Annotated in this window: 67 protein-coding genes, 2 tRNA genes and 4 pseudogenes (2 of these 73 only partly in view); 46 read left to right on the forward strand and 27 right to left on the reverse strand. The window is 35.8% G+C overall.

What is annotated here, in order from left to right:
• Window positions 1-352 carry the 3' end of a prephenate dehydrogenase gene (locus tag CVFO_RS03005; RefSeq protein ID WP_201340125.1) on the forward strand. It extends 503 nt beyond the left edge of the window, so 352 of the gene's 855 nt are visible here — the last part of the coding sequence; the start codon falls outside the window, past its left edge; the stop codon is at window positions 350-352.
• Window positions 353-358: 6 nt separating this feature from the next.
• The gene (gene aroA / locus CVFO_RS03010; protein WP_201340126.1) at window positions 359-1,660 is read left to right on the forward strand and encodes a 3-phosphoshikimate 1-carboxyvinyltransferase; all 1,302 of its coding nucleotides are present in this window, start codon (window positions 359-361) and stop codon (window positions 1,658-1,660) included.
• 52 nt (window positions 1,661-1,712) lie between these two features.
• On the opposite strand, the gene CVFO_RS03015 is transcribed toward aroA, so the two are convergent.
• Window positions 1,713-2,039, reverse strand: coding sequence for a TusE/DsrC/DsvC family sulfur relay protein (locus CVFO_RS03015; RefSeq protein WP_201340127.1), 327 nt, complete (start codon window positions 2,037-2,039; stop codon window positions 1,713-1,715).
• A gap of 68 nt (window positions 2,040-2,107) precedes the next feature.
• Between CVFO_RS03015 and lepB the strand changes: the two genes are divergently transcribed.
• Window positions 2,108-2,992: a signal peptidase I gene (gene lepB, locus CVFO_RS03020; protein WP_201340128.1), complete on the forward strand. Its 885-nt coding sequence runs from the start codon at window positions 2,108-2,110 to the stop codon at window positions 2,990-2,992.
• Here the strand turns inward: lepB and CVFO_RS03025 are convergent.
• From CVFO_RS03025 to CVFO_RS03035, 3 genes are read right to left on the reverse strand one after another with little or no spacing between them, the layout of a single operon-like run.
• A complete protein-coding gene (locus CVFO_RS03025; protein WP_201340129.1) occupies window positions 2,989-3,837 on the reverse strand; it encodes a ParB/RepB/Spo0J family partition protein in 849 nt (282 codons plus the stop codon). The two genes, lepB and CVFO_RS03025, sit on opposite strands and share 4 nt — an antisense overlap.
• A gap of 1 nt (window position 3,838) precedes the next feature.
• Window positions 3,839-4,609, reverse strand: a complete 771-nt coding sequence (locus tag CVFO_RS03030; RefSeq protein ID WP_201340130.1) for a ParA family protein — start codon at window positions 4,607-4,609, stop codon at window positions 3,839-3,841.
• Window positions 4,609-5,928, reverse strand: a complete 1,320-nt coding sequence (locus CVFO_RS03035; RefSeq protein WP_201340131.1) for a S41 family peptidase — start codon at window positions 5,926-5,928, stop codon at window positions 4,609-4,611. The genes CVFO_RS03030 and CVFO_RS03035 overlap by 1 nt, the downstream gene beginning before the upstream one ends.
• A 102-nt stretch (window positions 5,929-6,030) precedes the next feature.
• Between CVFO_RS03035 and CVFO_RS03040 the strand changes: the two genes are divergently transcribed.
• The 5 genes from CVFO_RS03040 (at window position 6,031) to CVFO_RS03060 (ending at window position 8,635) form a co-directional block, all read left to right on the forward strand.
• Window positions 6,031-6,612 (forward strand): ABC transporter substrate-binding protein, encoded by a 582-nt coding sequence (locus CVFO_RS03040; RefSeq protein WP_201340132.1) that lies wholly within the window; start codon window positions 6,031-6,033, stop codon window positions 6,610-6,612.
• A gap of 28 nt (window positions 6,613-6,640) precedes the next feature.
• A complete protein-coding gene (locus CVFO_RS03045; RefSeq protein WP_201340133.1) occupies window positions 6,641-6,946 on the forward strand; it encodes an ArsR/SmtB family transcription factor in 306 nt (101 codons plus the stop codon).
• Window positions 6,947-6,972: 26 nt separating this feature from the next.
• A tRNA-Arg gene (locus CVFO_RS03050) sits at window positions 6,973-7,049 on the forward strand.
• Window positions 7,050-7,064: 15 nt separating this feature from the next.
• Window positions 7,065-7,844, forward strand: coding sequence for a prolipoprotein diacylglyceryl transferase (gene lgt, locus CVFO_RS03055; RefSeq protein WP_201340389.1), 780 nt, complete (start codon window positions 7,065-7,067; stop codon window positions 7,842-7,844).
• On the forward strand, window positions 7,841-8,635 hold the full coding sequence (locus tag CVFO_RS03060) for a thymidylate synthase (RefSeq protein WP_201340134.1): 795 nt from the start codon (window positions 7,841-7,843) through the stop codon (window positions 8,633-8,635). The genes lgt and CVFO_RS03060 overlap by 4 nt, the downstream gene beginning before the upstream one ends.
• 1 nt (window position 8,636) lies before the next feature.
• Here the strand turns inward: CVFO_RS03060 and CVFO_RS03065 are convergent, their stop codons facing one another.
• Both CVFO_RS03065 and cas6 read right to left on the reverse strand, forming a co-directional pair.
• Window positions 8,637-9,674, reverse strand: coding sequence for a thioredoxin fold domain-containing protein (locus CVFO_RS03065; RefSeq protein ID WP_201340135.1), 1,038 nt, complete (start codon window positions 9,672-9,674; stop codon window positions 8,637-8,639).
• 61 nt (window positions 9,675-9,735) lie between these two features.
• A complete protein-coding gene (gene cas6 / locus CVFO_RS03070) occupies window positions 9,736-10,398 on the reverse strand; it encodes a type I-MYXAN CRISPR-associated protein Cas6/Cmx6 (protein ID WP_201340136.1) in 663 nt (220 codons plus the stop codon).
• A 70-nt stretch (window positions 10,399-10,468) separates the two neighbouring features.
• Here cas6 and rnc point away from each other — a divergent pair, with 70 nt between their 5' ends.
• Genes rnc through acpS form a run of 5 tightly spaced genes read left to right on the forward strand, consistent with a single transcriptional unit; the run spans window position 10,469 to window position 13,857 of the window.
• Window positions 10,469-11,131 carry a ribonuclease III gene (gene rnc, locus CVFO_RS03075; protein WP_201340137.1) on the forward strand — a complete coding sequence of 221 codons (663 nt, stop codon included), beginning with the start codon at window positions 10,469-10,471 and terminating at the stop codon, window positions 11,129-11,131.
• Between the two features lie 2 nt (window positions 11,132-11,133).
• Window positions 11,134-12,060 (forward strand): GTPase Era, encoded by a 927-nt coding sequence (gene era / locus CVFO_RS03080; protein WP_201340138.1) that lies wholly within the window; start codon window positions 11,134-11,136, stop codon window positions 12,058-12,060.
• Window positions 12,053-12,745, forward strand: coding sequence for a DNA repair protein RecO (gene recO, locus CVFO_RS03085; protein ID WP_201340139.1), 693 nt, complete (start codon window positions 12,053-12,055; stop codon window positions 12,743-12,745). The genes era and recO overlap by 8 nt, the downstream gene beginning before the upstream one ends.
• 6 nt (window positions 12,746-12,751) lie before the next feature.
• Window positions 12,752-13,477, forward strand: a complete 726-nt coding sequence (gene pdxJ, locus CVFO_RS03090) for a pyridoxine 5'-phosphate synthase (protein ID WP_201340140.1) — start codon at window positions 12,752-12,754, stop codon at window positions 13,475-13,477.
• Entirely contained in the window at window positions 13,474-13,857 is a 384-nt protein-coding gene (gene acpS / locus CVFO_RS03095; protein WP_201340141.1) for a holo-ACP synthase, read from the forward strand. The genes pdxJ and acpS overlap by 4 nt, the downstream gene beginning before the upstream one ends.
• Here acpS and CVFO_RS03100 read toward each other — a convergent pair.
• The 5 genes from CVFO_RS03100 to CVFO_RS03120 form a co-directional block, all read right to left on the reverse strand.
• Complete coding sequence (locus tag CVFO_RS03100) at window positions 13,854-14,159, reverse strand: hypothetical protein (RefSeq protein ID WP_201340142.1); 306 nt, start codon at window positions 14,157-14,159, stop codon at window positions 13,854-13,856. The genes acpS and CVFO_RS03100 overlap by 4 nt on opposite strands.
• 28 nt (window positions 14,160-14,187) lie before the next feature.
• Window positions 14,188-14,358 carry a type II toxin-antitoxin system RelB family anti-toxin gene (gene relB, locus CVFO_RS03105; RefSeq protein ID WP_201340143.1) on the reverse strand — a complete coding sequence of 57 codons (171 nt, stop codon included), beginning with the start codon at window positions 14,356-14,358 and terminating at the stop codon, window positions 14,188-14,190.
• Window positions 14,359-14,481: 123 nt separating this feature from the next.
• On the reverse strand, window positions 14,482-14,691 hold the full coding sequence (locus CVFO_RS03110) for an SEL1-like repeat protein (protein ID WP_201340144.1): 210 nt from the start codon (window positions 14,689-14,691) through the stop codon (window positions 14,482-14,484).
• Between the two features lie 96 nt (window positions 14,692-14,787).
• Complete coding sequence (gene ubiG / locus CVFO_RS03115) at window positions 14,788-15,486, reverse strand: bifunctional 2-polyprenyl-6-hydroxyphenol methylase/3-demethylubiquinol 3-O-methyltransferase UbiG (RefSeq protein WP_201340145.1); 699 nt, start codon at window positions 15,484-15,486, stop codon at window positions 14,788-14,790.
• Window positions 15,483-15,932, reverse strand: a complete 450-nt coding sequence (locus tag CVFO_RS03120; RefSeq protein WP_201340146.1) for a peroxiredoxin — start codon at window positions 15,930-15,932, stop codon at window positions 15,483-15,485. The genes ubiG and CVFO_RS03120 overlap by 4 nt, the downstream gene beginning before the upstream one ends.
• Window positions 15,933-16,138: 206 nt before the next feature.
• Between CVFO_RS03120 and lepA the strand changes: the two genes are divergently transcribed.
• From lepA to CVFO_RS09115, 4 genes and pseudogenes are all read left to right on the forward strand, one after another.
• Complete coding sequence (lepA, locus tag CVFO_RS03125) at window positions 16,139-17,926, forward strand: translation elongation factor 4 (protein WP_201340390.1); 1,788 nt, start codon at window positions 16,139-16,141, stop codon at window positions 17,924-17,926.
• 91 nt (window positions 17,927-18,017) lie between these two features.
• Window positions 18,018-18,239 (forward strand): annotated as a pseudogene (locus CVFO_RS03130) (type II toxin-antitoxin system RelB/DinJ family antitoxin).
• Window positions 18,240-18,259: 20 nt separating this feature from the next.
• The gene (locus tag CVFO_RS09110) at window positions 18,260-18,421 is read left to right on the forward strand and encodes a type II toxin-antitoxin system mRNA interferase toxin, RelE/StbE family (protein ID WP_281064412.1); all 162 of its coding nucleotides are present in this window, start codon (window positions 18,260-18,262) and stop codon (window positions 18,419-18,421) included.
• Window positions 18,411-18,512: a type II toxin-antitoxin system YafQ family toxin gene (locus CVFO_RS09115; protein WP_281064413.1), complete on the forward strand. Its 102-nt coding sequence runs from the start codon at window positions 18,411-18,413 to the stop codon at window positions 18,510-18,512. Before CVFO_RS09110 ends, CVFO_RS09115 begins: the two co-directional genes overlap by 11 nt.
• An 18-nt stretch (window positions 18,513-18,530) precedes the next feature.
• Here the strand turns inward: CVFO_RS09115 and CVFO_RS03140 are convergent, their stop codons facing one another.
• Window positions 18,531-19,250, reverse strand: a complete 720-nt coding sequence (locus CVFO_RS03140) for a cytochrome C assembly family protein (RefSeq protein ID WP_342591028.1) — start codon at window positions 19,248-19,250, stop codon at window positions 18,531-18,533.
• A gap of 128 nt (window positions 19,251-19,378) precedes the next feature.
• On the opposite strand from CVFO_RS03140, the gene ffh reads away from it, so the two are divergent.
• On the forward strand, window positions 19,379-20,782 hold the full coding sequence (gene ffh, locus CVFO_RS03145; RefSeq protein ID WP_201340148.1) for a signal recognition particle protein: 1,404 nt from the start codon (window positions 19,379-19,381) through the stop codon (window positions 20,780-20,782).
• Between the two features lie 6 nt (window positions 20,783-20,788).
• On the opposite strand, the pseudogene CVFO_RS03150 reads toward ffh, so the two are convergent.
• The 5 genes and pseudogenes from CVFO_RS03150 to CVFO_RS03170 all read right to left on the reverse strand — a co-directional run bounded on the left by CVFO_RS03150 (window position 20,789) and on the right by CVFO_RS03170 (window position 25,339).
• Window positions 20,789-21,563: pseudogene (locus CVFO_RS03150) on the reverse strand (PhzF family protein).
• Between the two features lie 16 nt (window positions 21,564-21,579).
• A complete protein-coding gene (gene hisD / locus CVFO_RS03155) occupies window positions 21,580-22,875 on the reverse strand; it encodes a histidinol dehydrogenase (RefSeq protein ID WP_201340149.1) in 1,296 nt (431 codons plus the stop codon).
• On the reverse strand, window positions 22,872-23,489 hold the full coding sequence (hisG, locus tag CVFO_RS03160) for an ATP phosphoribosyltransferase (protein WP_201340150.1): 618 nt from the start codon (window positions 23,487-23,489) through the stop codon (window positions 22,872-22,874). The genes hisD and hisG overlap by 4 nt, the downstream gene beginning before the upstream one ends.
• A 6-nt stretch (window positions 23,490-23,495) precedes the next feature.
• Complete coding sequence (murA, locus tag CVFO_RS03165; RefSeq protein ID WP_201340151.1) at window positions 23,496-24,755, reverse strand: UDP-N-acetylglucosamine 1-carboxyvinyltransferase; 1,260 nt, start codon at window positions 24,753-24,755, stop codon at window positions 23,496-23,498.
• Window positions 24,755-25,339: an MlaC/ttg2D family ABC transporter substrate-binding protein gene (locus tag CVFO_RS03170; RefSeq protein ID WP_225879308.1), complete on the reverse strand. Its 585-nt coding sequence runs from the start codon at window positions 25,337-25,339 to the stop codon at window positions 24,755-24,757. Before CVFO_RS03170 ends, murA begins: the two co-directional genes overlap by 1 nt.
• Window positions 25,340-25,467: 128 nt before the next feature.
• Here CVFO_RS03170 and uvrC point away from each other — a divergent pair, with 128 nt between their 5' ends.
• The gene (gene uvrC / locus CVFO_RS03175) at window positions 25,468-27,252 is read left to right on the forward strand and encodes an excinuclease ABC subunit UvrC (RefSeq protein ID WP_201340153.1); all 1,785 of its coding nucleotides are present in this window, start codon (window positions 25,468-25,470) and stop codon (window positions 27,250-27,252) included.
• A 1-nt stretch (window position 27,253) separates the two neighbouring features.
• Window positions 27,254-27,430, forward strand: coding sequence for a hypothetical protein (locus CVFO_RS03180; RefSeq protein ID WP_201340154.1), 177 nt, complete (start codon window positions 27,254-27,256; stop codon window positions 27,428-27,430).
• A 130-nt stretch (window positions 27,431-27,560) separates the two neighbouring features.
• On the opposite strand, the gene CVFO_RS03185 is transcribed toward CVFO_RS03180, so the two are convergent.
• Both CVFO_RS03185 and CVFO_RS03190 read right to left on the reverse strand, forming a co-directional pair.
• Window positions 27,561-28,181: a hypothetical protein gene (locus CVFO_RS03185; RefSeq protein WP_201340155.1), complete on the reverse strand. Its 621-nt coding sequence runs from the start codon at window positions 28,179-28,181 to the stop codon at window positions 27,561-27,563.
• Complete coding sequence (locus tag CVFO_RS03190) at window positions 28,178-30,025, reverse strand: ATP-binding cassette domain-containing protein (RefSeq protein ID WP_201340156.1); 1,848 nt, start codon at window positions 30,023-30,025, stop codon at window positions 28,178-28,180. The genes CVFO_RS03185 and CVFO_RS03190 overlap by 4 nt, the downstream gene beginning before the upstream one ends.
• Here CVFO_RS03190 and CVFO_RS03195 point away from each other — a divergent pair.
• From CVFO_RS03195 to CVFO_RS08765, 10 genes are all read left to right on the forward strand, one after another.
• Window positions 30,019-30,498, forward strand: coding sequence for a cytochrome c-type biogenesis protein (locus tag CVFO_RS03195; RefSeq protein ID WP_225879309.1), 480 nt, complete (start codon window positions 30,019-30,021; stop codon window positions 30,496-30,498). The two genes, CVFO_RS03190 and CVFO_RS03195, sit on opposite strands and share 7 nt — an antisense overlap.
• A complete protein-coding gene (locus CVFO_RS03200) occupies window positions 30,495-30,908 on the forward strand; it encodes a secondary thiamine-phosphate synthase enzyme YjbQ (protein WP_201340157.1) in 414 nt (137 codons plus the stop codon). Before CVFO_RS03195 ends, CVFO_RS03200 begins: the two co-directional genes overlap by 4 nt.
• The gene (locus CVFO_RS03205) at window positions 30,905-31,567 is read left to right on the forward strand and encodes a tetratricopeptide repeat protein (protein WP_201340158.1); all 663 of its coding nucleotides are present in this window, start codon (window positions 30,905-30,907) and stop codon (window positions 31,565-31,567) included. The genes CVFO_RS03200 and CVFO_RS03205 overlap by 4 nt, the downstream gene beginning before the upstream one ends.
• Before the next feature lie 8 nt (window positions 31,568-31,575).
• A complete protein-coding gene (gene lysS / locus CVFO_RS03210) occupies window positions 31,576-33,069 on the forward strand; it encodes a lysine--tRNA ligase (RefSeq protein ID WP_201340159.1) in 1,494 nt (497 codons plus the stop codon).
• A gap of 86 nt (window positions 33,070-33,155) precedes the next feature.
• Entirely contained in the window at window positions 33,156-33,344 is a 189-nt protein-coding gene (locus CVFO_RS03215; protein ID WP_225879310.1) for a hypothetical protein, read from the forward strand.
• 63 nt (window positions 33,345-33,407) lie between these two features.
• Window positions 33,408-34,085, forward strand: coding sequence for a (d)CMP kinase (gene cmk / locus CVFO_RS03220; protein WP_201340160.1), 678 nt, complete (start codon window positions 33,408-33,410; stop codon window positions 34,083-34,085).
• A 66-nt stretch (window positions 34,086-34,151) separates the two neighbouring features.
• Window positions 34,152-35,861, forward strand: coding sequence for a 30S ribosomal protein S1 (rpsA, locus tag CVFO_RS03225; protein ID WP_281064416.1), 1,710 nt, complete (start codon window positions 34,152-34,154; stop codon window positions 35,859-35,861).
• A gap of 27 nt (window positions 35,862-35,888) precedes the next feature.
• The gene (locus CVFO_RS03230) at window positions 35,889-36,191 is read left to right on the forward strand and encodes an HU family DNA-binding protein (RefSeq protein WP_425352116.1); all 303 of its coding nucleotides are present in this window, start codon (window positions 35,889-35,891) and stop codon (window positions 36,189-36,191) included.
• Window positions 36,192-36,277: 86 nt separating this feature from the next.
• A tRNA-Lys gene (locus CVFO_RS03235) sits at window positions 36,278-36,353 on the forward strand.
• A gap of 126 nt (window positions 36,354-36,479) precedes the next feature.
• Complete coding sequence (locus tag CVFO_RS08765) at window positions 36,480-36,857, forward strand: hypothetical protein (RefSeq protein ID WP_225879311.1); 378 nt, start codon at window positions 36,480-36,482, stop codon at window positions 36,855-36,857.
• 44 nt (window positions 36,858-36,901) lie between these two features.
• On the opposite strand, the gene CVFO_RS03245 is transcribed toward CVFO_RS08765, so the two are convergent.
• Entirely contained in the window at window positions 36,902-38,068 is a 1,167-nt protein-coding gene (locus CVFO_RS03245; RefSeq protein ID WP_201340162.1) for a hypothetical protein, read from the reverse strand.
• A complete protein-coding gene (locus tag CVFO_RS03250) occupies window positions 38,055-38,423 on the reverse strand; it encodes a hypothetical protein (RefSeq protein WP_201340163.1) in 369 nt (122 codons plus the stop codon). Before CVFO_RS03250 ends, CVFO_RS03245 begins: the two co-directional genes overlap by 14 nt.
• A gap of 258 nt (window positions 38,424-38,681) precedes the next feature.
• Here CVFO_RS03250 and CVFO_RS03255 point away from each other — a divergent pair, with 258 nt between their 5' ends.
• From CVFO_RS03255 to CVFO_RS03270, 4 genes are all read left to right on the forward strand, one after another.
• The gene (locus CVFO_RS03255) at window positions 38,682-39,482 is read left to right on the forward strand and encodes a hypothetical protein (protein WP_201340164.1); all 801 of its coding nucleotides are present in this window, start codon (window positions 38,682-38,684) and stop codon (window positions 39,480-39,482) included.
• Window positions 39,483-39,787: 305 nt separating this feature from the next.
• The gene (locus CVFO_RS03260) at window positions 39,788-40,141 is read left to right on the forward strand and encodes a hypothetical protein (RefSeq protein WP_201340165.1); all 354 of its coding nucleotides are present in this window, start codon (window positions 39,788-39,790) and stop codon (window positions 40,139-40,141) included.
• Window positions 40,142-40,511: 370 nt separating this feature from the next.
• Window positions 40,512-41,102, forward strand: a complete 591-nt coding sequence (locus CVFO_RS03265) for an NIF family HAD-type phosphatase (protein ID WP_225879345.1) — start codon at window positions 40,512-40,514, stop codon at window positions 41,100-41,102.
• Window positions 41,099-41,596 carry a hypothetical protein gene (locus CVFO_RS03270; RefSeq protein WP_201340167.1) on the forward strand — a complete coding sequence of 166 codons (498 nt, stop codon included), beginning with the start codon at window positions 41,099-41,101 and terminating at the stop codon, window positions 41,594-41,596. Before CVFO_RS03265 ends, CVFO_RS03270 begins: the two co-directional genes overlap by 4 nt.
• Window positions 41,597-41,658: 62 nt before the next feature.
• Here the strand turns inward: CVFO_RS03270 and CVFO_RS03275 are convergent, their stop codons facing one another.
• Window positions 41,659-42,243 carry a hypothetical protein gene (locus tag CVFO_RS03275; RefSeq protein WP_201340168.1) on the reverse strand — a complete coding sequence of 195 codons (585 nt, stop codon included), beginning with the start codon at window positions 42,241-42,243 and terminating at the stop codon, window positions 41,659-41,661.
• 59 nt (window positions 42,244-42,302) lie between these two features.
• Between CVFO_RS03275 and CVFO_RS03280 the strand changes: the two genes are divergently transcribed.
• The 11 genes from CVFO_RS03280 to CVFO_RS08770 all read left to right on the forward strand — a co-directional run bounded on the left by CVFO_RS03280 (window position 42,303) and on the right by CVFO_RS08770 (window position 50,435).
• Entirely contained in the window at window positions 42,303-42,698 is a 396-nt protein-coding gene (locus CVFO_RS03280) for a hypothetical protein (protein ID WP_201340169.1), read from the forward strand.
• Between the two features lie 14 nt (window positions 42,699-42,712).
• Window positions 42,713-43,192 carry an XAC2610-related protein gene (locus CVFO_RS09420; RefSeq protein ID WP_425352123.1) on the forward strand — a complete coding sequence of 160 codons (480 nt, stop codon included), beginning with the start codon at window positions 42,713-42,715 and terminating at the stop codon, window positions 43,190-43,192.
• A gap of 66 nt (window positions 43,193-43,258) precedes the next feature.
• Complete coding sequence (locus tag CVFO_RS03290; protein ID WP_201340171.1) at window positions 43,259-44,527, forward strand: hypothetical protein; 1,269 nt, start codon at window positions 43,259-43,261, stop codon at window positions 44,525-44,527.
• A gap of 3 nt (window positions 44,528-44,530) precedes the next feature.
• Window positions 44,531-45,328 carry an HNH endonuclease gene (locus tag CVFO_RS03295; RefSeq protein WP_201340172.1) on the forward strand — a complete coding sequence of 266 codons (798 nt, stop codon included), beginning with the start codon at window positions 44,531-44,533 and terminating at the stop codon, window positions 45,326-45,328.
• Window positions 45,325-46,194 (forward strand): OmpA family protein, encoded by an 870-nt coding sequence (locus CVFO_RS03300; RefSeq protein ID WP_201340173.1) that lies wholly within the window; start codon window positions 45,325-45,327, stop codon window positions 46,192-46,194. Before CVFO_RS03295 ends, CVFO_RS03300 begins: the two co-directional genes overlap by 4 nt.
• A 6-nt stretch (window positions 46,195-46,200) precedes the next feature.
• The gene (locus CVFO_RS03305; protein ID WP_201340174.1) at window positions 46,201-47,328 is read left to right on the forward strand and encodes a tetratricopeptide repeat protein; all 1,128 of its coding nucleotides are present in this window, start codon (window positions 46,201-46,203) and stop codon (window positions 47,326-47,328) included.
• A complete protein-coding gene (locus CVFO_RS03310; protein ID WP_201340175.1) occupies window positions 47,285-47,833 on the forward strand; it encodes a tetratricopeptide repeat protein in 549 nt (182 codons plus the stop codon). The genes CVFO_RS03305 and CVFO_RS03310 overlap by 44 nt, the downstream gene beginning before the upstream one ends.
• 171 nt (window positions 47,834-48,004) lie before the next feature.
• Entirely contained in the window at window positions 48,005-48,646 is a 642-nt protein-coding gene (locus CVFO_RS03315; RefSeq protein ID WP_201340176.1) for a toxin-antitoxin system YwqK family antitoxin, read from the forward strand.
• Window positions 48,643-49,518: a tetratricopeptide repeat protein gene (locus CVFO_RS03320; RefSeq protein ID WP_201340177.1), complete on the forward strand. Its 876-nt coding sequence runs from the start codon at window positions 48,643-48,645 to the stop codon at window positions 49,516-49,518. The genes CVFO_RS03315 and CVFO_RS03320 overlap by 4 nt, the downstream gene beginning before the upstream one ends.
• Window positions 49,519-49,534: 16 nt before the next feature.
• Window positions 49,535-49,963, forward strand: a complete 429-nt coding sequence (locus CVFO_RS03325; RefSeq protein ID WP_201340178.1) for a hypothetical protein — start codon at window positions 49,535-49,537, stop codon at window positions 49,961-49,963.
• 271 nt (window positions 49,964-50,234) lie between these two features.
• Window positions 50,235-50,435, forward strand: coding sequence for a hypothetical protein (locus CVFO_RS08770; protein ID WP_245394595.1), 201 nt, complete (start codon window positions 50,235-50,237; stop codon window positions 50,433-50,435).
• A gap of 75 nt (window positions 50,436-50,510) precedes the next feature.
• Here the strand turns inward: CVFO_RS08770 and CVFO_RS03335 are convergent, their stop codons facing one another.
• The 5 genes and pseudogenes from CVFO_RS03335 to CVFO_RS03355 form a co-directional block, all read right to left on the reverse strand.
• Window positions 50,511-52,082, reverse strand: coding sequence for an AICE element replication initiation protein (locus tag CVFO_RS03335; protein ID WP_201340179.1), 1,572 nt, complete (start codon window positions 52,080-52,082; stop codon window positions 50,511-50,513).
• Window positions 52,083-52,184: 102 nt separating this feature from the next.
• Window positions 52,185-52,400, reverse strand: a complete 216-nt coding sequence (locus CVFO_RS09425; protein WP_201340180.1) for a helix-turn-helix domain-containing protein — start codon at window positions 52,398-52,400, stop codon at window positions 52,185-52,187.
• Window positions 52,401-52,579: 179 nt separating this feature from the next.
• Window positions 52,580-53,410: a hypothetical protein gene (locus CVFO_RS03345; RefSeq protein WP_201340181.1), complete on the reverse strand. Its 831-nt coding sequence runs from the start codon at window positions 53,408-53,410 to the stop codon at window positions 52,580-52,582.
• Window positions 53,400-54,620 carry a tyrosine-type recombinase/integrase gene (locus CVFO_RS03350; RefSeq protein WP_201340182.1) on the reverse strand — a complete coding sequence of 407 codons (1,221 nt, stop codon included), beginning with the start codon at window positions 54,618-54,620 and terminating at the stop codon, window positions 53,400-53,402. The genes CVFO_RS03345 and CVFO_RS03350 overlap by 11 nt, the downstream gene beginning before the upstream one ends.
• A 267-nt stretch (window positions 54,621-54,887) precedes the next feature.
• Window positions 54,888-55,895 (reverse strand): annotated as a pseudogene (locus tag CVFO_RS03355) (IS3 family transposase).
• Between CVFO_RS03355 and CVFO_RS03360 the strand changes: the two are divergent.
• Window positions 55,894-56,108: pseudogene (locus tag CVFO_RS03360) on the forward strand (IS3 family transposase); it runs 944 nt beyond the window's last position. The pseudogenes CVFO_RS03355 and CVFO_RS03360 sit on opposite strands and share 2 nt — an antisense overlap.

Consider the following 56,108-nt stretch of genomic DNA (forward strand, 5'->3'; position numbering starts at 1 on the left):
CGCTAAAGTAGAGATTATGAGCGATGAAAAGCATGATGATTTACTGGCCATAACCTCTCATTTGCCACATATGTTGGCGTATGGGCTGATGGATTATTTAATCAACAACAATCCAAATGCTTGTCGTTATGCGGCAGGTGGATTTAAGGATTTTTCACGTATTGCCTCGTCAGATGCACTTATGTGGCGTGATATTTGCATTAACAACCCTAAGGAAATTGTGAAGCACATTGAAGGCTATCAACAGACGTTAGAAAAAATATCAAACTTGATTAAAAATAATCAAGCACAAGCACTGGAAAAGCTTTTTCAAGAGGCTAAATCTGCACGAGATAACTGGTTGGATGGTTAAAAAAATATGAGTAAATTTATTGCAAAGCCAGTCAACTCATTGTCTGGTTGTTTAAAAGTTCCTGGCGATAAATCAATTTCCCATCGAAGCATTATGCTAGGCGCCTTGGCTAATGGCATTACTAAAATCAGTGGTTTTTTAGAAGGGGAAGATGCGTTATCAACGTTAAAAGCCTTTCAAGCCATGGGGGTTAAAATTGAGCGTAATGGTGATAAGGTTACTATTTATGGTGTGGGGCTTAATGGGTTAAAAAAACCTTTAACACCACTTGATTTAGGTAATTCTGGCACTTCCATTCGTTTAATATCTGGCATATTGGCAGCGCAAGCATTTGATAGTGAATTGTGTGGCGATGAGTCACTATCAAAACGTCCGATGGGTAGGGTTATTAATCCTTTAACCAAAATGGGTGCGGTGATTGAAAGTAATGATGGCAAATTACCACTTAAAATTAAAGGCGGACAGGCACTAAAAGGCATTCATTATGATTTGCCAGTAGCTTCAGCGCAAGTGAAATCTTGTGTGCTTTTAGCGGGTTTATATGCACAAGGTGAAACCTGCATTAAAGAGCCAGCACCCACACGAGACCACACTGAACGCATGTTAAAAGGCTTGGGTTACAAGGTAGATGTTAATAAAAACAAAATATGTTTAACAGGCGGTGCCCAGCTAAACGCTTTTGCAATACAAGTGCCAAGCGATATATCTTCAGCTGCATTTTTTATGGTAGCAGCATCAATTGCACCAAAAGCAGACATAATCCTTACTGGTGTTAATATCAACCCAACACGAACAGGTGTTATTGATATTTTGAAGTTGATGGGCGCTAATTTAAGCTTATCAAATGAGCGTAAGATCGGCGGAGAACTGTTAGCCGATATCCGTATTCAATCAGCGCAACTAAAAGGTATTTGCATTCCTGAGGAGTTAGTGCCATTAGCCATTGATGAACTCCCTGTTATTTTTATTGCAGCGAGCTGTGCTAAGGGTGAAACCATATTGACTGGTGCTAAAGAACTAAGGGTTAAGGAGTCTGACCGTATTCAAGTGATGGCAGATGGTTTAAGCATTCTTGGTATTGAAAACGAAGTGCTTGAAGATGGCATTAAGATTCAAGGCGGTGTTTTTTCAAAACCCAGCATTGCGATTAAATCTTACCATGACCACCGCATTTCTATGTCATTTGCCGTTGCCTCTCTAAGATGTCAGTACACTATTGAAATTGAAGGTGTGGATAATGTTAAAACTTCATTCCCCAATTTTGTTGAATTGGCTAATTTTTCGGGCATGAATATTGTAGAAATTTAGTTATAAAAAAAGACGCTTGTTTAAGCGTTTTTTAACAAAGAAAGGTTAAAGTTTAGTAACCACCTTTGCGTTTCGTTTCAGGCAATCCAGCAATTTTACCCGCCTGCTTGGCAGGGCCTTTTGGAAATAATGCATATAACTCTTTGGTGCTTAACTTACCTTCCCAATCATCTTTTAAGCCTTTAACCATGTTGCGTTCGTTAGGTTGGTTGGCGTTGTTATTGATGTATTCACCACGTAAAAAATTAATTAATTTGAAGCTGTCATCTGTTAAGTTAACACCTTCTTCTTCTGCTAACTCACGAGCAACGTCTTCATTCCACTCATTAAGATCTTTTAGATAACCATGATCATCTCTTTCTAAATCAGCTAATACCATTTCTTTCTCCATCAATTAAAAAGTAATTATTATATAATAATTACTTTTTGAATTCGCTTATTTTTATTATGACAATTGAAAACGCTTCACCTTTTTTTGCATGGGATGTTTCTTCATTCTTGGCTTTATTTCTAGTATTGGCTTTTGTTATTGTGACTATTGATCAATTATTTTTTAATCACACGCAAATGCCAGTTACAGATAAAGCGCAAAAACCAATCTTAGGGAGGTTTATTTATTTTGCTTTATTTTTACGTTTTAATAAATCTGAAAAATATTTAAATCGTCCTAAAATAGTACAGTGGTCAGCTGAATTTTTCCCAGTATTGTTATTGGTATTTGCACTTCGAGGTTTTGTTATTGAGCCTTTTAGAATTCCTTCAAATTCAATGATGCCAACTTTATTAACAGGCGATTTTATTTTGGTATCAAAGTTTGATTATGGCGTTAGTATCCCAATTTTAAATAAAAAAATAATCGAGTTTTCAAAGCCTGAAAGAGGTGATGTTGTTGTATTTAGGTATCCTAATTATGAAAAAAAATCAAAATATCAGGGCGCTGATTTTATTAAGCGAGTCATTGGCATTCCGGGTGATAAGATAATTTACCGTGCAGATAGCTTATATGTGAATGGTGTAAAAATTGACAATAAAAATATTGGTACATACCAAGGTGTTGAGTCGGGTTCAGCCATGACGGGCTTTAAGCATAAGCGTGAATTATTAGACAACAATCCGCATAATATTTTGCTAGACCCAAATCACCCCTCTAAAGGGGTTAAACTGACTGTGCCAGAAGGACATTACTTTGTTATGGGTGATAATCGTGCTCGTAGTAGTGATTCTCGTTTTTGGGGTTTTGTACCAGAATCATACATTATTGGCAAAGCGTTTGGTATTTGGATGCACTGGGATGAATCTTTAAAGCTTGATAGAATCGGTGGTTTTGATTAGTTAATGTGATTTAGAATATTATCCAATTCATCTATTGATTGATAGTGAATAATAATTTTTCCTTGATTGCCATTTGATTTAATTTCAGTTTTTGAAGCCAGCTTTTTACTTAAAGTTTGCATTAGTTCTAAAATACGCGGATCAATTGAGGTTGATTTTTTAGGTGTTGGATTTAGCACTTTTTTGACCAATTCTTCAGTTTGACGAACAGATAAAGATTTTTTAATAACCTGATTGGCCACATCAAGTTGCTGCTCTTCTGTCAGTGATAAAAGCGCTCGTGCATGGCCCATTTCTATATCACCACTGCTAAGCAGTTGTTTAACAGCATTGTTAAGCTGTAATAGGCGAATTAAATTACTTACTGTAGAGCGGGAACGACCAACGACATTGGAAATTTCTTCATGGGTCATTTTGAAATCTTCAATGAGTTGTTGTAGTGCTTTCGCTTCTTCAAGTGGCGTTAAGGATTCGCGTTGAATATTTTCAATCAGACCAATAGCAAGTGCCACTTGATCATCAATTTTACGGATGATAACGGGCACTTCATTTAAACCAGCAATTTTTGCCGCTCGCCAACGCCGCTCGCCAGCAATGATTTCATATTTATCATAGCTTACTTTGCGTACAACCAATGGCTGAATGACGCCTTGTGAAGTAATAGAACTGACCAATTCATTTAGCGTGTTGGGATCAATGTCGTCTCTAGGCTGGAACTTTCCTCGTTGCAACCAACCAACACTTAACATTGTTAAGTTGTTTTCGGAATCAGCTTGTTCGCTTGTAGAAGGCACTTGTCCTAATAATATATCCAATCCACGTCCTAGTTTTGAAATTTTTGCCATATTAATTAATTAACGTTTTCCTCAGCACTTCACTGGCTAAGGAGATATAAGAAATTGCCCCTTTGGATAATCTTGCATAGCTAATCACATCCTGTCCAAAACTCGGCGCTTCTGCTAATTTTACATTTCTAGGGATGATTGTTTTAAAGACTTTGTGTGAAAAATACTGAAGTAGCTGAATAGACACTTCATTAGATAAGTTATTCCTTGTGTCAAACATTGTGCGTATTAAACCTGTAATCTCTAAGTTAGGATTGGTGGTTGATTTAATTTTATCAATCGTTTGTATCAATGCACTCAGGCCTTCTAACGCGTAGTATTCACACTGCATTGGGATAATAATACCATCTGATGCGGTAAAAGCATTAATGGTTAGCATGTTAAGCGAGGGTGGGCAGTCAATAATGATATAGTCGTACTTAGCACTAATTTTAGCAATTGCTTTTTTGAGTTTATATTCAGAATTATCCTCACGCAATAAGACAATTTCAGCGGCAACAAGGTTAGTATTAGAGCCCAGTACGTCTATACCAGATTCATCAACATGGGTAATGGCCTTGTCGACACTGCACTCGTCTAATAGCAACTCGCAAATAGAATAATTAAGGTTGTATTTATCAACACCACAGCCCATCGTTGCATTGCCTTGGGGGTCAATATCAATAAGTAATACACGCTTTTTAATGGCTTTTAATGCTGCACTTAAATTAACAGCTGTTGTTGTCTTGCCAACACCGCCTTTTTGGTTTGCAATAGAAAGTGTAATTGCCATTATTGATTGCTTAAAACTGTTAAAGCTTTTAATAAATTCGTAGCTTCGTGCACAAAATAATCTTTTTTCAATTTTTCAATGGTTGTTTTGTTTTGTTTCTTTTTGTTCTTTTCTTGGGTGCTTAATATTTCTTCAGAAGGGTCTTCCACCTCTAAGTGGCCATCAAGGTCTTTTTCCTTGGTCTCAATCACTGATTTTTCTGCTTCATTTTCTAGGCTAATGTTTTTTAGTTCAATGTCAGGCACAATACCTTTGGCTTGAATAGAGCGCCCATTTGGTGTGTAATATCTGGCAGTTGTCAGTTTAAGTCCATAGCCTTTTTGAAGCTCAAGAATGGTTTGTACCGAGCCTTTTCCAAACGAAGTACTGCCCATAATAATGGCGCGTTTATGGTCTTGCAATGCACCTGCAACAATTTCTGATGCAGAAGCTGAGCCTTCATTGATTAGCACAACAATAGGCAATCCTTGCATGATGTCACCTGATTTTATTTTGAATTTAAGGTTTGAGCTTGGAATTCTGCCCTTGGTGTAAACCACCAGTCCTTTCTTATCAAGAAATAAATTTGATACATCAACTGCACCATTCAAAACACCGCCTGGATTGTTTCTTAAGTCAAGAATTAATGAGTTAAGTTGGACATTGTTTTCTTCAACCAAGTCATTAAAAGTCTGTTTGAGTAGTTTCGCTGTTGGATTTTGAAAACTAGAGATGCGTATATAGCCAATATTTTTTTCCAATAAATAGCCTTTAACCGAGATAATGGTAATAATTTCTCTAGTAATGTTAACAATAAATGGTTTCTTATTTTTGCGAACAATGGTAATTCGAATGTCAGTACCCGCTTTGCCACGCATTAACTCAACACCATCCTCCAAAGTCATGCCACGTACTGGCTTATCACCAATTTTCACAATTAAATCGCCCGCTTGGATGCCGGCTCTATAAGCAGGTGTATCGTCAATAGGAGAAATTACTTGAATGGCTTCGTCTTTCATGCCAATAACAATACCAAGACCGCCAAATTTTCCCGAGGCACTTTCGAGTAGGTTTTTTTGCTCTTTAGGTTCAAGATAGCCTGAATGCGGGTCTAACCCACTAACCATACCTTTTATAGCATGGTTAAATAGTTTTTTATTATCAACATCATCAACGTACAGCTGTTTAATATTGTTAAAAACAGCTGTAAACGTTTCAAGGTCTTTGAAAAAGGCTTCTATTTTTTGTTTTTCAGCATCGCTTTTAGCTAATACGGGTGTATAAATGCCAAAAAGTGTATAAAAAAGCGTTAAAAATAGTGAATATTTAAAAAAGTTCATAATATAATCATTTGCTTATAGAAAGTTTAAATATAATAACTGTGAAACCAATATTATTATTTTTAATTTTACTTGGTTTTGTTTTTTAAAAATGGAGAAAAAATGAGAAGATTAAATGTAATTTTGTTGGCTTTAATGATGTTTGCCTCATTAGGTACTTTTGCGGAGAAGGTAGCACAAGACAATGGCCCAGTTCAGGCAATACAAACAGCAATTGTAAAGCTTAATCAGTTAACAACCATGGCATATTCGCCAAAAATGCTTAATTTTTTCGTCGAAAAAGAAATTGCACCACTGTTTGACTTTAACCACATTGCCAGTGAAGTTTTACTGGTGATCAATAATCGCTTGGGCGAAGAAGAGACCAGGTTTTTTGTCAATAGGCTGAAAAACAATATGATGACAACCTTATTGGCAAGATTATCCCAAGTAAATTCTACCTCGTTTCAATTTATATCTGCTAGACCAATGATGGATGGTTCAATTGCAGTACAACTTAAGGTTAATAGATATACTTCATTTGGTGGTATTTATCTTGATTTGTTATTCCATCAAAACGAGAATAAACAGTGGCAGGTTTTTGATATTGTGCTTAATAATGACAGTCTGATTAACTATTACCAAAAGATGGTATTAATCAAAGTTAGGCGATATGGCATTTATGGCATGTTGGGCAGACTTTAATTAATTTTAAAGAAATAGAGGATTCATTATGAGCGAAATAACATTATTAGAAAAAGAAGAAGACATTGAAAAAGCAACAAGAGCTTTAAAAGCAATGGCACATCCACTGCGTTTAAAGATTTTATGCGCACTAAAAAATGACGAATTACCTGTATTAGAAATTGTAAAAAAAGTGGGCTCTTCACAATCTAATATTTCACAACATATTGACATTCTTAGAACTAAAAATATTGTCGAATCTCGGCGTGATGGCAATAAAGTACTCTGTAAGGTTAAAGATGCCAAGGTTTTAAAATTAGTATCTAATATACAGGCAGTGTTCTGCTCTGAATAAGATTAATTTTAACAATTTTTGTCTATGCGCTCGTAGCTCAGTTGGATAGAGTGTTAGCCTCCGAAGCTAAATGTCGGGTGTTCGAGTCACCTCGAGCGCACCATTAGGAATACTAAGCATGACTTACCCAACCATTAATCCAATTGCAATAGATTTAGGCTTTGTACAAATCTATTGGTATGGGTTGATGTATTTGATGGCTTTCTTAGCGGCTTATTTGTTGGCAAATTATCGTGCTAAGCAACTTAACAGCTGGAATGCACAACAAATTGAAGATTTAATTTTTTATGGTGCAATTGGTGTGGTTGCTGGTGGTCGTTTGGGCTACATGTTGTTTTACAATTTGCCAAATTTTTTATCCGATCCTTTGTTAATTTTCGCTATTCAAGATGGCGGTATGTCATTTCACGGTGGTTTTTTAGGCGTATTGTTGGCAATGGTTTTATTTAATCGAAAATATAACAAAACTTTTTTTACCACAATGGATTTTGTTGCACCACTTGTGCCATTAGGATTGGGTTTTGGCAGAATGGGTAATTTTATTAACATTGAACTTTGGGGCAAAATAACCACCAGTCCATTTGGCATGTACATTGAACAACAAGGTGTGAGCCGATATCCATCACAATTATTTGAAGCATTTTTAGAAGGTTTAATTTTATTTATTATTCTTTGGGTGTTTAGTAACAAATTGCGCCCATCCATGTCAATTTCAGCATTATTTTTGATTTTCTATGGTTTGTTTAGATTTATAATTGAGTTTGTTCGAGTGCCAGATGTGCAATTGGGTTATTTGGCTTTTGGTTGGCTTACCATGGGGCAATTATTAAGCCTACCAATGGTAGTACTTGGTATTGTGCTATTGCGAAAAGCATATCTTAACAAGGAAACAATGTGAAGCAATACTTAGATTTTTTAAGGCTGGTTAAAAATACTGGCACCAACAAAACTGACAGAACAGGTACAGGAACAACCAGTTTGTTTGGACACCAAATGCGTTTTGATTTATCCAAAGGTTTTCCACTTGTAACCACCAAGCGCGTACATTTGCCTTCGGTTGTACACGAATTGTTGTGGTTTCTTAGTGGTGATACTAACATTAAATATTTACAAGAAAATGGCGTGCGAATTTGGAATGAATGGGCGGATAAGAATGGGGATTTGGGTCCAGTTTACGGTGCGCAGTGGCGTCATTGGCAAAATGCTAGAGGCGACAGTATTGACCAAATTACGCAAGTGGTAGCGCAAATCAAAAGCACGCCAGATTCTCGTAGAATTATTGTTTCAGCTTGGAATGTTGGTGAGTTGGAAAATATGGCATTACCACCTTGCCATGCATTTTTCCAGTTTTACGTGGCTGATGGAAAGCTATCTTGCCAGTTGTACCAAAGAAGTGCAGATATTTTTCTTGGTGTGCCATTTAACATTGCTTCATATGCATTACTAACCCACATGATGGCGCAACAGTGTGATTTGGAAGTGGGTGATTTTATTTGGAGTGGCGGTGATTGCCATATTTATTCCAATCATACTAAACAAGTAGAAACACAATTGGCTCGCACCCCAAAAGCACTAGCAACACTTAAAATTAAGCGCAGGCCTAAGAGTATTTTTAATTACAGTTATGAAGATTTTGAATTTATAAATTATGTATTTGATGCGCCGATTAAGGCACCAGTTGCAATCTAAATCATTTCCAAATATCTACTGTAACACTAACACCTTGAGCGCGAAGCTTATCTGACTTATCTTCTAAATAACGCTGAAAGTTTGGCTGGTGTTTGTATTCTCCTGAAGTGACGTAAGTCATTATGCCGTGAAAGTGATAGGCTTTAAAAAAAGCATCTTTTCTGATAATTTCTTTGCCTTGTTTGTCAAAAAACACAATGGCTGGCTTGTAAGTAAGTTTTAAATCCTCATACCATTTCTTGGCAGTGGTTCGCTTGCCTGATGGGGTGATAATTTTAGTCTCTGATAGAACATTAAGCTGTACCACTTGCATGGTTTTTAGTAAGGCTTTGGTTTGTTTTAGCTGCATGAGCGTTTTATGAAAGGTGTTACATTCTTGACAATTAGGTTCTTCAAAAAAAACGGCCAAATAATTTTGCGCTGGCAAGGTTTTATTGCGAGATAGCATGTGTGGTGGTGTTCCGAATAATGAATTTTTATTAAGGCTACCTGTTTTATCTTTTTTAAGATTGTTGGTATAACTAGAAAAACTTTGATTTAAATATTTTTTGGTAGCAACATAGTCAAGTACTTTGTGCATTTTTTCAACCGATTGATAGCCATTAAGCCTAAGCACGCTATCACCTTTTGAGTTTAAAAAGACAAGGGTAGGAGTGAATTGTACTTTCATCAAAGCTGAAAATTCTTTTTCTGTCAATTCTCTGCCCTGCCAGTCAGTCAAATCTCTATCGCCCCACATATTTGTTTCAATAACGTCAAAATCTTTTTGTAGTTTGGCGACTAAAGAAGCATTGTGAAAATTATCTTCAACCAATTTGGCGCAATAAGGGCAGCTATTTTGATGAAAGTAAATCATCACATGTTTGTTATTGTCTGTTGCCTCTTCTAAGTCTTCAGAAAAATCCATAAAAGAAGCTTTAAACCAATTAGGCACCTCGTCAACGACTTTAGCACCTAAAAATTCACCTTCTTTCAAAGGTTCAATTGCAATAGATGAACATGAGACAAATAAAGAAAACAATAGTATTAAAGCACGCACAATTTATCCCTAGAAGTTGTTTAATGGTTTAATTGTAGTACCAAAATGTTTTTAGTGCAAGTTAGATGCTTGTGATGTCTTTGTGTGGAATAAACAATCCACAGCCTAGTAAGCGATAATTACCAAGACCTTTTTCTTGTAATAATACTGATTCATCTTTTTTTAAATCAGCTACCATTAGCGAGCGAGTATGGATAATACGAGTGTCGGTTTTAATGTTATTTTCAAGACCAGCCATCATTTTTTTAACAGAAATGCCAAGTGTTTTTAATTGTTCAAAAGTTACTTGTAAGAAATTCTCCTCACTCATTGCCACATTACAGGCAACATTTTTTGCAAATAGTACAGGCATATCACTGAGTAATTTTGGTTTTAAAGATTTGATAATCTTTATTTGATATTTGCCTAAATCTAGTGTTTTATCAAGTAATTGATGAGTTTCATCAAGCCTATCTTTTGGTACTCTAATGATTAGTTTTGAGCGTTTGGAAGGGTAATAAAATCCATTTTCATGGTTTTGTGCCCAGCCGTTACCATCTGCCACGCTAATATTAAAGATACCAGCACTCGCCTTGTCAAGCCATGGCAAGTGTTTAAGTAGTGCCTGTGCTAGTAAAAAGCTATGATCAATAGGTAGGATCTTAACAAAGATATTAAACACGGCATCTTGTGTGGTTTCAGGCAGCGTAAAATATTCTTTTTTAGCGTCTTCTTGCCAAAACATAAAAAGGCTTAAGTTATAATAACAACGTATTATAAACAGATTACTTGTTTATAAAACCTGATACAAAGTAATGGAAAGATTACAAAAGAAAATTAATTACCAATTTAAAGATTTGTCTTTGTTAAAACTTGCCTTAACACATCGTTCCATGGGTAAAAACAATAATGAACGTTTAGAATTTTTAGGTGATAGTATTTTGGGTGTGGTAATCTCAAAAGAGCTTTATCAGCGTTTTTCTCATATTGACGAAGGCAAATTGTCCCGATTAAGGTCATACTTAGTTAGGGGACAAACCTTGGCGCAGTTGGGCGCTGCATTAGAACTATCAAACAGTTTGATTCTAGGCTCTGGCGAGTTGAAAAGTGGTGGTTACAGGCGAGAATCTATCCAGGCAGATGCTGTTGAGGCAATATTTGGTGCAGTGTTATTGGATTCTAATTTTGAAACCACAAGTACGGTTATTTTGGGTCTTTTTGAGATGTTATTAAACAATATCAGCCCAGACGATGATTCACTAAAAGACCCAAAGACACAATTACAAGAATACTTACAAAAGCGTGGTAACGTTTTACCAAAATATGAACTCATTGATACAACAGGCAAGGATCATAATGCAATATTTACAATAAATTGTCTTTTAAAAGACCAAAGCTTGCAAGTTAGCCAATCTGCCAAAAGCATTAAAAAAGCAGAACAATCTTGTGCACAAGCCTTATTAAAAAAACTAAAATAATCATGAATCTCAAACAACTTAAAACGAGCAATAAAACCACCAAGCCAAATTTTAAGTCAGGCTTTATTGCAGTTGTTGGGCGACCTAATGTTGGTAAATCTACGCTTGTTAATGAATTAATTGGGCAGAAATTATCCATCACTTCGCATCGTCCACAAACCACGCGTCACCGTATTCATGCGATTGACACAACTGATGATTATCAAATGGTGTTTGTAGATACGCCAGGCATTCATATGGGCAACGCCAAAGCCATTAATTCTTATATGAACAGAGCGGCTAGTTCAACCATAGCAGATGTGGATGTTATTTTATGGCTAACAGAAGTGGGTAAATGGACCAAAGAGGATTCAAGGGTTTTGGAGCATATTACTCGAGTAGAGGTGCCTGTTATTTTATGTATTAACAAAATTGATAAACTAAAATCTGCGCAAGAGGTGTTGCCATTTTTAGACAAAGTTTCTCAAAAATATCAGCCAACAGATTTGTTTCCCTTGTCGGCATTTAAAAAGAATGATATCCGTACATTGCGTAAATTAGTTTTGCAATATTTACCAGAGCAGGGGCTTATTTTTGATGCTGATTATATAACGGATAGAAGTGAAAAATTTATTGTTGCTGAATTTATTCGAGAAAAACTTATGCGTCATTTAGAAGATGAGTTGCCTTATGATTTAACCGTTGAAATTGAACAATTTGAACAAGATGGCAACCTAAAGCGAATTTCTGCCCGTATTTTTGTTGACAAAGCCTCACAAAAAAATATCGTGATTGGTAACAAGGGAGCAATGCTCAAACTGATTGGCACTGAAGCGCGAAAAAGTATCGAAGGCTTTTTAGATAGAAAAGTATTCTTAAAGCTTTGGGTCAAAGTCAAACAAGGCTGGTCTGATGATAAACGCGCACTGGCCTCATTAGGATATGACTAAAGTTGAACTAACCCCTGCTTTTTTAATTCATCGTCGGGCTTTTAAAGATTCGTCACTACTACTTGATTTTTTTACTCGTGATTTTGGCAAAATTCGCTTGGTGGGTAGGGGTCTTAGAAGCTCAAAAACCCATATTCAGATGTTTCAACATTTAAGTATTTCATTTTCAGGCAGAGGCGAGTTAAAAGCACTAAGCCATTGGGAGATTGATGATGTACCTAGAAATTTTAAGGGTGAAGAATTGATATTGGGCATGTATGTGAACGAGTTAATATCAAGATTATTACAAGAGCAAGATCCGTATTCTGGGTTATTTGAACGCTACCAACAATTTGTGAGTCAGGTGGGGCATTTAAAGCAAAGTGCTAGGCATTGGCATTTGAGGATATTTGAAAATAATCTATTGACTGAGTTGGGTTACGGTATCGATTTTGAAACTGATATTAATGGCAATGAAATTAACCTAAATAGTTATTATGAATATCAACCCCAAGCAGGATTCATACCCAATTCTTTGGGTAAAATATCGGGAAAATCAATCAATCAATTATTATTAGAAGTAATTGAAAATAGTCCAAACTCACAACAATTAAAAGTTTGCCGTGATTTGAACAGACAGCGCTTACGCTCGCTTTTGGGTGATAAGCCCTTAAAAAGCCGGTCTTTATTTTTTACTAAACCATAACAAACAATGAGTATTTATTTAGGCATTAACATTGATCATATCGCCACCATTAGACAGGCCAGAGGTACAAACTACCCCTCGCCGATAGAGGCAGCTTTATTGTGTGAAAAATCAGGTGCAGACAGTATTACGCTACATTTACGTGAAGACAGACGCCACATTCAAGATGCTGATGTAGAAATTTTACGTAATCAACTCACTACAAAAATGAACTTAGAAATGGTAGCAACAGATGAAATGATTGCCATTGCTGATAAAATAAAACCTCAGGATTGTTGCCTAGTGCCTGAAAAGCGTGAGGAGTTAACCACCGAAGGTGGGCTTGATGTAGCATCGCAAATACCTAGAATGAAAGACGTTTGCCTGCGCTTGAGCGAATCACATATTATTGTTTCTTTATTTGTTGATGCACAAAAGAATCAAATTGATGCGGTACGTGAGTGCGGCACACCTGTGATTGAGCTACATACTGGGCACTATGCCAATGCAACTGATGAGGCGCAATTAGTAGAACTTGAAAAAATTAAAACCATGGCCACTTATGCACACTCAATTGGTTTGCAAGTCAATGCAGGTCATGGGTTGACCTTGGAAAATACAACTGCTATTGCTAAATTACCTGAAATTGTTGAGCTTAATATCGGGCATTCAATTATTGCTAGAGCCATGTTTGTTGGGCTTGAAACTGCCACTCGCGAGATGAAAACATTAATGTTAGAGGCAAGATTATGATTTATGGCGTAGGCACTGATATTATCAACATCAAACGTGTTGAGCACATATTAAGCAAAAACAAACAAGGCTTTGTAAAACGCGTATTATCCGAACATGAACAAGCCTTATTTGCCAATAAAGGCGACAGTGCCTCTTATTGCGCCAAGCGTTTTGCCGCCAAAGAAGCTTTTGCAAAGGCTTTGGGTACAGGTATTGGTAAAATTGTTAGTTTTCAAGATTTAACCGTGCGTAATAATGAAAATGGCAAGCCGTATTTTATTCCTAGCGAAAAATTACGTTTATACCTTGTGAATAAAAACATCAAACAGGCGCATTTAAGCCTATCAGATGAAAAATTTAACGCCGTGGCGTTTGTCGTTTTAGAAACAGAAAACTAATTGATATATTGCCCAAACCCTGCTTTATAGGCTTCATTTTTGGTGCCAGCACAGCCAAATTTTTTTGCGGTTTGATAACTAGATATAGCTAAAGGATGTTGTTCTAATACAGGTATAGGTGTTTTGTGCATTTTAAAGCGTTTAATGCCTTTATTCATTCGTTGAAAGCCTGCTGGATTTAACCCGCCACAGTTTTCATTGTAATATTTCACCGCACCAACAATTGCCAGCATTTCATTGGGTGAGAGGGCTAATGTACTAAAATTAGCAATAAGTAATAGAAAAGTGAGTATTTTTTTCATTTTTTGGAATTGCTACAATCACTTATTATTAAAATTCTAACTGCTCTAAACCCTGAGCTATTTTTTCCAATGTTGAGGCTCTAGGAGGTTTAGCATTATTCTCAATTCTAGCATAAGCACTTTGCTGCATGCCTGCTTTAAGCGCTACTTGTTTTTGTGTCAATTTTAAAAAAAATCGCCAAGCCTTAATCGGCGACACTTAAGGTCTTTTTTCGTCTTGTTCATAACATTATTATAACATAACATTATTTTATGTTATAATAATGTTATGAAAGATAACCTTGGTATTAGTATATTTAAAAGATAGAATGGTTTAAATTTGTCAAAATGTTTCTTTTTTTAGTTTGGCATAAAAGTCACAATCTGCTTGAGACTTAAAATCGTAAGCTTTTCCATAATGTTCCAAGGCTTTAATGTTACTTTGCCTAACACCTTCGCCACGTTTATACATAAACCCAAGACCAAAACAACTATTAGCATTATTAAAATCATCACAAGCCTTTTTGTATGTATCAATTGCATCAAGCGACATTAGCAAGCATGCCAATATTTAATCCAAAACTTAGAATTGCTAATAATAGTATTTTTTTCATTTGTTTATTCCTTTATTATTTGTGATTTTATGGGGTTATTTTTGGTAAAAACATAGGTAATTTACACTTACATCATTCTCAAATTTATAGGTTTTTGTAAAGGGGTTATAGGTCATACCAATCATGCCTTTTAGGGTTAAACCTGAGTGCCTTGCCCATTCATCCATTTCACTAGGTTGAATGAACCTGCCCCAATCGTGCGTGCCTTGGGGTAGGAGTTTGAGGATGTATTCTGCACCGATGATGGTGAATAAATAGGATTTAGTATTGCGGTTGATGGTTGAAAAGAAGGCTTGTCCACTAGGTTTGACTAATTTGCTACAAGCTTTGATAATTGAGCTAGGGTCGGGCACGTGTTCTAACATTTCTAAACAGGTTACAATGTCAAACTTTTCGGGGTGTTGCTCGGCAAATTCTTCCACAGGGATTTTTTGATAGTTCACTTCCAAGCCTGACTCAAGCAAGTGCAATTTGGCAACTTCTAAGCCCGCTTCTGCCATGTCAATGCCTGTCACAATCGCGCCTTCTAAAGCAAGGGATTCTGCTAAGATGCCACCACCACAGCCAACATCAAGGATTTTTTTATCCTTGAGTGAGCCACTACATTTCTCTTTGATATAATTTAGCCTGAGTGGGTTAATATCATGCAAGGGTTTAAATTCAGAATTTTTATCCCACCAACGCGATGCTAGGGCAGCGAATTTATCAACCTCGTTAAAATCTACGTTGCTCATAGTGCTTGGACAGTTGTTAAAACTTCTTTAGCATGACCTTTGACTTTAACCTTATCCCAATGTTTAAGGATATTGCCATCAGCATCAATTAAGAAAGTAGAACGGACGATACCCATATATTCACGCCCCATAAATTTTTTCAACTGCCAAACGTTAAACAATTCGCACAATTTGCCATCAACATCAGCAATCAGTTCAAAAGGGAAATTTTGCTTGGCTTTAAATTTCTCATGCTTGGTTAAATCATCTTTTGAAACACCATAAATCACTGTATTGGCATCTGTAAAGGCTTGATGTTTATCTTTAAAATCTTGCCCTTCGGTGGTACACCCTGGAGTGGCGTCTTTGGGGTAAAAATACAACACGATGTTACGTCCTTGAGTATCGGGAATGCTTATTTCTAAATCGCTTGTAGCGGTGCAGGTAATTGGTTGAACTTTATTCATGACTGTATAATAATATGCTTAAAAAAATCTATTTTATCATATGAGAGACCTTTGCATAAATATGAACAATCATCAAAACACCATCTTTCATCAACTTGGGAATTTTTTAAAAATACCCTTAGCTCTGCTAGGTGTAGATTTAAAAAATTCCCAAGTTGATGAAAGATGGTGTTTTGTTAATCATCCCTATTTATGCAAAGGTCTCTATGAAAAACATTCGTAATTTTTCAATTATTGCTCATATTGACCACGGTAAATCAACCATTGCTGATCGCTTTATTCAGTTTTGCGGTGGTTTGAGTGATCGGGAAATGTCAGCGCAAGTACTGGATTCTATGGACATTGAAAAAGAGCGTGGTATTACCATTAAATCTCAAAGTGTTACGCTTGATTATCAGGCTAAAAATGGTGAAACTTATCAGCTGAATTTTATTGACACACCGGGTCATGTGGATTTTTCTTATGAAGTATCTCGCTCGCTTTCTGCTTGCGAGGGCGCATTACTTATTGTTGATGCATCGCAAGGGGTTGAGGCGCAAACGGTTGCAAATTGCTATACGGCACTAGACCAAGGCTTGGAAGTAGTGCCTGTACTTAATAAAATTGACTTACCAGCAGCAGACCCTGAGCGTGTGGTGGATGAAATTGAAGATGTGATTGGCGTTGAGGCGCATGATGCGGTTCATGCCAGTGCTAAATCAGGCATTGGCATTGAGGATATTTTAGAACAAATTGTAGAAAAAATCCCTGCCCCCAAGGGTAATATTGACGCGCCTATTAAAGCTTTAATCATTGATTCTTGGTTTGATAATTACCTAGGTGTGGTGTCTTTAATTCGTGTGATTGATGGCGAAATTAGAGCTAAAACAAAAATTAAGATTTTCTCAAATGGTGAAGAATATTTGGTAGATGGGGTGGGTGTGTTCACACCTAAGCGCAAAAAAACAGACAGTTTAAAAGCAGGAGAAGTTGGATTTTTAATTGCCAGTATTAAAAATATTGATGGTGCGCCAGTGGGAGATACCATTACAGGTGCTAAAAATTCTGCATCAGAACCTTTAGAAGGTTTTAAACCAGTACAACCTCGTGTATTTGCAGGTATTTTCCCTATTTCTGGTGAAGATTACGAGAAGTTTCGCGATGCCTTGGCAAAACTTCGCCTAAATGATGCGGCGTTACAATACGAGCCTGAAAATTCAGATGCACTAGGTTTTGGCTTTCGCATTGGGTTTTTAGGTTTATTGCACATGGAAATTGTTCAAGAGCGCTTGGAACGTGAATATGATCTTGATTTAATTACCACTGCACCGACTGTCATTTATGAAATTCTTGATACTAGAGGTACTATTCACAGGGTAGATAACCCCTCAAAAATGCCAGCCAATCAAAGCATTGCTGAATTTAGAGAGCCAATTATTACCGCAAATATCTTGGTGACTGATGAATACGTAGGTGCGGTCATTAGTTTGTGTGTTGAAAAACGTGGCGTGCAAAAAAACATCACTTATATGGGTAGGCAAGTGTCCCTTCTTTATGAATTGCCACTCAATGAGGTTGTGCTTGATTTTTTTGACCGATTAAAATCTGTATCACGTGGCTTTGCCTCCATGGATTATCATTTTGAGCGCTATCAAGAATCTGATTTAATTCGCCTAGATATCATAATAAACCAAGAGCCAGTAGATGCGCTAGCGCTTATTATTCACCGAGACGGTTCTGTGCGCAAAGGGCGCGAGTTGGCCGAAAAGATGAAGGAGCTTATTCCACGGCAAATGTTTGATGTTACCATTCAAGCTTGTATTGGTTCTAAAATTATTTCACGCTCAAATGTAAAAGCCCTCAGAAAAAATGTGACTGCTAAATGCTATGGTGGCGACGTTTCTCGTAAACGAAAACTACTTGATAAACAAAAGAAAGGCAAAAAACGTATGCGCAGTGTGGGCAGGGTAGACATTCCTCAGGAAGCTTTTTTAGCAGTGTTACATATTGATTGATAATATCACTTGCTGTTTTTTACAATAGTTTACAAAAAGATATACAATAGTATTATACTTGCTATTATTTTGTAACTAACTAGGTGTTGTTATGACGACTTTACTCAGTACAAGAATTGACAATGATACAAAAATCAAACTTGTGAACAAATCGGGCTTAACCCTTCTCAAGCCATTAAATTATTCGCAATGGCGGTTATTAATTCTGGCTCAATCCCATTTAAATTAACTGCCAAACAAACAGCCGAACCAAGAAACTATAAAAGCCATGCAAGAATTAGAAAATGGTAATGGCGTTAAAGCATTATTTTAAGAGCTTGATGCTGAGATGTAATGCTTGAAATTGTTTATTCAATGCAATTTAAAAAGGATTTTAAAAAAGTTAGGAAATTACTACTACCTGATTTAAAGGCTGTTTTTGAAGTGATTCAAACTTTAGAAAAGCAACAAAGGTTACAGGAAAAATACAAAGACCATTGTCTTAGTGGTCATTAATATTGATTTTCGAGAATGTCATATCAAACCTGATTTGTTACTTATTTATCAAACTAGTTCTGCTGAGCTTAAACTTATTAAGAACTGGTAGTCACAACAGCGAATTATTCTAACTTAAAAGCCTTTCTAACACGAATTTAGAGCCAAAATAAGCAATAACTAAAAGCCCAAAGCCGATTTGTGTGGCGCTGATGGCTTGCTTTCCACGCCAGCCAAAGGCTTTTCTGCCAAACACAAGTGTGGCAAAAATAATCCATGCGATGATTGAAAGGGTGGTTTTATGTATCAGGTGCTGGGCAAATATATCTTGTATAAAAATAAAGCCAGAAAGTAGTGACAAAGTTAATAAATAAAAACCAATTCTAAGGCTTTGAAATAGCAACGACTCCATGGTTTGTAGTGCTGGCAGTTTGTTAATAAAGCCATTAACCTTTCTTGCGTGCAAGTGTTTTTCTTGGATTTTTAACAATACAGATTGGCACACTGCTAAAGCCAATAGGGCATAGGCAGTTATTGATAAGAATACGTGTGAAGCAATGCTCAGTGGAATAATTTTGTTTGTTGTATCTGGAAAAGTGATACTAAAGACTAGGGTGAATGCTACTAATGGATAAACCAAGATGCCTAATGCGTGCACAGGTTTGGATAATGAGGATAAAAACAATAAAACAGCAATCAGCCAAGCAACAAATGAAGCACTATTTGCCAAACCAAAAACAATGCCTTCGTCACTCCAAAAGTGACTAAAGGTGAGTGCTTGTGCAATCATGGCAAAACTAACCAATAAAAAAATGGTTTTTTGATGCTGGTGCTGTGTTTCATTTTTCACAAAATAACGCATTAGTAGAAGGGCTGCAGCCAAATATAAAGCTATTGCAAAGTAAGATAAAAGCATAATCAACTTTTGAATTAATACAAAGTACTATAATACGATACTTTAGTTATATTTATTTAAAAATGTTTGATAATTTAACCGAGCGTCTACAAAATAGTTTTAAAACCTTACAGGGAAAAAATAAACTATCTGAATCCAATATTAAAGAGGCAATTCGTGAAGTGCGCCGTGCACTGCTTGAGGCTGATGTTGCACTTGAGGTCATTAAAGTGTTTTTGGACCAAGTTCAAACTAAGGCATTAGGGCTTAAAGTTGGACAAGGGTTAACGCCATCACAAGCGTTTATTAAACTGGTTGAAACTGAATTAACTGGGATTATTGGCGGAGAAACTGCATCGCTTGATTTAAAAACCCAGCCGCCAGTTGTTATTATGGTGGCAGGTTTGCAAGGTGCGGGTAAAACCACCTCAATTGCCAAGCTTGCGCTTTATTTAAAACAGCGTGAAAACAAAAAAGTATTAATGGTTAGTGCTGATGTTTATCGTCCTGCTGCCATTGAGCAATTAGAAGTGTTGGCCAGGCAAGTTGAGGTGGATTTTTTCCCATCAACAATCGGTGACAAGCCTTCAGATATTGTAGCTAGCGCTAAAAAGCACGCACAAAAACAGTTTTTTGATGTTTTATTGGTTGATACTGCAGGTCGTTTGCATATAGATGAGCAAATGATGGATGAAATTAAAACCTTGCAGAAGAAAGTAAATCCGATTGAAACCTTGTTTGTGGTTGATTCTATGACGGGTCAGGACGCGGCGCATACTGCCAAAGCGTTTGCTGATGCATTGCCATTAACAGGGATCATTCTTACCAAAACTGATGGCGATGCTAGAGGTGGTGCGGCATTGTCTGTGCGTCATATTACGGGCAAGCCGATTAAGTTTTTAGGTGTTGGTGAGAAAATTGACGCCTTAGAGCCGTTTCATCCAGAGCGTGTGGTTTCAAGACTTTTGGGTATGGGCGATGTGCTCTCGCTGGTAGAAGAAATTTCACGCAAGGTTGATCATAAAAAAGCACAAAAGTCTGCCAAAAAAATGGCCAAAGGTCAATTTGATTTATCCGATATGCGTGACCAATTTTTGCAAATGGAGCAAATGGGTGGTATGGAAGCATTGATGGAAAAACTGCCGGGCATGGGTCAAGTTCCACAAAATGTTAAAAACCAAATGATGGGCGGGGCTGAAACCAAGAAAATGGTCGCCATCATTAATTCTATGACACCTAAAGAGCGTAACCATATTAAGCTCATTAAAGGCTCGCGTAAGGCACGTATTGCTAATGGCTCTGGTACCAACGTTCAAGCGGTTAACAAACTCATCAAGCAGTTTGAAAAAATGCAAAAACAAATGAAAAAAATGGGTGGCGAGAAAATGCAAAAAATGATGGCTAAAATGGCAGGTGCTGAGGGTATGCCTGATTTTTCTAAGATGAAATTGCCTAATATGGGTGGCGGTAATAAGTTTCCTTTTTAAGGATTGCTAGATTTCAATAGTACCTGTCATGTATTTTATGGCTTTGCCAGAGATTTTTACTCTTTGACCTAGATGCTGACATCTAACCTTACCACCTCGTTTTGAAAGCTGTTTTGCAACTAGGTTGTTTTTGTTAAGTTGTTTTGACCAATATGGGATAACTTGGGTGAATGCAGAGCCTGTAACAGGGTCTTCATTAATGCCATATTTTGGCGCAAAACATCGGATAACAAAGTCAAAATCACATCCTTTTGCTGTGATAATAACCCCTCTTAAATCCAATTGACTTAATAAGGACATATCAGGTTTTGCATTTAGTATGCTTTGTTCATTATTCAAAAATAACAATATAGTCTTTAGATTTAAGACATGCAATAGGTGCTGTTGAAAATGTCTTTAGAATTTGTTTAGGTGTTGGAAATTGGGCTGGAAAATCCATTTCTAGCCATTCTTTATTTTTGACTACAGTTAGAAGTGCCACTTTTTGATGAAAATTGTATTTTATGTGGTTTATATTCAAGAATATTAAACAACACAAATGCAGCAGCAAGTGTGGCATGACCACATAAATCAACTTCACAAGTTGGGGTGAACCATCTAATTTTATAAGTTGATTCGCTTGGTACAAAAAACGCTGTTTCAGAGAGGTTGTTTTCACTTGCTATTGATTGCATGATATCATCAGGTAGCCATTTTTCAAGCGGGCAGACTGCCGCCCCAACAGGATTCCCTCAAATAGTTTGTTTGTAAAGGCATCAATTTGATAGATGGTTAATGCCATATTTTATGTTGATGAATTAGTGATTTATTCGATATTTAGCTGATTGAGCATGCGCCTGCAATCCCTCACCATCCGCCAAGATGGCAGCCACTTCGCCCAGTGTATTTGCACCTTGGTGTGATACCATAATCAAACTTGATTTTTTTTGAAAATCATACACACCCAAAGGGGACGAAAAACGTGCTGTACCTGATGTGGGTAGTACGTGATTTGGCCCTGCACAATAATCCCCTAATGATTCACAAGTGTAACGACCCATAAAAATTGCGCCTGCGTGTTTAATGCCATCTAACATGGCTTGTGGATCTTCAACAGACAACTCTAAATGTTCAGGTGCAATTTGGTTAGATAAAGCAATGGCTTCATTCATATCTTTGGTGTGAATGAGTGCACCACGGTCTTTAAGTGCGGTTTTAATGATGGCTTTTCTATCCATAGCAGGCAATAGCTTTTTAATGCTTGCTTCAACCTGGTTAATAAAGCCAGTGTCTGGGCATAGCAAGATTGATTGTGCGTCTTCATCGTGTTCTGCTTGAGAAAATAAATCCATGGCAATCCAGTCAGGATTGGTTTTTCCATCACAAATAATTAAAATCTCACTAGGACCAGCAATCATATCAATACCAACTTGGCCAAATACTGCACGCTTGGCTGTTGCCACATAAATATTACCAGGACCTACAATTTTATCTACTTTTAGTATGGTTTGTGTGCCATAGGCAAGGGCTGCTATTGCTTGTGCGCCACCCACTGTAAATACTTGAGTGATGCCTGCAATGTATGCAGCCGCTAATACCAATGGATTGCTGATGCCATTGGGCGTTGGTACAACCATAATCAAAGACTCTACACCAGCAACTTTAGCTGGAATAGCATTCATTAAAACAGAGGAAGGATAAGCTGCCTTGCCACCAGGAACATACAAACCGACGCGATCAAGTGGTGTGATTTTTTGTCCTAACATCGTGCCATCATCTTCTGTATAGGTCCAAGTGCTTTGCTTTTGCTTTTCGTGGTAAAGGCGTACGCGGTCTGCTGCTATGGTTAGTGCGGATTTTTGCTTTTCATTAAGAGTGTCAAATGCTTGTTTAAGCGCAGGCAGTTTAATGGTTAAATCTTTCATGCTAGAGACATTGACACCATCAAATTTATTTGTGTAATCAATTAAAGCGCGATCGCCACTATTACGAACATTAGTAATAATATCATCAACCGTTTGGGCAACCTCTTTGTTAGAAACCTTATCCCATGCAAGCAATGAAGCAAGTTTTTCTTGAAAATCAGATTGTGTAGAGGTTAATTTAGTAATCACAAGTTGTGCCTAATATTTTCAATCCAAGACTTAATTTGTGTATTTTTGGTTTTAAATGAGGCGGTATTTACTATCAAGCGCGAGCTAATTTCTTCAATGTGCTCAAGCGGAATAAGGCCATTGGCTTTTAAGGTATTGCCAGTATCGACCAAGTCAACAATACAGTGCGCTAAGCCAACCTTAGGTGCTAATTCCATTGCACCATAAAGTTTGATTATTTCACAAGACTGACCTTTGTTTTTAAAATAACGTTTGGCTGAATTGACATATTTAGTGGCTATTTTAAGTGTGTTCTGCTTAAGTTTATCTTTTGACTCGGCAGCCACCATCAATTTGCATTTAGCAATGCCTAAATCCAGTACTTCGAATAAATTATTAGCGCCATGCTCAAGTAAGACGTCTTTACCAGCAATACCCATATCGGCAGCACCGTGTTGTACAAATACAGGCACGTCAGTTGCGCGAATGATAATAACCTGAACGTCAGCAAGATTGGTATCAAGAATTAATTTACGTGAATTTAGTTCTTTTTTAGCAATAGTTAAGCCTGATTTTTCAAGTAAAGGCAGTGTTTGTTCTAAAATTCTACCTTTGGATAATGCAATCGTTAGCATAAGTTTTTAATCCTGTACGCGTTCAATTTGAGCGCCTAATAGTTTTAATTTTTCCTCAATGGTTTCATAGCCGCGATCTAGGTGATAAACACGTTCAATCGTTGTGGTACCTGTTGCTGCTAGTCCTGCCAATACTAAGGATGCTGAAGCTCTCAAGTCAGTTGCCATTAAATGTGCACCCGTCAAAGATTTTACTCCTTTGCAAACAACGGTGTTGCCTTCTAAAGCGAGGCTTGCGCCCATGCGTGATAATTCAGGAACGTGCATAAACCTATTTTCAAAAATGGTTTCAGTAATGGTGCTATGTCCATCAGAAATGGCGTTGAGCGCTGTAAATTGTGCTTGCATGTCTGTGGGGAAGTTTGGATAGGTGCTGGTTTTGATATTAACAGCTTTAGGTCGTTTTCCTTGCATATCAAGTGTGATTGAATTTTTTTCAGTTTTAATATCTGCACCGGTTTCAAGTAATTTTGCAAGAATGGCGCGCATTGATTGATAACGCACATTTTTAATAGTAATTTTACCACCTGTGATGGCCGCAGCAACAAGATAAGTGCCTGCTTCAATCCGATCAGGACAAACTGCATAAGTCACGCCTGATAATTCATCAACCCCTTCAATGGTGATAATTGATGTGCCAGCACCAGAAATTTTAGCACCCATTTTAATTAAGCAATTAACCAAATCTACAATTTCAGGCTCTTGTGCGGCATTATAAATGGTAGTTGTGCCTGTTGCCAAGGTTGCTGCCATGATGATGTTTTCAGTGGCAGTCACTGAAATTTGGTCAAAATGTATTTCAGTGCCAATGAGTTTTTTAGCTGTGGCGTAAATATAGCCGTTTTCAACCTTAATAAAAGCACCCAAATCTTCTAATGCCTTTAAGTGTAAATTAACAGGGCGTGAGCCAATTGCACAGCCACCAGGTAGGGATATTTTTGCTTGACCATATTTAGCGAGCATTGGTCCGAGTGCTAAAATTGAGGCACGCATGGTTTTAACCAAATTATACTGAGCAACCAAGTTGGTTAACTTTGAGCTATCTACAAACAAAGAATTGTCTGATTCTAGTATAAATTCTGCACCCATGTCCATTAACAACCTAAGTGTGGTTGAAACATCGCTTAAATGTGGTGTATTGGTTAAAGTAATGGGGCCATTGGCCAATATTGAGGCAAATAAAATGGGTAAAGATGAGTTTTTTGACCCTGCAGCTTTAACATGGCCGTTTAGAGCAATACCACCATTAATAATAAGCTTATACATTATTTAGACAATCTTTCAAGTTTCTTTTTTGACTTTAAAATCAAGCTATCAATGCCCTTACGTCTAATATATGAGTTAAATTGGGCGCGATAATTTTTAACAATACTGACGCCAGAAAACACGATGTCGTATACATACCAAGTGTTAAGACGTATCATTTTTAGAGAAATAATACTGGGCTTTGGGTCATCGTTAATGCTAATAACTAATCTTACAATAGCTTTATCACCTTTACGCTTAACGTCAGGATCTACTGAGATGTGAACGCTGTCAAGTTTGTCATAACTGGATAAAATCCCCACATAATCTTGAATTAAAGATTCTGAAATATAGTATTGAAAGAACTGTTTTTGTTGGATGTTCAGGCCATCCCAATGCTTGCTTAATGCAATTTTAGTGGATACGCCTATGGCGATATTAGGTAGAAGCTTTAGTCGAACCAAGGCTTCAATATTTTGCTTAGTGGCTTTTTTTTGTTTTTTTAATTCTTTTAAAGAGTTTAAGGCACTAACCATAATATTAAGTGCAGCTGAATTAGGCGGGTCAATAATATCCACAATCGCTTGATGAGTTGCATTTGGCATTTTGTCTATTGCTAAAGCAGAGTTTATAGGCAAAATAGATAATATAATGAGTAGTATTTTAATCACAATTTTTAAAAAAAGAAATCAAATTAAATCAAATTTTACCTTTGTAAGTGTTTTTTGTATAGATGCTAATTAAAGAAAAGCTAAAGAATTTAACCACCCATCCTGGCGTTTATCAAATGTTTGATAAACAAGACCGGGTGATTTATGTGGGCAAGGCTAAAAATCTAAAAAATAGAGTGTCAAGCTACTTTGTTAAAACACATGAGCAGAATAAGACCAGAGTTTTAGTTGCCAACATTAAAGATTTTAGAGTAATCGTTACTGCAACGGAAACTCAGGCTTTGTTATTAGAATCTGAACTGATTAAGCAACACATGCCAAGATATAACATCTTGTTAAAGGATTCAAAAAGTTATCCTTATATCTTTATTAGTCATGACAAGCATCCTAGAGTGGGTTTTTATCGAGGTAAAAAACATCAGAGTGCTCAATATTTCGGTCCCTATCCTTCGGCTCATGTGGTTAGGGATTCACTCAATTTACTTAAAAAAATCTTTAAAGTTAGGCAATGCAGTAATAGCACCTACCGATCACGCTCCAGACCTTGTTTAGAATATCAAATAGGACTATGTAGTGCACCTTGCGTTAGCAAAATTAGCGATGAAAATTATCAATCAGACGTGTTGATGATGTCTTTGTTTTTATCTGGTAAAGGCAGAGAAGCCCTAGAGAGAGTGTCAAAGAAAATGCAACTTGCCTCTCAAAATTTAGAGTTTGAATTGGCAGCGCGTTTACGCGACCAGTTGATTGATTTACGCACCATCCAAGAGCAACACACCTCAAGTGCTAGTAATGACTTAGATGTGGTTAGTATCGCCCAGCAAGATGGGGTAAGTGGTATTGAGGTGTTATTCATACGTTCTGGCAAGCAAATTGGACAAGTATTTATTTTGCCTAAAAACGCCAATAACCAAGACATTAAACAAGTTTTATCTTCTTTTTTGCCTTTATATTATTTGGGTAAAAACAACCCAAAACAAATATTAATTAGCCATAAGTTGAGCGATAAAAAAACAATTGCCTCAGCTTTAAATACGCACATTATTGATACACCAAATAAAGACAAAAAGCATTATCTTAATATTGCTAATTTAACCGCCAAGGAAAATCTTAATCAAAATTTATTATCAAGATTTAGAAAAAAATCAACACTTGTGCATTTGCAAGTTATTTTGGGATTAGGTAAATTGCCTAATTATATTGAATGCTTTGATATTAGCCATATGATGGGTGAGGCAACTGTTGCCTCGTGCGTGGTGTTTGAAAAAGGTATACTCAAAGTGAGTCAATATCGCCAGTTTGACATTAAAAATATTACCTCTGGTGATGATTATGCTGCAATGAACCAAGTTGTGTATCGGCGTTATTCTAAACTATTAAAAGATAAAAAGCCTTTACCAGACATTATCTTTATTGATGGCGGACTGGGGCAGCTCAATCAGGCTATTATGGTAATGAATTCAATCGGCGTGGATGATGTGCAATTGGTAGGTATTGCCAAGGGAGAGAATCGAAAAGCAGGGCTTGAAACTTTAATTATGGTTAAAGACGACAAGGTTAATAAAATCAGTCTACCACCTTACGACCCTGCGCTTATGCTGGTCAACCACATTCGAGACGAATCACACCGTTTTGCGATTAAAAATCATCGAAAAAAACGTGCTTCAAGACGTACAACTTCAATACTAGAATCCATTACAGGTGTAGGAAAATTACGCAGAATAGCGCTACTTAATTATTTTGGTGGTTTGCAAGAAGTTAAAAAAGCATCGATTCATGAAATTCGAAAAGTCAGTGGTATTAATTTAGTATTAGCGACTAAAATAGTTGAAAAACTAAAGGGTTAACATGTTTATTAGAATACTAATTATTGCTTTTGTTATTGGCTATTTTGTGTGGTGGATTAACAATCGTGTTTTGGGCAAAAATTTAAAAATAGCCAGAGTGATTGCTGCTACACTTGTAGTTACAAGCGTTGTCTACTTGCTTTTAGGTAGTTTGTCATATTTAATTGAAGGGGTTTAAAGATATAATAATTTGAATTTTTGTTATCTAAAAAAAGCAAATATTAAGTCGCTCAAATTGTTTTTTATTGGTAACATCCCAGCTTTTGGCATGACACTAAAAATAGTTATTCTTTAAAATGTTGCATTTTTTAATTTTTTTTTGATAAAACTAACGTATTAAGATGCCTAGTTTTATTAATCACTTTATTTGGCGCATTAACTAAAATTGACAAGTTGGATGCTTCCCAAACGGGTAAATCACGTAGATGGTCGCCCATGTAATCGAAACCCTTATCGCCAAAGCGTTCGATTAGTTTTTCTGCTTTATTATGTGAAGATAGATTAAAGTTTTTGTTGCTTGCCATAACATCATCAAATAAATCAATTTTTTTAACGGTTGTTTGTTGGCTATTGTGAGTAAAAAAATCAAAATCTTGCTGCTTATTTTTTGCCTGAGTTTTTTCTATTTTAAGATAGTTGCTAACGGCAAAAGCGTATAGCTTATGTGAAGCGGTAGCAAGGATGATTTTGTCACCTTGTTTTTTACGTTTTTTGATATAGTCAATAACGTCTTGATTGTAAGGCAAGGTACTGACATCAATAGAAAATCGCTTGGTTAATTGTTCTTTTAAATAGCCTTTTCCACGTAAGAACCAAAAAGGATAAATAAAAATAAGCAGTGGATTTTTTTTTAATGCACCCGTTGAAGACTCATACAATAAATCTGTATTAATTAATGTATGGTCCAAGTCAACGATGAGTGGTGTCATTCTAAGGCCTCCCATTTTTCATAATATCTTTCAAGGTCAGCCTCTAATCCGGCAAGTATGATTAAGGCATCTTGAGATTTTTCTTGTTGAAAAAACTCAGGGTCTGATAATTGTAATTGAATTTGGCTAATTTTTATTTCAATTTGCTCAATTTTTTTTGGCAAATCTTTAAGTATTTGCTGTTGTTTGTAACTTAATTTTTTAGTGTTTGCTGTTGGTTTTTTAGTTGTTTTAACTTTGGGCTTGTCTTCTTGCTGGTCTAATTTGTCTTGTTTTTGAATCAGATAATCATCATAACCACCAGCGTATTGATTGATAACGCCATCGCCATCCATAACGACTGTAGAACCAACAACATTATTTAAAAAAGTCCTATCATGTGAGATTAAAATTAAAGTACCTCTATAATCTACTAACATTTCTTCTAACAATTCAAGCGTTTCAACATCAAGGTCATTAGTTGGCTCATCAAGCACCAATAAATTGGCAGGTTGGGATAAGATTTTAGCCAACATGAGACAATTTTTTTCACCACCAGAAAACATTCTAATCGGTGCTATAGCTTGCTTTCCAGTAAATAAAAATTGACGCAGATAGCCAATAATGTGCCTACTCTTTCCACCAATATCAATACGCTCACGACCTCCAGAGACAAAATCCATGGCTTTCATGTTAGGGTCAAGATGCTCACGCATTTGATCAAAGTAGGCTAGTTGAATGGTTTTAGAGCGACGAATAGAGCCACTGTTGGGTTGTAACTCATCAAGTAAAAGCCTGATGAAGGTTGATTTTCCAGTGCCATTGCCGCCAATAATACCAATTTTCTCACCTTTGAGTATCAGCATAGAAAAATCTTTAATCAGAGTTAGACCAGCAATTTGGTAATTAATTTTTTTGACTTCAAATACCAGTTTGGAGGCGCGGTTTTCACCATCCAATGCGTGAATTTTAACTTGGCTTTTTTTTGCACGGCGATTTATGAACGATTCACGCATAGATTGCAAGGCGCGAACGCGCCCTTCGTTGCGAGTTCGTCTGGCTTTAATACCTTGCCTAATCCAAGTCTCTTCTTGTGCAAGTTTTTTATCAAATCGTGCGTTGGCAATTTCTTCGGCGTGCAGTTGTTCCCATTTGCGTTTGACATAATCAATATAACCACAATCAAATACTGATAAATTGCCACGATCAAGATCAAACACACGGTTAACAATGTCTTTAACAAATGAGCGATCATGACTAATAAGCACCAAAGTGCCATGATAATCTTTTAGCATACGCTCAAGGTCAAGGATGGCAGTAATATCCATGTGGTTAGTTGGCTCATCAAGCAATAACACATTTGGCTCTTGGATTAATGCTTGAGCTAGCATAACACGCCTTCTCCAACCACCAGAGAGTGTGGATAAAATTGTATCAGCATTGAGTGTAAAACGATTGAGTATGGCTTGAATTTTATGTAAATATGGCCAGCCATTTAATTGATCAATTTTCTCTTGTACCTCACTAGCCTGTTCTAGTTTTCCATCACTAATTAAATGCTGGTATTGTTTGAGAATAATGCCAATTTCCCCCAAACCTTCTGCCACAATGTCAAATAGATTTTTGTTATTATCTTGTGGTAGTGTTTGTTCTAAATAACTAATTTTGGTGCCTTTTTTAATTTTTAATTTGCCATCATCTGGTTCAATTGTACCGGCAAGAATGCGCATAAAAGTAGATTTCCCTTCACCATTTCTACCAATGAGTGCGATTTTATCGCCTTTATGAATGGTCGAACTTACCTTATTTAGGATGGGTTTGTCAGAAAAACTAAGAGAAATATTGTCAAGCGTAATCAATGGCATGGGTTAAAATTATTTTTTTTAAACAAAATTTTATTGTGCGCTATTTTATTCAATTTTTGTTACTATTAGAACTTATTAATCCTGCCTATGCTGAGAGTATTGAAGCTAAAAGCTTTGTTAATAATCAGCAACAACGTTATCAGACGTTAATTAACGAAATTCGCTGTCCAGTTTGTCAAGGTCAAAGCATTGGTGGCTCAAATGCAGGACTGGCTAAAGATTTACGTGAAAAAGTCAGAGAGTTAATATTAAATCAAAATACCGATGATGATATTCGTAAATTTATGACGGATCGATATGGTGATTTTATCGTGTTTAAACCGCCAGTTAACAAAAGCACTTATTTATTATGGTTTGCGCCTTTTGTATTTTTGGCTTTAGGCTTGTTCTTTTTAGTGCGCTCTTTGTCGGCTAAAAAGTCTAGTGTTAAAAGCACTGTGGACACAACCAAGGCTAAAGATTTATTAAAATGAGTCAGCAGCAATTATTTATTAAAACCCACCAACGTGGCGCTGTTGAAATTACACAAAAAGTGAATGATATTATTGTTATACAAGGTCATTTAGTTGAGTTATGCCATGTGTTTGTTGCTCACAGTTCAGCATCACTCATGATTACTGGCAGTGGCAGTGAAGATTCAGATATATTGTTGGATGTTGAAGATTATTTGCAAAAAATAGTGTTGGATGCAAACCCTAAATATCGACATAACAACGAAGATGATTTTGACATGTCAGGGCATATTCGCACAATTTTGACTGGTGAAGCTAAAACCGTTCCTATTATTGATAATAAATTGGGTTTGGGGCAATTTCAAGGGTTGTTTTTATACGAACATCGAGCCGGTGAAAATACCAGAAAATTGATTATAACGCTATCGTGAATAGAAAAACTGAACTAAGTGATTTAATCATTAAAGCTTATGCACATCAAAAAAATGGTGAATCATCAAGGGCAATTACAGTTTGGAATAGTTTGCTCAATCATCAAGCTACTGATAAAGATTTAAAAGCCAATGCGCATTTAAACTTAGGTCATTTGCATCAATTAGAAGGTAGTGATGAGCTGGCGATTCAGAGCATGTCAAGTGCTATTAAAGCCAATCTAAATAGTTCAGAGGCGTATTATTGCTTGGCTTATATGGCACAAGAAAAGCAATCTTTTGAAAAGGCTGTTGAATATTTTGAAAAGGCTTTGACACTTAATAATACTGACAGTGGTGCTTATAATAATTTAGGCAATTGTTATGACCAACTCAACCAAACAGTCAAGGCAATTAGTGCTTGTACACAAGCCATTGCCATTGACAATCAATACATTGCTGCCATTTATAATCGTGGTAATATTTATATGAAAACCAATGAGCGTCAATTGGCTTTAAAAGATTTAACTTTGGTACTTGAATTAGATTCAAATTTTTATCAAACCTATTATAATCGTGGCACTTTATTAGCCCAATTGGGGTGTTTGGAGCAATCCAAGCAAGATTTGACCAAAGCAAAGGCATTGGTACAAACAGAACTAGAACAAAAAACACATTAAGGGGCCTGGTGAGCGATCAAGATAACAACAAATTAATTTTTGAAAGAAAATCAAAATTAGCTTTATTAAGAGAGGCAGGCAATCCATTTGTTAATAATTTTAAGCCTGAAAATTTAGCGCAAGACATTATTCAAAAATTTGATGGTCTTTCTAAAGAAGCGTTGGTGCAAAAAAACGTGCAAGTATCTGTAGCAGGGCGGATGATGCTCAAGCGTGTGATGGGCAAAGCCAGCTTTGCACATGTACAGGACTCCAGTGGACAAATTCAGCTTTTTATCACTCGCGATGAGTTGCCCGAAAGTTTTTATAATGAGCAGTTTAAAAAATGGGATATTGGTGATATTATTGGTGCTACGGGTGTTTTATTCAAAACCAATGTAGGTGAATTGTCCATTCGTATTAGTAATATTAAGTTACTGACTAAGTCATTACGTCCACTGCCTGAAAAATTTCATGGCTTGAGTGACCAAGAAACTCGTTATCGTCAGCGTTATGTTGATTTAATTATGAATGAAAATTCGCGCAACACGTTTAAGCGTCGCAGTCAAATTGTAGGCTATATTCGCAATTTTTTTAATAAAAATGATTTTATTGAGGTAGAAACGCCTATGTTGCAAACCATTCCAGGCGGCGCAACAGCTAAACCATTTGAGACACATCATAATGCATTAGACATGCCCATGTATTTGCGTATTGCGCCTGAGCTTTATTTGAAGCGTTTGATTGTTGGCGGTATGGATAGGGTGTTTGAAATTAATCGTAATTTTAGAAACGAGGGGCTTTCCACGAGGCACAATCCTGAATTTACCATGATTGAGTTTTACCAAGCCTATGCCACGTATCATGATTTAATGGATTTAACAGAAAAATTATTCCGTGGTATTGCGCTTGATGTCTGCGGTAGCGCCAATATTCATTACCAAGATAATGATTTTGATTTTTCAAAGCCATTTGAACGTGTTAGTGTGTTTGATTCAATTTTGCAATACAACCCAAGCCTAACAGCAATCGATTTAAATCAGGACAACGCTAAAAAAACAGCAGAAAAATTAGGTATTCAAGTCAAAGAAAATTGGGGTTTGGGTAAAATTCAAATTGAAATTTTCGAAGTTACTGTTGAAGAAAAGCTCATTCAACCCGCTTTTATCACGCAGTATCCAACTGAAGTATCACCACTAGCACGGCGTAATGACGACAACCCATTTATTACCGATCGGTTTGAATTATTTATTGGTGGTCGTGAAATTGCCAATGGCTTTTCTGAGTTGAATGATGCTGAGGATCAGGTTGAACGTTTTAAAAAACAAGTTGAAGACAAAGACGCAGGTGATGATGAAGCCATGCACTATGATGCTGATTATATTCGCGCCCTAGAATATGGCATGCCACCCACGGCGGGCGAGGGCATCGGCATTGATAGATTGGTGATGCTATTTACCAATTCATCATCAATTCGTGATGTGCTTTTATTTCCACATATGCGCCCTGAGGTTGGTAAATGAAATGAGCCAATTGAAGAAGTGCTCTTGGAGTACGCCCCGAAGTAAAGTGAAAAATACCAATTATTTAGGTTTGTTGGCGTCAGTAAATGAATCAAGATTCTTACCAGTCCATGTTGGCAATCGTACAATCATTTCATGATAAGCATGATTTTAAAAACCATGGTGGTGAGGATTTGGCAGAAGAATCAGCAGACTTATTGATTTTACTGATAGGTACGGCAATTAGTGCTAATTTTGACCTTAATCAGGCCTTTGGAAAAAATGGAAAAACTTGATAAGCGCCAGTCAAAAATGGTTAATGTGAAAATCAGGGCGTCTGAATTTCGAGGTGTGGATAAATGAGTCAAAATATAATACCAGTTTTAACTATTGACGGCCTAAGTGGCGTAGGAAAAGGCACTGTGGCAAGAATTGTGGCACAAAAACAAAACTGGCATTTATTAGATTCTGGGGCAATTTATCGTGCTTTTGCTTTAGCGGTTGATGCCAGAGGGGTTGATATTACTAATGAAGAGGCTTTGGAGAAAGTTGCACAAACCCTTGGTTTAGAATTTAAAACCAAACCAGGTAATGAGCTTGTGAGTGTTTATCTTGATGGCAAAGATGTTTCTAAAATTTTACGCACAGAGAAAACAGGTGAGATGGCTTCAAAAATTGCCTCTATTGGCGTGGTTCGTGCTGCGCTTTTTAAGCGCCAAAAAGACTTTGCCAAAGCGCCAGGGTTGGTGGCAGATGGTAGGGATATGGGTACAACTGTTTTTCCTAATGCGTCATTTAAAGTATATTTAACTACAAGCGCTGACGAGCGAGCCAATAGGCGCTTAAAACAATTGCAAGCGCAAGGCAGTAAGGGTATAATTTCGCAAATCTTAGCAAAGGTGAAAGCAAGAGATGAGCGTGATAGTTCACGTAAACACTCTCCACTTAAACCTGCTAAAGATGCACTTATCATTGATACCACTGGGCTATCTATTGATGAGGTTATCACTCAGGTGGTAGCATTAATTGAGGCTTAAGCGGTTAAACCTCTTAAATAAATTAACCCGATAATGTATTAAGCATATACCGCAAATAGCTTAAGAATTACCGGTCAATATCAAAATAATAATATGTCAGAATCATTTGCTGAGCTATTTGAAAATAGCGTAGAACAACAAAACGTAAAAGTTGGTGCTCTTTTAATGGGAACCATTGTTAGTATTAATCGTGAAAAAGCGATTATTAATGTTGGACTTAAATCAGAGGGTTTTATCTCTCTAGACGAATTTAAAAATCCACAAGGAGAATTAGAGGTTGAAGAGGGCGACATTGTCGAAGTTGCACTTAAATCAATTGATGATGGCTTAGGCAATACCTTGTTGTCACATACAGATGCTAAGCGTATTAAGTTATGGCAGTCACTTGAATTGGCAATGAACTCTAAGGAGGTTGTAACTGGCGTTGTAACTGGCGCTGTTAAAGGTGGCTTGACGGTTGATATTGGTGTGGTTAAAGCATTCTTACCTGGTTCATTAGTTGATATACGCCCTATGAAAGATTTCTCATACCTAACAGGTCAAGAAATTGAAGCCATTGTTATTAAGATGGACGAAGTTAGAAACAATATTGTCATTTCTAGAAAAGCCGTATTACAAGAAGCTAACTCTGCCGATAGAGAAGCACTACTTGAAGGTCTTGAAGAAGGTAAGGAAATTGAAGGTATTGTTAAAAATCTTGCAGATTATGGTGCATTTGTTGATCTTGGCGGTGTTGATGGTTTGTTGCACATTACAGATATTTCTTGGCAACGTGTTAACCACCCATCTGAAAAATTAACAATTGGCGATAAGATTACCGTTAAAGTGCTTAATTATGATAAAGAAAAAATGCGCGTATCATTAGGGCTTAAACAGTTAACTGCTAGCCCTTGGGATAACATTTCAGACCGCTTGCCTATTGGCAAGAAAGTACCAGGTACGGTTTCTAACTTAACAGACTATGGTGCATTTGTGCGCATTAAAGAGGGTGTTGAGGGCTTGGTTCACGTGAGTGAGATGGATTGGACAAATGCCAATGCTCGTCCTTCTAAAATTGTTAAATTAGGTCAAGAGGTTGAAGTGGTTGTATTAGATGTTCAAGAGTCTAAGCACCGTATTTCATTATCTATGAAGCAAGCTCAAGAAAACCCTTGGGAATCGTTTGAGGCGACACATAATAAGGGTGACAAAATCCTTGTTAGTGTTAAATCAATCACTGACTTTGGCTTGTTTGTCGGTCTTCCAGGTGGTATTGATGGTTTAATTCACTTAGCTGACATCTCATGGGGAAAACAATCCTCAGACCAGTTGGTATCTAGTTATTCTAAAGGACAAGAATTGGAAGTGGTTATTTTGAATATTGACGCTGAAAAAGAGCGTATTTCTTTAGGCATTAAGCAACTTTCAGAAGATGATTTCATGCAATATGCATCTGCCAATAGAAAAGGTTCAATTGTTAAGGGTGTGATTATGGAAGTTGATCCGCGTGGTGCAGTCATTAGTTTGGGTGAAGATATTACAGGCTATTTGAAAGCAGGAGAAATTTCAGAAAATCGCGTTGAAGATGCAACCTTGGTATTGAAAACTGGTGAAGAAGTGGAAGTTTCGATTGTGAATGTGGACAGAAGGACTCGCAATATTTCAGTCAGTATTAGAGCTAAAAACTCAGTGGAAGAAAAAGCAGCAATGGAAGATTACAACAAACAATCTTCTGATGCAGCAACTGGTTCTACATTGGGCGATTTGCTAAAAGAAGCAAAAGAAGACAATAAGTAACACTTAAAAACAATCACATAGTGATATGTGATTGTTTCTTTTTTAGCTATTATGAAAAAGACCGACCTTATTTTAAGCTTATCAGACAGTTCTAATTTATCTAAAATTGATGCCAGAATAGCAGTTGAAGTAATTTTGCAGGAATTAATGCAAGGCATTATTTCTGGTCAAGGTATTGAAATAAGAGGCTTCGGTGGTTTTTACAAGAAGCATCGTAAAGCTCGTCAAGGTATTAACCCTAAAACTAGTGAAAGGACACAAGTAGGTGAGAAGTTTGTGCCCTTTTTTAAGCCGGGTAAATTACTTAAAGAAATCGTTAATAAAGCCTAGTTTTTAATTGATTTATAAAGTCTGATTAATGTATAATTTCATTTTTTTACGCGAAGTGTCAACAACTTTAGAGCGTTAAATAAATAGGGGCGTTAGCTCAGTCGGTAGAGCATCGGACTTTTAATCCGCTGGTCGAGCGTTCAAATCGCTCACGCCCCACCATATTATTAAAGGCTTTCAAGCGATTGAGAGCTTTTTTTTTCGTCTATCGGAAATATCTGGGCGACCATTGGGCGACCTAATATTAATTATTTGTGGTTATAGTCAGTGTATTAACTTATAGATATATTGAATTTTTCACCTTCTTTACTTGAGTATTTTTGCCAAAGGGTTTATATTGGTATTTCACTAAATACGCACTATTTTTATACTATGTTTAAATCTGGTCATTCCAAGGTAGGCGGTCGTAAGCGCGGTTCAAAGAATAAAAAAACCTTATTAGGTGCTGATGAGTTGTTGTTAAGGCTTGATATTAATCCTATTGAGAAGCTAATCAACATAGCTGAGTCTGATGAGGCATCTATAGAGCAGAAGATAAGGTGCTGGCAAGAGATATCTAAATATACATATCCCAAACTTAAGTCACAAGAAATATTTATTGAACCAGAATCCGATATGCCAACCAGGATTGAGATTGTGGCTTATGGTGAAGACGCTCTTAATTAGGTTAATATTTTAATTGATAAGGAAAAACCGCCATTATTACATCTCTATAAATTCTTAACTTTTCTAGCCTCAAGGTTTTCGATAATAGATAATATTGAAAGTGGTAAAAGTATATTTAAATCTCTCATTTTATAATACTCTTTCTTGATTTCAGATACAGGTAATGGCGAATCAACTCTAACCAGATTGTAAAAGTCATTCATTTTCAACAAGATCTCATCATGCGTTTCATGCTTATCAATTAACTTATTAAGCTTCTTTCTTTTTTCCTTGTCTTGAATAGATACGATAATCATTAGCACAAACCAAATTGTCATTATTACTAAAGAGTAGTTTAAGGTACTGTCCACTTCCATATTTTCAATATTAAAAATAGGTGTATATATTTTAACTATGTAAGGAAGTATGTAAACAAAGAGTGCAAATCCGGACCACTTAATAAAGCTTTTAAAATAAAATTTACCAGGTTTAAATACTGATTTTATAGCGGCTCTCTCCCGCTCTAATTTAGAAACGTAAAACTCAGACATCAACTCCAGCATCTCATTTTTATCTTTTTTTACACTTCCCTGTAATGCTGGATACGCTATGTCATTTATATAATTCAATATTTCATAATCACTTAGAAGAACAATAAAGAACCTATCAATTTCTTTGTCATATATTTCAGAATCTAAATATAAATTTACGGCCTGATTAATACTTTCTAAATATGGAAGATGCTTAATTAAATCATTTTTAACTTTGAATTTAAAAAGAATATCATCAATTATTGGATAGTTAAAATTTGAATATATTTCGAAGCATCTCTTATACTCATCATCAGTAAATACGCTTAAATGTTCTTCGTCCTTAAACCTGATTTCACGAAATAAAATTTCAAGAAGTGTAGTTGTATTCTCAATAATTTCCAGCCCTGAATTGAAATCTTTGTAATCCAAGCTCAGGTCTTTTACTTTCTTAAAGGCAGCCCTATAAAAAGTTTCAAAAATCTTTACCCTTTGGGATTTAATTTGAAACGTATAAAATCTATCAATATCTTCATCGCCAAAGAAATCATCACTCTTTTTTAGTAGACTAGCCGGAGGCTCAATAAGAGCAGGCCAAAAGACATTCTGATATAGATATTCTTCATTCACACCCTCAAATTCGGCATATGTGCTTGCAATATTAGATATATATTCTTTTAGTCTTTCTTTATGAGTTTTCATTATCAATTTTTGATTGGATTTTATAAATACTTTCTTTAGCCTCGCTATATATATCCTTCATGTCAATCTTGGGGATAAGCTCTAGAATTTCCTCGTAGATACTTTCATTATCTTTATTTTCATAAGACTTTTCCCAAAGCCCCAAGATGTAATCACTTTTTATCTTTGAAGATTCTGGCAATAGATACATGCCTGTCCTCAGGATAGTTAGGCATGGAAATATTCCATTCTTATTTCGAATATTGCCTGCTGCATGGAGAATTAATGCTTCTTCACTATCGTATTTATATCCTAGTTTTAATTTGTTTAGAATAAGCAACAAGTCACCTTCATTGTAACCAGATCCGACTTTCATGATACGAGGGGATAGACCGTAAAGTATTCCTTTGAGCAAGCACTCTTCAGTTAATTCAAATGAGATGTTGGCCTTGAAGTTTTCAAGATTATCACCCCAAATAAATCAAGGAAGGTGACCTTCAAATCCATCTGGCGTTAGATAATATTTATTCTTCTCTCCAAATGGAAGCCACATCAAGGAAAAGGGTTGTAAATCATTTTTCATTCAGTAATTTATCCAAATTTAGTATATTAATGAGCTACAATTATCTCTCTTATGAAGACACTTTTATCACTATTTATATACCTAATTATAACGCTACCTATTCAGGCGGAAGAATCGCTTACGTACAGCATAGAAAATAAATCAGAAGAGATTGTAAGAACCCTAAATGCAACCATTACAAATGTAGAGCTTTCGCCTGACTATTCATTAAGAGCAGTTTTGTATGAATCTCAAAATGCTTTAGAGGAAGGTGCTTTGCCAGAACAAGTGTTGAAAATTGCATTGCCTGATGGGCACTTGTGGTTAAGACCTGGTGATTTGGTTAATTATTCTAAGCTTAAGTTTTTGGATAACAGGAGTCTGACTTTAAGTCGTTGCACTTTGTTTGTGTGTGAGTCCATTATCGTTGATACGCTTGACAGAAAGGTTTTTTGGCTTGGAAAAGGTGAAGATGAAATCACTAAAAATAGCTTTATTAAGCTTACTAATGAAATGGAGCAAATCATTGAGTATAGCTCTAATAAAGAGCAATATCAATCTCCTGATAACAAGTCAAAAGTAATTTTATATCGTTCAAATAAAACACTTGAGGAAGGTGAAGTTGCAGATGCGATTCTCAACTTTACTACTGACCATGACTCACTGTGGCTTTATGGTGGCTATGGACAGAGTTTCTATGACATTAGTTTTCTTGATAATGTTCATTTAATATTTCAGGAGTGTAATTTCTTTGTGTGTGGGTCGTTTATTTTCAACTTCCATAACAAGAAAATTACACTTCCGGGTGGCGGTAGTTTCGAGATTATCAATGATAAGCATATAAGATTAAACTATTCAAAGACTTATTCTTAGATTAAAAGATGAAGATTGGGATGGATTTGGCTGTGTAGATAACTTAAGCCCCATTCCTCTTAGCGAAATCAAACAAGAGTACGCAGATTGGTTAGGTGTCAGTCGCTACCCTGAGAGACGACCATACACACTTGATGAATTATTCCCTGCAGAAAGAGATGAGCGCTTGAAAAGACGTGCTGAAAGATATGAAGCAAGATTAATCAGACAAATGGATGATGAAAGTGTTACATCGATAGGCAGTCGATAACCATGTCAGTATTAATAGATGGTATTCACGTCGCATCGGAGAGATGTACGTAAATATGAATAACTATGATTTAATAGAAGAGTTTTTTACTAGCCAAGAACAAATTACCAAGTTCTTTGTGCGGCTAAGCACTCTTAAAATTGCCAATCCTAGCGCAACATGTATTGCATCTTTAGAAAAGAAAGGGGATTACTGGGTTTATCTACTTGAGCATTTTCCCAGTGGAAAGCATATAGGTGAAAATATTAAACCATTCAAGCCAAGCTTTGAAAATTACAATAAATTTAACAACGGATGCAAAGAATTAGCGAAAATGCTGGAGATGTATATTGATGCCGACGATTTATCATTGATATCTATGGATTCAAAGCCATTTTCAGATTTAACCTTTGATACTAATAATGGTTAGTCAGGAAGTTTTTTAATCTTTTACAAAAAGAATCGCTTTTCTTTGACAGTCCTATTCACGGCATTAAACACTGGCAAACTGTTGAACGTAACGCGCATCATCTTGCAAGCTTCAATAATGCCGATACCGAGGTTTTGTCGTATTTTGCTTAAACTTCCCATGACTGTATGCGTGAAAACGAGCATAGGGATAAAGGACACGGCCCTAGAGCTGCATCATTTGCCAAGAAACATAGGGAGTTAATACACCACTTGATGATATTCAGTTTAAGCAGTTAACTGATGCTTGTAAAGGTCATACATATGGGGAACGACCTGACTGTATTACAATTAATACTTGTTGGGATGCAGATAGGTTAGATTTGCTACGTGTGAATATCGTGCCTGATGCTGATAGACTTCATAATGAAGAAGCCAAAAGGATTGCCAATGAAAGTGATTTCTTAGTGTTGGATGCACATAAGGCTTTAACTAAATATAAGAGAGTTGTATTTGACCTTGACCATACACTTATCGATGAAAAAGGTGAAACAGTTAGGCCTGGTATTTATAAACTACTGACTTCACTTAAGAATAACGGCATACACTTAACCTTGTGGACTGCAAGTTTTAAAGAGCGCTCAGAGCCAATTTTAAGTAAATTAGGACTGAGTGTTTACTTTGATAAGTTCATCTACAGGAAAGACTATAACACCGACCCTAGGCGATGGATTGGTGCACACAAAGATATTCGTAAAACAAATGGGGATTTGCTTGTAGACGATTCACGCAAGCAAGTAGATTATGTAAATTCAATAGGTCTTGCTGGTTACAAGATGACACCCTATGCCTCGACTGAACCGTACAATAAACCTGACATGAACGAACTAGAAGAGTTACATAGAATGATACTGCCTGATGTAGAATTTACCTTGCAAACTAATACAAGTTTGTTTAGCAAAATAACCTCGATATTCAGATGAAAAAACTACTCTTAACTTTGTTAATCTCTTTAATGTCCATGTTTTCGCATGCTGAAGATAATTGGACTATTGACGATAGTAACTGGATATATGCAAATGGCACTACGGTAAATGGCCATAAGTTTGGCTTTGCAAAGGACAAGGGTAGATGTGATGAAAACCTAATGTTTATAAGTTGGTCAACTTACTCCAATGGTCTTGAAGAATTTGAAGGGCAAGATGTGAAGGTCTATATGGATTTTGATGGCAAGGTGACGCATGCAACACTTGATCTTATTTCTACTTATAAATTTGGAGAGATGACTTTGGCCATGTTTAGTAATGTTGTCATGCCTGAAGAGTTCTTAAACATAATAAGAAACAGTAAAAATCTTATAGTTGCTTTTTCGACCAAGAATGACTTAACTAAAGTCTTAGATATGCAAAATGATACTTTTAATATTGAAGGCTTTACTAAGGCCTTTGATAAGGCTCAAAATCAATGTATGGAATAATATAAAGATAGGCTATACATCCTATGCAGATCGATTTAACACATAACTTGCATGGAGCTGTTCTACCACAAACATAAGAAACAACTACTTTTATCTTTTAGGGTTGTGGTCTTATCCTTATCCTTATCATTCCATTCAACATCGTCATCCCACTCATTATCACCCCAGTTTAATCCTTTCACACCAACAGCACCTGTTTTAGTGTCAATTAGATATAAACTAAAACTACCGTTACCTGTAGCACCAGCTGTATCTCGAATGATTCCAATAAGTTTATTTGGGTAGCCAGGTATTATAAATGTAGGAGTGTCTTTTGTATGTAGCGATACAACACCTGTACTTTCAATCCATCTGCCGTCGCCTCGAGCTGCATTTTCTTCAGACCACAACATGCCATCAAAGCCATCAATTTTAGGTGTGTGGTTTTTAGTTGAATAGAACTCACACATCATGGAGCAGCTTAATGATAATACTGATTTACCCCCGGGTTGTAAAAATACAGATACAAATTGATGTCCAGATTCTTGGTCAGCGTTGGTTATTATTGTCAGCCTATCAACTTCTTTTGTGATGAATTTACCATCAGGAGACCACGCTATTGTCGAAGTTGAAATTATTAGGCAGATTGTTAACAGTAATTTATTCATAAGAAGAATTGTACCAAATTGTTAGGATAAGAGATTAGATTTGAGCTACAATTTACCTCATGAAAATAAAAATATTACTATTGTCTTTAATTCTCATTACGCAAGTTTTTGCATCTTATGCAATTGATATTAAAGATTTTAAAGTGGATTTTTCACCTTTTTATGATGGCACAAAGATTATTAAGTTAAGTACTGAAAGTGCTATTATTTATAAAGAAGAGCTATACAACATTGACATAGAGTGGACTCCTGATGATGGCCTCTCCCCAAGGCTTACAGGTGCTGCAAAAATTAACTTCCACCCAATCCAAGGCGACTCTTTTTCAATCTTTTCAGAGGCATTTCATTTGCCAGATAGCATGCTTGATGATTTGGGAATTATAGGTAAAAATGCATGGAGTATTAATCGAGAAATAGATTTAAAAAAACACACTCTTTCAATTACGAATCGTTAGTAAAAATATCATTAATAGATAACTCACACCAATCTTATAGTTATGCATATGACGTAACACCGTTCTTTTTTGAAGATGTTAATTACGATGGCGAATATGAATTAGTTATTGTCAATACTAGCGCTGGACAAAGATGGGTAAACTCATATTCTATATATAAAAAAAATCAAAACAACGGGTTTATTTTGATTAATGAGGCCCCTTTTAACACCCTTGACCAACTTTCAACTTTTGACCATAAAAATAGAGCGGTGGATGTTTTTTCTTCAGGCGGGTCTTGCACTAATTCAAATAAACGATATAGGCTAATTGAAGGAAAATATATTCTTGTTGAGTTTATTGACTGGGATTATTACTCTACTAATAATAGAATAATATGTGTCAAATCAAAATATAATGTTGTCAGCGGGGAGAGAATTCTTAAGTCTAAAGCTGAAAGTTATTGGAGTTCAGAAATACATGATTATATTGAACTTGGGACTAAATTTTATTAATAAAAACAAATAAAATGTAGCCACAATAACACTATAAATAATTAAAACAAAGTACTGGAAAATAATATGGAATTTGATTTAAATCTAATATATCCTACAAATTTATTAAATACGTCATTTCTAATAATCATTGCTATTATGGCGACGGCGGATTTATTTACTTATTATTTACATAGTACACATAGGGATTTCAAATCAACAATCATATCTATAGGTGTATTAGGTACGTTTGTTGGTGTTTATATAGGATTGTCAAAATTTGATGTAAACGATATAACTGCAAGCGTGTCAATTTTATTAGAAGGCCTTAAGATAGCCTTCTACACATCAGTAGCAGGCATGTCTTTTGCCTTGTTTATTACCATCATACAAAAGACTTTTCCTGGAAATGAAGAACTTGATGATAGTAGCATCTTACAAAGTATAAATAAAAAATTAGAAGCACTGGAAGAAATTCAAGTTAATACCAAGCATCTTCAGACTCTACCTAATCAAATTACATCTGTTCTATTTGAAATTAGAGATTTGGTTGGAGTTAATAATGAAAAACTTTTGACAATGCTTACAAAGGAGATGGAAGAAATAAGACTGTCTCTTGAAAAAGCCACTGAAAGCTTAGCAAAAGGCGCAACAGAAGAAATTATAAAAGCTCTGGAAGTGGTTATTTCAGATTTTAATAACAATTTAACCGAGCAGTTTGGGGATAACTTTAAACAGCTTAATGAGTCTGTTGTAAACATGATCCAGTGGCAAGAAAATTATAAAGAAACAATTGACGATTTAGAATCCAAACTAGATAAGGCAATGACAATTTTTGAAAATTCAATTGAAAAAGGTCATTTGGCGCTTAATGAAGTCTTCGAGCAGTTTAAATTAAATTCAGATACATTGATTGAGTCCAATAAAAATAGCCAGAAGCAACTTCAAAAAACTATACAAAACTCTTCAGAAGCCCTGGAAAATACTTCAGCAGTTATATCAGGACTGAAAGATGATTTTAGTTCAATATCTGATATGAGTATTAAGCTTGGTTCGATAATTGAGACTAATCAAAATCAAATCTCAAATTTAGAGACGCATTTAGAATCTATGACGAAAGTTGGGGTAGATGCTAGAGAGATGACAAACTCTATTAAAGATTTCTCCTCTGAAGTGCAGGAATCTCTAACCTCTCAGTCAAAATCTCTATCAAAAATGACTCAAGAGTTAGATAAGCAATTGCCAGAATCTTTGGGGAAACTTAATAAATCCCTAACATCTTTAACAAATCAGTTTGCAAAAGATTATGAGAAGTTTTTAAAGCTAATGTCTAATCTTGTAAATAGCAAAGAATAATCTATGAAAATCACCCAATTTGACGAATTATGGACGGCAGTAAATCGGGTAAAAATCGACAAATATAGTACAACCGAAGTAAAGCAATTTTCAACAAAAGGAATAGAGAGTAATCTAGAAGATATTTTTGACGCAAATGCAGGTGAACTGTTAACAGTCCTAAAAGATGGATCAATTAAAAAAGCCATTGTTCATGTGTCAGATATAACCAATTGGAGCTATTCAGGCTACGCAAGAGAGCTTCCAAAATTCCATATATTTGAATGTAGTACACTTTCTCAAATGAGGAGTAATAATAGGGGTCATCGATATAAAAAAGCAGGAAGAAGTGATGGAAAATTTTGGATAGTGCAGCTTAACGGTGGTAATTTTGAAAAATTAGATGTATGTAGAAACTGCTTAAGAACATACAATAAAAAATACAATGTATCTAAATACGGCCTAACCCCAGGAAACTTTGATTTACAAAAATATTTAAATCAAAAATTAAAACACTTACAGCCATCGATTGCCAAAGATGAGGATATGACGACCGTTCCACAAGCTTATTCCAAGAACTGGTCAATTATCTCAAAAACTATTAAAACTAATTTTAATTACACTTGTCAAGAGTGTTACAAAGATTTAAGTCAGTATAAAAAATATTTGCACACCCATCATATAGATGCGAATAAATCTAATAACAATCATGGCAATTTAAAAGTTTTATGCATTGGCTGCCATGCAGAAGAGTTTAAGCATAGTCACATCAAATCTACTCCACAATATAAAGAGTACATACTTATGAGAGATAAAATATGAAAAACGATAGTGAATGGATGAGTATTTCTGACATCATGTCCGGACTCATGATGGTTTTTTTGTTTATCACTGTAACCCTACTCGTTACAAAAAATGAAGAAATAAATCAAAAACAAGCTGAGATAGAAGATCGACACCAGGATATTATTGCTCTAAAAAATGCTCAGAAATTATTGCTTGAAAGCAATGACTTGAAGATTGATATGGCAAGACTAGCCCTTGATTACTCAAGGTTAAAGCTAAAAGTAAAGAGTGACAAGAATATAGTAAATTCAATAAATGAAGAAAATCGACAATTAAAGAAAGACATTGACATCCTAAATGACAAGATTCCCAGATTTGATAACACCCAACACAATAGAGTTTTAGAAAATATAAATAAAGCTCTACATAATGAATTTGACAATGATTTAATTAAATGGGGTGCAACAATAAATAATGATAATTCGATTGTCTTTAACAATCCTAAAATTTATTTCGACTCAGCCTCTTCAGAAATAAAAAAAGAATTTAAAATCATATTAAATGATTTTTTTCCACGATATATTGAGATATTCGCTAATAGTAGTTTTAGCTCTTATATAAAAAATATTAAAATAGAGGGGCATACTTCTTCAATTTGGAACTTTAATAGAATGACTAATGGTAGACAAGAGTCGTATTTTAATCATATGGAATTGTCACAAGAGAGGGCAAATAACGTCTTGAAATTTTGCTATCTAGGTTCGTTAAAATACAGCTCTTTTCTTAAATCTAAATTAGAGAGTAGTGGGCTTTCATTTTCACAGGCTGTAATGAAAGAAGACAAGAAAGAGGATATTGATAAATCACATAGAGTTACATTTAGATTAATATATGAGGACTGATTCACAATGATACAATTAAAAAATACTATTTTTATTATATGTATGGCTTATGCCGCCATATCATCCGCCAATTTAATCAATCTTGAAATTCAAAATAATACGATTTCAATAAACTTAAAAAATAGTTATATTTCCAGTAGTCATAATGACTTGGTTGCTAATGTTAGCCCACTATTAGTAATCAAATTTAAAGATAAGCCAAGTCAATCACTTGCAATATTCTCAATAAAAAACTTATCTAATAAAAGCTTTAGCCCTTTAGATTTAGACCAAACTATTCTTTCATTAAAAAATGGCAATTGCAGTAATAAAAATCTATGCACATCAAATAAAAATGGATCAAATATCAAGGTGTTAATACAGGGGGATGCTACATATGTGGGTAATGTTTTAGACTCTAGTAAGGCTTATAGTGGCATGAGTCAAGTGAACAATGGGGATAGGGTTAGTTTAGTTATATCAACTCTAACAAGAGTTGGAAATATCCCGATATTAATACAATTATCAGGGAAGTATTCATCTTATAGTGATATAGAAAGTATTCAAAATACATCTAAAAATGTTATTAATAAAATTCTTAATAGCAAGGTTCGAAAAATCTCAGGAAGTCTAAAAAAAGAAGCGAATGTTAAAAAAACAATACGCATACCAGAGGTCGCCTTTAACAACAAAAAATCAATTGACACAATTCAACCAATTGATTTTCACAAACTCCATGCGTTATTAGGAAAGCACCAATCCTTAAACTATCTTATCAATTATTATAAAGAGCATAATAACTATCTCAAGCTTATACCGTGGCTCGAAAAATCCTCGCAACTAGGTAACAATAAGTCTTCATGGGAGTTGTTCAAGTTGTTTAATACTGATGGGAATAATATCAATAAAGATATAGCCATAGCAAACCATTGGCTTAAAGTAGCATTTAAACAAGGAAACATTGAAGCGGTCCATGAGATCGGCCTTAATTTTATATACGGAATTGATGCCATCAAAGATGAAGAGTTAGGATTTAAGCTAGTGAAGCGTTCGGCTATTTCAGGGCATTATCCATCTCAATCTTATTTAGGAATTCTTTTTCTCAAGGGGATTGGGACAGAGAAAAACAAAAAAAAAGGCGTGGGAATGGTTTGAAATTGCAGCTGAAAACAATTCAGCTTATGCCCATCAAATGTTAAAAATATCTGTAGCAAATAATGGAGGAATTCATCCTTATTACACAGAATATGCGGACTTCTGGACCTGGTATGAGAAAGGAGCTTTAGCAGGAGTTCCTATTGCACAATATGAATTTGGAGCGCGTGAAGAAGGCCGTGTTAATACAATCGTTAGAAGAACCTACGGCCCAGGATCTAAAGAATATTACAAACAAATGTCCATAGCACTTGAATGGATTGAAAAAGCCGCCAAACAAGGAAATTCTAATGCCACAAACCATTTGAAAGATAAAATTTCTAATTTAGAAAAAAATTATGAATCTGGTAGGTATCCTAGAATTGCCGCTATGGAATTAGCCATAATGCATTTCAAAGGTTTGGGTGTTCAAAAAAATAGAGATAAGGCCGATATGTGGATTGAAAAATCTGGATATGCCAAACCCTTTTTTGGAAAATCTTTTTTAGATTCCTTTGAAGATTAAATAACTTACGAGTCTTTTTCTTTTTTCATATTGGTTCGATATTTAGCTTTTAATCCAATCTAGAGTGGAAGCTAAAAAAGGGGTTTATGAATGAACAGCTTAAGCATATGCTGGACAAATTGTACCTAACTAGCTAATCTTTCGGTTGCTTTTGAGCTACAATTATCACTTATGAAACGCATACTTCCGCTACTCACTCTAATCCTTACTACTGCTCAAGCCAATCTTGAAGCAACCTACCGAAACAACCTATTAATCAACCCAGATACTAACCAACCCTTCACAGGCAATCTAGACATCATTAACAACGACTGGGGCAAGGATGCTGTAGAGTTTAACAAAGACTATGTTGATGGCATTCTTCACGGCTATGAGAAGGTCTACTATCAATTAGGTGAGCTTAAGTCACTAGGACACTTTAATCAAGGTAAGGTTGATGGTATGGTTGAGTTGTATTATGAAGATGGCTCTATCCAGGCACAGGTTAACTTTGATAATGGTATTAGACAAGGTAGAGCTGTTAGCTACTATCCAGATGGTAGTAAGCAACTAGAACAAGTCTTTAATAATGACGTACTAGACGGTCTACATAGAACTTGGTATGAGAACGGCAAGGTAATGAAGTCAATCCCATATTCCAAAGGATTGGTTCACGGTATGGTTACTACCTATTACGAATCAGGAAGAGTGTTTGAAGAAGTAACATATGAATATGGAAAGCCTAAATTGATGAAGGTGTATAACGAAGATGGGACGCTGGCTGATATAAAAGGGTTTTTGGATAAGAAGGTTATTGAGAGGTTTAAGCAATGAATAAGATACAAACTTTATTAACAACGACAGTGTTGTTATTTGGGATAAGTGGCAGTGGTTTTGCTGGATATTCTGAAGCTAAAAAAGCATACAATATAGGAGACTTTTCAACAGCTTTAAAAGAGTATAAGATTGGTGCGCAACAAGGTGATGTAAAGGCACAACACAATCTAGGCATTATGTATGGAAGTGGAAAAGCGGGCTCTGTAAATAACAAAAAGGCATTCTATTGGTTCGAAAAGGCTGCTATAAATAATTTTGCGGAATCTCAAAGATCACTTGCTATCATGTATTTACAAGGAATGGGTGTTGAAGAAGACACTATTACAGGGATGTATTGGTTAAAGAAAGCTGCAAACAACAATCTTATGAATGCCCAGGCCTTATTAGGAAATATATATGCCACAAGCAAATATGTCAAGCCAGACGCAATAAAATCAACGAGATGGCGTATTAAAGCTGCAAACCAAGGGGATCTAAAATCACAAAGAAGTGTTCATGGTGCATATAGATTCGGATATGGCGTTACAGTGGATAAGGTAAGGTCAATAAAATTTCTAGAAGCTGCCGCTGCGCAAAATGATAAGCGCTCAATTCATGATTTAGCTATGATTTATAAGTCCATAAACGCTGATCAATTTGGACTTATAACAGATTACAATAAAGCAAAATCTTTATTTGAAAAGGCTGCAGATCTTGGAAGTGAGGAGTCATTAGGGGAGCTGGCAGGCATGTATATTTTTGGCATAGGTGTAGATAAAAACATGTTAAAAGCAAAAGAATTAATACAAAAAACATTACTTAGCAAGGATGTAAAAATTCAGGAAAAGGCTCAGAAAAAGTGGGATGATTTTGAACTATGGAAATATTAACAAGAGAGGGGTATTCGTGAAAAAATTATTTTTTATTATATTAATACTTAGTGTTGTGTCAGGATGCAAAACCACTGAAGGGTACAGACAAGTTATGGAAACTTGGATGGGACACACAGAAGTTGAACTTATAAGATCAAGAGGAGCTCCTAGTTCGACATATACTTCTGGCGGCATTAAGTTTCTTGAATACCTTAATTCATATACCACAAGCAAGAGCTACTATACTAGTTATAGTAGCTCTGGCAGCAGCAGTTATTCTTCTCCTATCGGCGGAAACACCTTTTCCTGTAAAACCACTTATGAAGTCAAAAACGGGATAATTGAAAATATAAAATGGATTGGTAATAATTGTAAATCTAAAGAGACAGATGAGGGCAAAGATATTAAGCCAGTTAATACACAGAAAACAAACCTAAAATCATACGATGATTACACGTTCTAGTCTCGGTAAATTTATCCATTGTCGGCTTGTGGCACAAGGTTATACGCCATGAAAAATGCTTTATATCTAGTTTTTTTACTAACAACAAGCACTCAAGCAGTACCCCAATACGGCACAGTAACAGTATCAAAAGTAATTAGTGTCTATGATGGTGATACCTTCAGAGTCAACATAGACTCACTCCCTCCTATCGTGGGCAAGAACATACCTATTAGAGTGAGTGGAGTAAGACACACCAGAGATACGAGGAAAGTGTCAGTATGAGAAGGATTTGGCTCTTGAGGCTAGAGATTTTGTAAGAGGTAAGTTGTCTAATGCTAAAGAGATTAAGTTGACTAATCTGCAGAGAGGTAAGTACTTTAGAGTGGTTGCTAATGTAGTTGTTGATGGCGTGGGTTTGGAGCAGGAGCTACTTGATAATGAGTTGGCTTACGAGTACAGTGGTGGTAAGAAGTTAAGTTGGTGTAGATAAGAAGCGAATTGTAGATTTATTTAAATTTAGTTTTCATGTTATGCAAGCTATGCGCATAGCTTGCATAGCTTATCTTTAAGAATTATATTCTTTTAGCCATTCGTCACTAATCCCCGATTGCTGGCAATATTCCTCATTCGTTTTGATTGTTATTAGAGTTCGATTAGTTCTGTCTTTGTATTTATCAATCTCTATTCCAAATACTTCTAAAGCATCTTGACATCTTAAAACTTTATTAACCACTCCCTTTGCTGATAGCTCTATCTTAACTTGAGAGTTAAAATTTAGAGACATTAACAACTCTGCAGGTGTACCTTTAAAATCTGGTTTTTTGTTAATCATATCAACGACTGCTGTCGCAAAATTTGATGAATTAATTGAATCGATATAGGATTGTGCAATGTTTCTTTTGTATTGATTTATAAATATATCTTTTTCCCAGCTAAACGCCTTTCCTGCGGCAGTTGACCATCTGCAAAAATCCCCCATTCTTGTGATCTCTTTAATTCTTATCTTGTTATGATTGGCCAATGCACAACTAGTGCCATCTAATAGTGCAGACAGTATGCTAGGAACATCTTTTATGAAATCAGCCCATACTTGTGATTCTGGCTTGAATAATTTGATTTTTTTAAGTTCGATTCGAATGCTTCTACTTAATAAATCGTTTCTGCTAGTAATTTCATCAATACCATTGAGTAGTATTGGTTTTTTAATTGATATAGTGAATTCATCGTTTGTAGTATGAAGTCGTCTAATAGTCTGATTGTCACCTGTAGAAATTTTGCAAAGAGCATCGCTATAATTTGAATGAATTCCTGATAAGTTATCAAAAGCTAAGACATGATTCCTAACGCCAATAACTCTCATATCTTCTGTTTTAGGCTTAGATAAGAGGTCGGCACTATTCGGGTCTATTATTTCTCTTAACATTTTAGATGCAGTAGTTTTGCCACAACCTGTAGGGCCTTGGAAGATTAATATTGGGAGGGCGCCACTTCCTGCTTGCATACCCATTAACAGCCACCCTACAACTAGTGGTAGATCATCCGTATTTATATTTAAGTGTTTTAATAAAAGATTAATGCCTCCATTTTTTATTTTAGGCGTGTGTAGCGGCTTCATATTTTTTGATCTAGAAAAATTAATAGGTGGATTGTTAACAACCCTCCAGCCTTTTTTGTTAATCTCAATAACTTCCCAATTTTTATTGCATATATCAATGTATATCATGTCATTAATTTGCGCAACTCTAAGATGAACCTCTTCTGTCTTGCCTTCAAAAATAGCCATACCTCTCAATGTTAGTAGCGCTGATTCATAGCTTGATTTTTTTACGCCTTGTCCGTTTTTAATCCAAAATTGATGCGCTAGCCAATCATTAAATTCAGGTGAGCTAATATTCCAAATTTCAATATGACTGCCTATTTTTACTTTTGCATATGCCTCCTTCTGATCATCATGAAAGAATGTGCATTTTTTCGATGCTAATTCAATAAGTAGTTCATCTTGCTTTGGTGGTTTATCATCAATATCTAGTTGATCTTTGGTATTATTACCATTAAGTTCTAATGTTGTATTGTCTGCGTTATTTCTTTGGCCAGTTTTACTCTGCACGGTATTACTGGCTTTTTTATTATTTTCCATTTTATAAATCCTATTTTTTTGTTGAATGACTTATTGTTATTCCTTGCAACAGTGCTAATTTAATCCACTTATTGAGGCTTAGCTCTGATATTAATATCAAACTCATAAGGTAGGTTTGCATTGCCCAGTGTGAACGTAAGTGTGTTTTTCTATGTATATCTCTACGTCAGACTTCTTGTAGAAAACCCGAGATCCTATTTTTGTGAAATTTATAACAACTCCAGTGCCAGTGCTACGTGCATTGTTAAGTGTTCGAGGTGAGATATTTAACTCTTTGGCTGTTTCTTTAGTTGTTAGCCATTGATCTGCTTTATCCATTGTGGACTCCTATATTATTAAAAAAAACTTCAATGACTTTGCCAAAGAAGGTAAATGTAATGATATTCAGAGTGGTTGGATGTGGATAGGTAGGCACAGCGTAGTATTAAGGGGCTACGCTGCTTTGTGTAGTTATTGATTGATTTTGCTATTAATGATTGTAGAAAAAAATTATAGTACTACGGTATTAATTGAGCAATAATATTATCCATCGTTTTTGTATTGCTCGGGTCTTTAATGTTTTTAAGCGGTCTTTTTGCTTTACTAGGGTCTTGTATATAATATTTTATTTGCTGATGGCAGTTGTCATTAAATATTCGCACCTGTTTAAGCTGCTTAGCCAAATAAGATAATTGATTTCTATCTTCTATCCACTGCCACAATTCATAAAATTCACCAGAAATAGAACCAGAATCTATCAATAGTTTGTGTAATTTTTTCATTATTACTTCACTATTGGTTCTTTTTTCTAAAAAGTCAATGTGTTCAGTGAAAAAGCTATTTTCATCCGCTAACTTTATAAGGTTTTTACTTGTTATTTTTTGATTATCTCCCATATAAGAACTCCTTCTTAGAGCTTGATACTGCTTTGTCACATAAAATATAGATTCAAGAGAGAAGGTGTCCTCAATGGGGCTATAGTTTGCATATTTAAAGTTATGAAAAGGCGGTAATACAGATTTATAAGGGTCTAGCCCTAGAAGTATAAATAAGGCTTCACCAAAGCTTAAGTTTAAGCTTACTTTTGGTTCTAACAATTTGTAACAAGCCTCCACATTTATTTTGCTGTATTTTTGAATTCCGCACTCTGGATTAATGTTTTCTGGAATTAAATATCTTGCATCAAACTCATAATCAATAAAATTGTCTGCCCATTCTTTAATAGAGGTTATTATGATTGCAGTAGTTGTAGGTTTAACTAGTCTAAACTCACTTAAAGTGTCAAAGATAACCTGTTTATGCTTTGGCGCATTGTTATTTGGAAATACAACATCTTTTTTAATTGACATTGGCCGTCTCTAGTATGTAATCAGTAATTTTTTGCATTGGCTTTCTTAGTGTTTCAATTGATGGCTGAATGTAGTGAACTGATGTCACGTCTGTCTCTTTATGATTCATCAATCTTTTAATTGTAGAGTGTTGAATATTTAAACTGTCGGCGTAGGTTGCAAATGTTCTTCTTAGGTCGTGTAGTAAGAATTGAATACCACTATCTTCAATAACCTTCTTAACCTGTTTATTTGGGTTGACTAATGGCTTATTTGGGTTGTAACCAGGGAGCACAGCCAAGCCAAGCGTTTCACTTTTTCTGCGTTTTAATATGTCAATAATAAAGCTGGTTAGCGGAAGGGTGTGGTCCTCATGATTTTTGGTATCTTTGATATTTAACAAGTTATTGTTAAAATCAATATTGTTCCAAGTTAAGTTTATAGCCTCTCCTGGCCTTAGTCCTGTAAATAAAAGTATTAGAATGTAGTCTCTAACTGTTTCAGAGGTGTTTTTATTAGTAACATTAGCCTTGTTATAGGGTAAGTTTAATACTGCTTCAAACCATACTTTTAAGTCATTTGGCTCAACAATATTCCTTCTGACTTTCTCTCTAAACCATGCCTTCTTATGGCTAATCTTTTGAACTGGATTGTGTCCAATGGTAGGTATTCCGTTAGAATCTTCATACTCACCAATAGCAAAATTAAACAAAGCTCTAAGGAGTCTCATGGTAGCATTTGCACGGTAGATAGACTTTTTTCCAATCGACCTATGCTTCTTTTCAACCATAGGTCGATTGATACTGGAAAGCTCTAGGTTTTGCCATTCAGAAAGGTAGCTGTTAAATAGTGTTTGATAGTCACGAATGGTTTTTTCTTTAATAAGGTTCTTCTTGTTGTGAGCGTAATCATTCATTGTCTCAAGTAGTGTGATGCTTTTTATTTTCTTGTCTCTTGCTTCTTTATTAGGGTCTATTCCTGCGCTAAATTGACTCAAAGCTTTCATTGCAGAGGATCTAACAAGGTCAATAGTTATATCTGGATATTGTCCTAGCTTTTTTTGGACGTATTTTCCATCAACTCTTTTTCTAACAAAGAAAGACTTCACACCTCTAGCTGTAACCCTAAGAGAAAGCCCTATTACTTTAGAGTCGTAATACATATCTCTACGACCTTGAGACGAATTGGGTAGGTCGTCTAGTCGTTTTTTTGTAAAGTTAAATCTATCCATGCTATTTTATGTTGGGCGACCATTGGTTAGGTAATTGTTGTGAAATAAGGTTATATCTAAACTTGCAATTAAGTTGATATAATAGCACTAAAGGTAGGCTCAGTGAACCAAAATGAAGATTGGTTACACTATTGGTTTGAAAACTTTTAATCCGCTGGTCGAGCGTTCAAATCGCTCACGCCCCGCCCCACCATACTTTAAAAAGGATTCCGGCGATGTGACAGTGTAATACCCCAATTTTCCATACAACTCTAAAGTAGAGGCTAGTCATCTTATCACGCCACCTAGGGCAAAGTGCGGTCGTTCGTTATTATAAACCCATAACCACTGTGTGGTTGCATCTTGTGCTTGCTCAACAGAATCAAACAAATGCAGATCTAAACACTCTTGTCTTACTGTACGGTTAAATCTCTCAATGTAGGCATTTTGAGTTGGCTTACCTGGTTGGATGTACATTAACTCAATACCTAAGGCTTGTACCCAGTCTCTTAATGCTTGGCTAATGTATTCAGGACCATTATCACATCTGATAGCCTTGGGCTTGCCACGCCACTGAATCAAACGTTCTAATGATTGAATAACTCGTCTTGCTGGCATGGACAAGTCCACATCAATATTCAAGCCTTCCCGATTGTAATCATCGACAACATTAAAAGTTCTAATGTGCCTGCCATCAGTGAGTGAGTCTGACATAAAATCCATTGACCAAGTTTGGTTAATAGTTGTTGGCACACTCAGTGCTTCGGGTTTATCTCTTTTGATTCTTCTTCTTGGCTTGATTCTTAGATTGAGCTCCAGTTCTTGGTAAATGCGATACACTCGTTTATGGTTAAATTTGTAGTCTTTAACATTACGTAGATATAAATAGCACAGTTTAAAACCCCAACGCTTGTGCGTTGCGGTTAAGCGCAGTAGACAATCGGCAATTAAAGCATTGTCATCACTGAGTTTTGGTTGATAATAATAAGTGCTTTTACTAATGCTACAAACTTCGTAAATAAGTTTGATACTTGTGTTCTTATTTTGTTCATTGATGTTTAAAGCCATCCTCACGCCACTGGGATGGCTTTAGAACTTTTTTGCTAAGGCATCCTTTGTAATTTGCAGTTTCAACTCACTCTCAGCATACATACGCTTGAATTGAGCATTTTCTGATTCTAGCTCTTTTAAGCGTTTAACCATAGAGACAAAATCTGTATCACCGTATTTAGATCTCCATTTGTAAAATGTGGCTTGAGACATTGCGTATTCACGGCATAGATCAGCCACAGATATGCCTGTTCAATACCCCCTTGAGGGGGAAACACTAGATTATGCCAAACTCATGGTGCATGAGAATTACACCAATAAAAAAAATCATGATAATATCAGGAGCTTGCTCCTCAGCAGTTAGCAGATGGAGAAAACAATACCTAGCAGAGCTTGGTGGACAAACACCAGAGTCAGGCAAAGCGCTGACTTCTGAACAACAAACAATACAACTGCTTG

It is taken from the genome of Isorropodon fossajaponicum endosymbiont JTNG4, assembly GCF_016592615.1.
Taxonomy (GTDB): Bacteria; Pseudomonadota; Gammaproteobacteria; order PS1; family Pseudothioglobaceae; genus Ruthia.

Bases quoted from the DNA above. Each gene is read 5' to 3' on its own strand.
- aroA (WP_201340126.1), top strand. From the start codon at position 359: ATGAGTAAATTTATTGCAAAGCCAGTCAACTCATTGTCTGGTTGTTTA.
- CVFO_RS03015 (WP_201340127.1), bottom strand. From the start codon at position 2,039: ATGGTATTAGCTGATTTAGAAAGAGATGATCATGGTTATCTAAAAGAT.
- lepB (WP_201340128.1), top strand. From the start codon at position 2,108: ATGACAATTGAAAACGCTTCACCTTTTTTTGCATGGGATGTTTCTTCA.
- CVFO_RS03025 (WP_201340129.1), bottom strand. From the start codon at position 3,837: ATGGCAAAAATTTCAAAACTAGGACGTGGATTGGATATATTATTAGGA.
- CVFO_RS03030 (WP_201340130.1), bottom strand. From the start codon at position 4,609: ATGGCAATTACACTTTCTATTGCAAACCAAAAAGGCGGTGTTGGCAAG.
- CVFO_RS03035 (WP_201340131.1), bottom strand. From the start codon at position 5,928: ATGAACTTTTTTAAATATTCACTATTTTTAACGCTTTTTTATACACTT.
- CVFO_RS03040 (WP_201340132.1), top strand. From the start codon at position 6,031: ATGAGAAGATTAAATGTAATTTTGTTGGCTTTAATGATGTTTGCCTCA.
- CVFO_RS03045 (WP_201340133.1), top strand. From the start codon at position 6,641: ATGAGCGAAATAACATTATTAGAAAAAGAAGAAGACATTGAAAAAGCA.
- lgt (WP_201340389.1), top strand. From the start codon at position 7,065: ATGACTTACCCAACCATTAATCCAATTGCAATAGATTTAGGCTTTGTA.
- cas6 (WP_201340136.1), bottom strand. From the start codon at position 10,398: ATGTTTTGGCAAGAAGACGCTAAAAAAGAATATTTTACGCTGCCTGAA.
- rnc (WP_201340137.1), top strand. From the start codon at position 10,469: ATGGAAAGATTACAAAAGAAAATTAATTACCAATTTAAAGATTTGTCT.
- era (WP_201340138.1), top strand. From the start codon at position 11,134: ATGAATCTCAAACAACTTAAAACGAGCAATAAAACCACCAAGCCAAAT.
- recO (WP_201340139.1), top strand. From the start codon at position 12,053: ATGACTAAAGTTGAACTAACCCCTGCTTTTTTAATTCATCGTCGGGCT.
- pdxJ (WP_201340140.1), top strand. From the start codon at position 12,752: ATGAGTATTTATTTAGGCATTAACATTGATCATATCGCCACCATTAGA.
- acpS (WP_201340141.1), top strand. From the start codon at position 13,474: ATGATTTATGGCGTAGGCACTGATATTATCAACATCAAACGTGTTGAG.
- CVFO_RS03100 (WP_201340142.1), bottom strand. From the start codon at position 14,159: ATGAAAAAAATACTCACTTTTCTATTACTTATTGCTAATTTTAGTACA.
- CVFO_RS03110 (WP_201340144.1), bottom strand. From the start codon at position 14,691: ATGTCGCTTGATGCAATTGATACATACAAAAAGGCTTGTGATGATTTT.
- ubiG (WP_201340145.1), bottom strand. From the start codon at position 15,486: ATGAGCAACGTAGATTTTAACGAGGTTGATAAATTCGCTGCCCTAGCA.
- CVFO_RS03120 (WP_201340146.1), bottom strand. From the start codon at position 15,932: ATGAATAAAGTTCAACCAATTACCTGCACCGCTACAAGCGATTTAGAA.
- lepA (WP_201340390.1), top strand. From the start codon at position 16,139: ATGAAAAACATTCGTAATTTTTCAATTATTGCTCATATTGACCACGGT.
- CVFO_RS09110 (WP_281064412.1), top strand. From the start codon at position 18,260: ATGCTTGAAATTGTTTATTCAATGCAATTTAAAAAGGATTTTAAAAAA.
- ffh (WP_201340148.1), top strand. From the start codon at position 19,379: ATGTTTGATAATTTAACCGAGCGTCTACAAAATAGTTTTAAAACCTTA.
- hisG (WP_201340150.1), bottom strand. From the start codon at position 23,489: ATGCTAACGATTGCATTATCCAAAGGTAGAATTTTAGAACAAACACTG.
- murA (WP_201340151.1), bottom strand. From the start codon at position 24,755: ATGTATAAGCTTATTATTAATGGTGGTATTGCTCTAAACGGCCATGTT.
- CVFO_RS03170 (WP_225879308.1), bottom strand. From the start codon at position 25,339: ATGCCAAATGCAACTCATCAAGCGATTGTGGATATTATTGACCCGCCT.
- uvrC (WP_201340153.1), top strand. From the start codon at position 25,468: ATGCTAATTAAAGAAAAGCTAAAGAATTTAACCACCCATCCTGGCGTT.
- CVFO_RS03180 (WP_201340154.1), top strand. From the start codon at position 27,254: ATGTTTATTAGAATACTAATTATTGCTTTTGTTATTGGCTATTTTGTG.
- CVFO_RS03185 (WP_201340155.1), bottom strand. From the start codon at position 28,181: ATGACACCACTCATCGTTGACTTGGACCATACATTAATTAATACAGAT.
- CVFO_RS03195 (WP_225879309.1), top strand. From the start codon at position 30,019: ATGGCATGGGTTAAAATTATTTTTTTTAAACAAAATTTTATTGTGCGC.
- CVFO_RS03190 (WP_201340156.1), bottom strand. From the start codon at position 30,025: ATGCCATTGATTACGCTTGACAATATTTCTCTTAGTTTTTCTGACAAA.
- CVFO_RS03200 (WP_201340157.1), top strand. From the start codon at position 30,495: ATGAGTCAGCAGCAATTATTTATTAAAACCCACCAACGTGGCGCTGTT.
- CVFO_RS03215 (WP_225879310.1), top strand. From the start codon at position 33,156: ATGAATCAAGATTCTTACCAGTCCATGTTGGCAATCGTACAATCATTT.
- cmk (WP_201340160.1), top strand. From the start codon at position 33,408: ATGAGTCAAAATATAATACCAGTTTTAACTATTGACGGCCTAAGTGGC.
- CVFO_RS03245 (WP_201340162.1), bottom strand. From the start codon at position 38,068: ATGAAAACTCATAAAGAAAGACTAAAAGAATATATATCTAATATTGCA.
- CVFO_RS03250 (WP_201340163.1), bottom strand. From the start codon at position 38,423: ATGAAAGTCGGATCTGGTTACAATGAAGGTGACTTGTTGCTTATTCTA.
- CVFO_RS03255 (WP_201340164.1), top strand. From the start codon at position 38,682: ATGAAGACACTTTTATCACTATTTATATACCTAATTATAACGCTACCT.
- CVFO_RS03260 (WP_201340165.1), top strand. From the start codon at position 39,788: ATGAATAACTATGATTTAATAGAAGAGTTTTTTACTAGCCAAGAACAA.
- CVFO_RS03270 (WP_201340167.1), top strand. From the start codon at position 41,099: ATGAAAAAACTACTCTTAACTTTGTTAATCTCTTTAATGTCCATGTTT.
- CVFO_RS03275 (WP_201340168.1), bottom strand. From the start codon at position 42,243: ATGAATAAATTACTGTTAACAATCTGCCTAATAATTTCAACTTCGACA.
- CVFO_RS03280 (WP_201340169.1), top strand. From the start codon at position 42,303: ATGAAAATAAAAATATTACTATTGTCTTTAATTCTCATTACGCAAGTT.
- CVFO_RS03290 (WP_201340171.1), top strand. From the start codon at position 43,259: ATGGAATTTGATTTAAATCTAATATATCCTACAAATTTATTAAATACG.
- CVFO_RS03295 (WP_201340172.1), top strand. From the start codon at position 44,531: ATGAAAATCACCCAATTTGACGAATTATGGACGGCAGTAAATCGGGTA.
- CVFO_RS03300 (WP_201340173.1), top strand. From the start codon at position 45,325: ATGAAAAACGATAGTGAATGGATGAGTATTTCTGACATCATGTCCGGA.
- CVFO_RS03305 (WP_201340174.1), top strand. From the start codon at position 46,201: ATGATACAATTAAAAAATACTATTTTTATTATATGTATGGCTTATGCC.
- CVFO_RS03315 (WP_201340176.1), top strand. From the start codon at position 48,005: ATGAAACGCATACTTCCGCTACTCACTCTAATCCTTACTACTGCTCAA.
- CVFO_RS03320 (WP_201340177.1), top strand. From the start codon at position 48,643: ATGAATAAGATACAAACTTTATTAACAACGACAGTGTTGTTATTTGGG.
- CVFO_RS03335 (WP_201340179.1), bottom strand. From the start codon at position 52,082: ATGGAAAATAATAAAAAAGCCAGTAATACCGTGCAGAGTAAAACTGGC.
- CVFO_RS09425 (WP_201340180.1), bottom strand. From the start codon at position 52,400: ATGGATAAAGCAGATCAATGGCTAACAACTAAAGAAACAGCCAAAGAG.
- CVFO_RS03345 (WP_201340181.1), bottom strand. From the start codon at position 53,410: ATGTCAATTAAAAAAGATGTTGTATTTCCAAATAACAATGCGCCAAAG.
- CVFO_RS03350 (WP_201340182.1), bottom strand. From the start codon at position 54,620: ATGGATAGATTTAACTTTACAAAAAAACGACTAGACGACCTACCCAAT.